This window comes from Streptomyces sp. NPDC086147 (assembly GCF_040702165.1).
Lineage (GTDB): Bacteria > Actinomycetota > Actinomycetes > Streptomycetales > Streptomycetaceae > Streptomyces.
The window spans coordinates 111,735-169,405 of record NZ_JBFBJO010000004.1 but is presented as its reverse complement, the minus strand read 5'-3'; the positions used below and the strand labels follow the sequence as shown (position 1 = coordinate 169,405).

General features: G+C 72.5%; 41 protein-coding genes and 2 pseudogenes (2 of these 43 cut by a window edge). 19 read left to right on the top strand and 24 right to left on the bottom strand.

All coding sequences use genetic code 11. The features are described from left to right. Together AB0398_RS11470 and AB0398_RS11465 are read right to left on the bottom strand one after the other, a co-directional pair. A protein-coding gene (locus AB0398_RS11470; RefSeq protein ID WP_366373957.1) for a phage holin family protein crosses the window boundary here: on the bottom strand, positions 1-1,205 show its 5' portion. 1,036 nt of this gene lie to the left of the window's left edge; only the first 1,205 of its 2,241 coding nucleotides appear in the window; its start codon is at positions 1,203-1,205; the stop codon falls past the left edge of the window. 251 nt (positions 1,206-1,456) lie between these two features. Beyond that, entirely contained in the window at positions 1,457-1,861 is a 405-nt protein-coding gene (locus AB0398_RS11465; protein WP_366373956.1) for a recombinase family protein, read from the bottom strand. A 121-nt stretch (positions 1,862-1,982) separates the two neighbouring features. Here AB0398_RS11465 and AB0398_RS11460 point away from each other — a divergent pair, with 121 nt between their 5' ends. Both AB0398_RS11460 and AB0398_RS11455 read left to right on the top strand, forming a co-directional pair. Continuing rightward, on the top strand, positions 1,983-2,756 hold the full coding sequence (locus tag AB0398_RS11460; protein WP_366373954.1) for an MBL fold metallo-hydrolase: 774 nt from the start codon (positions 1,983-1,985) through the stop codon (positions 2,754-2,756). Beyond that, entirely contained in the window at positions 2,753-3,484 is a 732-nt protein-coding gene (locus tag AB0398_RS11455; protein WP_366373952.1) for a VTT domain-containing protein, read from the top strand. The genes AB0398_RS11460 and AB0398_RS11455 overlap by 4 nt, the downstream gene beginning before the upstream one ends. On the opposite strand, the gene AB0398_RS11450 is transcribed toward AB0398_RS11455, so the two are convergent. The 3 genes from AB0398_RS11450 to AB0398_RS11440 all read right to left on the bottom strand — a co-directional run bounded on the left by AB0398_RS11450 (position 3,464) and on the right by AB0398_RS11440 (position 7,124). Further along, on the bottom strand, positions 3,464-4,486 hold the full coding sequence (locus AB0398_RS11450; protein ID WP_366373950.1) for an MBL fold metallo-hydrolase: 1,023 nt from the start codon (positions 4,484-4,486) through the stop codon (positions 3,464-3,466). The genes AB0398_RS11455 and AB0398_RS11450 overlap by 21 nt on opposite strands. A gap of 64 nt (positions 4,487-4,550) precedes the next feature. After that, positions 4,551-5,783 carry an aminotransferase class I/II-fold pyridoxal phosphate-dependent enzyme gene (locus AB0398_RS11445; protein ID WP_366373948.1) on the bottom strand — a complete coding sequence of 411 codons (1,233 nt, stop codon included), beginning with the start codon at positions 5,781-5,783 and terminating at the stop codon, positions 4,551-4,553. 129 nt (positions 5,784-5,912) lie between these two features. Beyond that, positions 5,913-7,124 (bottom strand): sulfite oxidase, encoded by a 1,212-nt coding sequence (locus AB0398_RS11440; protein ID WP_366373946.1) that lies wholly within the window; start codon positions 7,122-7,124, stop codon positions 5,913-5,915. Positions 7,125-7,477: 353 nt separating this feature from the next. Between AB0398_RS11440 and AB0398_RS11435 the strand changes: the two genes are divergently transcribed. Beyond that, a complete protein-coding gene (locus AB0398_RS11435; protein ID WP_366373944.1) occupies positions 7,478-8,314 on the top strand; it encodes a methyltransferase domain-containing protein in 837 nt (278 codons plus the stop codon). Positions 8,315-8,321: 7 nt separating this feature from the next. On the opposite strand, the gene AB0398_RS11430 is transcribed toward AB0398_RS11435, so the two are convergent. Next, positions 8,322-10,352 (bottom strand): DUF5107 domain-containing protein, encoded by a 2,031-nt coding sequence (locus tag AB0398_RS11430; protein WP_366373942.1) that lies wholly within the window; start codon positions 10,350-10,352, stop codon positions 8,322-8,324. 255 nt (positions 10,353-10,607) lie between these two features. Between AB0398_RS11430 and AB0398_RS11425 the strand changes: the two genes are divergently transcribed. After that, positions 10,608-10,940, top strand: a complete 333-nt coding sequence (locus AB0398_RS11425; RefSeq protein WP_366373941.1) for a DUF6204 family protein — start codon at positions 10,608-10,610, stop codon at positions 10,938-10,940. A 13-nt stretch (positions 10,941-10,953) separates the two neighbouring features. Here AB0398_RS11425 and AB0398_RS11420 read toward each other — a convergent pair whose 3' ends face one another. Then, on the bottom strand, positions 10,954-11,562 hold the full coding sequence (locus AB0398_RS11420; protein ID WP_366373939.1) for a GNAT family protein: 609 nt from the start codon (positions 11,560-11,562) through the stop codon (positions 10,954-10,956). Between the two features lie 170 nt (positions 11,563-11,732). After that, a complete protein-coding gene (locus AB0398_RS11415) occupies positions 11,733-12,083 on the bottom strand; it encodes a hypothetical protein (RefSeq protein WP_366373937.1) in 351 nt (116 codons plus the stop codon). Positions 12,084-12,332: 249 nt separating this feature from the next. On the opposite strand from AB0398_RS11415, the gene AB0398_RS11410 reads away from it, so the two are divergent. Then, on the top strand, positions 12,333-13,088 hold the full coding sequence (locus AB0398_RS11410) for a GntR family transcriptional regulator (protein WP_366373935.1): 756 nt from the start codon (positions 12,333-12,335) through the stop codon (positions 13,086-13,088). Positions 13,089-13,165: 77 nt separating this feature from the next. After that, entirely contained in the window at positions 13,166-14,254 is a 1,089-nt protein-coding gene (locus AB0398_RS11405) for an adenosine deaminase (protein ID WP_366373933.1), read from the top strand. 53 nt (positions 14,255-14,307) lie between these two features. Here the strand turns inward: AB0398_RS11405 and AB0398_RS11400 are convergent, their stop codons facing one another. The 6 genes and pseudogenes from AB0398_RS11400 to AB0398_RS11375 form a co-directional block, all read right to left on the bottom strand. Beyond that, positions 14,308-15,162: a D-alanyl-D-alanine carboxypeptidase gene (locus tag AB0398_RS11400; protein WP_366373931.1), complete on the bottom strand. Its 855-nt coding sequence runs from the start codon at positions 15,160-15,162 to the stop codon at positions 14,308-14,310. Positions 15,163-15,378: 216 nt separating this feature from the next. After that, the gene (locus AB0398_RS11395; RefSeq protein ID WP_366373930.1) at positions 15,379-16,119 is read right to left on the bottom strand and encodes a class I SAM-dependent methyltransferase; all 741 of its coding nucleotides are present in this window, start codon (positions 16,117-16,119) and stop codon (positions 15,379-15,381) included. Positions 16,120-16,289: 170 nt separating this feature from the next. Next, positions 16,290-17,249 carry an LD-carboxypeptidase gene (locus AB0398_RS11390; RefSeq protein ID WP_366373928.1) on the bottom strand — a complete coding sequence of 320 codons (960 nt, stop codon included), beginning with the start codon at positions 17,247-17,249 and terminating at the stop codon, positions 16,290-16,292. Beyond that, positions 17,246-19,243, bottom strand: a pseudogene (locus AB0398_RS11385) (prolyl oligopeptidase family serine peptidase). The gene AB0398_RS11390 and the pseudogene AB0398_RS11385 overlap by 4 nt, the downstream one beginning before the upstream one ends. Positions 19,244-19,316: 73 nt before the next feature. Continuing rightward, positions 19,317-20,651, bottom strand: a complete 1,335-nt coding sequence (locus AB0398_RS11380) for a M20/M25/M40 family metallo-hydrolase (protein ID WP_366373926.1) — start codon at positions 20,649-20,651, stop codon at positions 19,317-19,319. After that, positions 20,644-21,477 (bottom strand): M55 family metallopeptidase, encoded by an 834-nt coding sequence (locus AB0398_RS11375; RefSeq protein ID WP_366373924.1) that lies wholly within the window; start codon positions 21,475-21,477, stop codon positions 20,644-20,646. Before AB0398_RS11375 ends, AB0398_RS11380 begins: the two co-directional genes overlap by 8 nt. A gap of 215 nt (positions 21,478-21,692) precedes the next feature. Here AB0398_RS11375 and AB0398_RS11370 point away from each other — a divergent pair, with 215 nt between their 5' ends. Then, positions 21,693-22,964, top strand: coding sequence for a hypothetical protein (locus AB0398_RS11370; RefSeq protein WP_366373922.1), 1,272 nt, complete (start codon positions 21,693-21,695; stop codon positions 22,962-22,964). Positions 22,965-23,254: 290 nt separating this feature from the next. Here the strand turns inward: AB0398_RS11370 and AB0398_RS11365 are convergent, their stop codons facing one another. Both AB0398_RS11365 and AB0398_RS11360 read right to left on the bottom strand, forming a co-directional pair. Next, positions 23,255-23,881, bottom strand: a complete 627-nt coding sequence (locus tag AB0398_RS11365) for a hypothetical protein (protein ID WP_366373921.1) — start codon at positions 23,879-23,881, stop codon at positions 23,255-23,257. Positions 23,882-23,890: 9 nt separating this feature from the next. Beyond that, positions 23,891-31,891 carry an RHS repeat-associated core domain-containing protein gene (locus AB0398_RS11360; RefSeq protein WP_366373919.1) on the bottom strand — a complete coding sequence of 2,667 codons (8,001 nt, stop codon included), beginning with the start codon at positions 31,889-31,891 and terminating at the stop codon, positions 23,891-23,893. Between the two features lie 598 nt (positions 31,892-32,489). On the opposite strand from AB0398_RS11360, the gene AB0398_RS11355 reads away from it, so the two are divergent. Beyond that, positions 32,490-35,660: a hypothetical protein gene (locus AB0398_RS11355; protein ID WP_366373917.1), complete on the top strand. Its 3,171-nt coding sequence runs from the start codon at positions 32,490-32,492 to the stop codon at positions 35,658-35,660. A 71-nt stretch (positions 35,661-35,731) separates the two neighbouring features. Here the strand turns inward: AB0398_RS11355 and AB0398_RS11350 are convergent, their stop codons facing one another. Both AB0398_RS11350 and AB0398_RS11345 read right to left on the bottom strand, forming a co-directional pair. Next, the gene (locus AB0398_RS11350) at positions 35,732-38,182 is read right to left on the bottom strand and encodes an MFS transporter (RefSeq protein ID WP_366373915.1); all 2,451 of its coding nucleotides are present in this window, start codon (positions 38,180-38,182) and stop codon (positions 35,732-35,734) included. A gap of 281 nt (positions 38,183-38,463) precedes the next feature. Then, positions 38,464-38,907 (bottom strand): SRPBCC family protein, encoded by a 444-nt coding sequence (locus tag AB0398_RS11345; protein WP_366373913.1) that lies wholly within the window; start codon positions 38,905-38,907, stop codon positions 38,464-38,466. Between the two features lie 147 nt (positions 38,908-39,054). On the opposite strand from AB0398_RS11345, the gene AB0398_RS11340 reads away from it, so the two are divergent. Both AB0398_RS11340 and AB0398_RS11335 read left to right on the top strand, forming a co-directional pair. Next, positions 39,055-40,101, top strand: coding sequence for an Rv2578c family radical SAM protein (locus AB0398_RS11340; protein WP_366373911.1), 1,047 nt, complete (start codon positions 39,055-39,057; stop codon positions 40,099-40,101). Positions 40,102-40,292: 191 nt separating this feature from the next. Continuing rightward, positions 40,293-41,921 carry an alpha/beta hydrolase gene (locus AB0398_RS11335; RefSeq protein ID WP_366373909.1) on the top strand — a complete coding sequence of 543 codons (1,629 nt, stop codon included), beginning with the start codon at positions 40,293-40,295 and terminating at the stop codon, positions 41,919-41,921. Between the two features lie 29 nt (positions 41,922-41,950). Here the strand turns inward: AB0398_RS11335 and AB0398_RS11330 are convergent, their stop codons facing one another. Beyond that, positions 41,951-42,589, bottom strand: a complete 639-nt coding sequence (locus AB0398_RS11330) for a HEAT repeat domain-containing protein (protein WP_366373907.1) — start codon at positions 42,587-42,589, stop codon at positions 41,951-41,953. Positions 42,590-42,918: 329 nt separating this feature from the next. On the opposite strand from AB0398_RS11330, the gene AB0398_RS11325 reads away from it, so the two are divergent. From AB0398_RS11325 to pssA, 9 genes are all read left to right on the top strand, one after another. Further along, a complete protein-coding gene (locus AB0398_RS11325) occupies positions 42,919-44,700 on the top strand; it encodes a 3-hydroxybutyryl-CoA dehydrogenase (RefSeq protein WP_366373906.1) in 1,782 nt (593 codons plus the stop codon). Between the two features lie 115 nt (positions 44,701-44,815). After that, the gene (locus AB0398_RS11320) at positions 44,816-45,652 is read left to right on the top strand and encodes a TetR family transcriptional regulator (protein WP_366373905.1); all 837 of its coding nucleotides are present in this window, start codon (positions 44,816-44,818) and stop codon (positions 45,650-45,652) included. Positions 45,653-46,059: 407 nt separating this feature from the next. Then, entirely contained in the window at positions 46,060-47,397 is a 1,338-nt protein-coding gene (gene ccrA / locus AB0398_RS11315) for a crotonyl-CoA carboxylase/reductase (protein WP_366373903.1), read from the top strand. A gap of 14 nt (positions 47,398-47,411) precedes the next feature. Continuing rightward, the gene (locus AB0398_RS11310) at positions 47,412-49,433 is read left to right on the top strand and encodes a protein meaA (RefSeq protein WP_366373902.1); all 2,022 of its coding nucleotides are present in this window, start codon (positions 47,412-47,414) and stop codon (positions 49,431-49,433) included. After that, positions 49,430-50,404 (top strand): CoA ester lyase, encoded by a 975-nt coding sequence (locus AB0398_RS11305; RefSeq protein ID WP_062751441.1) that lies wholly within the window; start codon positions 49,430-49,432, stop codon positions 50,402-50,404. The genes AB0398_RS11310 and AB0398_RS11305 overlap by 4 nt, the downstream gene beginning before the upstream one ends. A gap of 5 nt (positions 50,405-50,409) precedes the next feature. Beyond that, positions 50,410-50,934, top strand: a complete 525-nt coding sequence (locus AB0398_RS11300; protein ID WP_366373900.1) for a MaoC family dehydratase — start codon at positions 50,410-50,412, stop codon at positions 50,932-50,934. 2 nt (positions 50,935-50,936) lie between these two features. After that, positions 50,937-52,142, top strand: coding sequence for an acyl-CoA dehydrogenase family protein (locus tag AB0398_RS11295; RefSeq protein WP_366373899.1), 1,206 nt, complete (start codon positions 50,937-50,939; stop codon positions 52,140-52,142). Between the two features lie 168 nt (positions 52,143-52,310). Beyond that, positions 52,311-52,967, top strand: a complete 657-nt coding sequence (locus AB0398_RS11290; RefSeq protein WP_366373898.1) for a phosphatidylserine decarboxylase — start codon at positions 52,311-52,313, stop codon at positions 52,965-52,967. Continuing rightward, on the top strand, positions 52,960-53,823 hold the full coding sequence (gene pssA / locus AB0398_RS11285) for a CDP-diacylglycerol--serine O-phosphatidyltransferase (RefSeq protein ID WP_366374512.1): 864 nt from the start codon (positions 52,960-52,962) through the stop codon (positions 53,821-53,823). The genes AB0398_RS11290 and pssA overlap by 8 nt, the downstream gene beginning before the upstream one ends. Before the next feature lie 143 nt (positions 53,824-53,966). Here pssA and AB0398_RS11280 read toward each other — a convergent pair whose 3' ends face one another. From AB0398_RS11280 to AB0398_RS11260, 5 genes and pseudogenes are all read right to left on the bottom strand, one after another. Beyond that, complete coding sequence (locus AB0398_RS11280; protein WP_366374511.1) at positions 53,967-54,518, bottom strand: GNAT family N-acetyltransferase; 552 nt, start codon at positions 54,516-54,518, stop codon at positions 53,967-53,969. Positions 54,519-54,617: 99 nt separating this feature from the next. Next, positions 54,618-54,995: pseudogene (locus AB0398_RS11275) on the bottom strand (GNAT family N-acetyltransferase); the annotation flags it as partial. Positions 54,996-55,188: 193 nt separating this feature from the next. Then, the gene (locus AB0398_RS11270; RefSeq protein WP_366373897.1) at positions 55,189-56,454 is read right to left on the bottom strand and encodes an ABC transporter substrate-binding protein; all 1,266 of its coding nucleotides are present in this window, start codon (positions 56,452-56,454) and stop codon (positions 55,189-55,191) included. Then, on the bottom strand, positions 56,451-57,536 hold the full coding sequence (locus AB0398_RS11265; protein ID WP_366374509.1) for a branched-chain amino acid ABC transporter permease: 1,086 nt from the start codon (positions 57,534-57,536) through the stop codon (positions 56,451-56,453). The genes AB0398_RS11270 and AB0398_RS11265 overlap by 4 nt, the downstream gene beginning before the upstream one ends. A gap of 37 nt (positions 57,537-57,573) precedes the next feature. Continuing rightward, positions 57,574-57,671 carry the 3' portion of a hypothetical protein gene (locus AB0398_RS11260; protein ID WP_366373895.1) on the bottom strand. The gene runs 31 nt beyond the window's last position, so the window shows 98 of its 129 coding nt (coding positions 32-129); the start codon falls outside the window, past its right edge; its stop codon occupies positions 57,574-57,576.

Here is a 57,671-nt window from a genome sequence, read left to right as displayed (position 1 = left end):
GCGATCAGCGCGATCGAGCGGTCGAGGCGGCGCAGCACCTGGTCGGTGTCCCGGCCGTGCGGGCCGGAGTGGTGGGCCACCTCGTCGTACGCCACGAGGTCGGCGTAGACCGCGGTCCGGCCCGCCAGCATGTCCCCCATCACGGCCGAGACCACCACGTCCCGCTCCAGGACCGTCGCGAAGGCGCGGACGAGGGGGTACGTGCCGCCGCGCGAGATCCTCGGGGTCTCGCGGCGCAGCCGCGCCCGCGCCGACTGGCCCACCTCGCGGACGCACTCGTTGACGAACGACCCGGCGGTGCGGACCGCGTTGGCCGGGTCGGAGAAGTAGGCGAAGTAGCCGGCCCGGGAGCGGTTGCGCCGGCCGCGCCGGGCGGCCACCGACAGGACGAGGGCGACCTGCTCGGCGCCGCCGCTGAAGAGGTTGCCCCGGGAGGCCCCGTCGTAGGTGAGGAGCCCGCCGTCGCCGGTGCGGCGCACCGCCCGCCGCTGGAGTTCGACGGCACTGGCCGGGCGGTTGGACACCATGACCCGGCCGGTGTCCTTCTCGTACCAGCGGAAGGCGGGCACGTCCTCGTTGGAGCCGTGCAGGATGCCGAGCTGGCTGGCGCCGGTCTGGCTGGACCAGTCGGTGCGCCAGGGGGTGAGCCGGTGGCCGGCCGCCAGCCAGGAGGCGACGGTCGGCATGAGCCCGTCGGCGACGGCGTCGCGCAGCACGCGGTGGCCGACGCCGTCGAGCTGGAGGAAGAGGGTGCCGGGGACGGCGTCCGCCGGGTCGCCGGGGGCGCGGGGCCGGGTGCGGCCGGTGAGCCGGTAGAGGCGGCGCCGGTAGGCGTCGTCGTCGCGGACGGCGAGGCCCGTGGAGGTGGCGGAGGCGACGGCGGACATGACGGCCGCGACCACGACGGCGGTCTCGGGGTCGGCGGCGGCGTCCCCCTCGGGGGTCACCCAGAGCGCGACGAGCAGCAGCGAGCCGTTGAGGAGGAAGCCGAACAGGCCGAGGACGAGGGCCGGGACGAGCAGCAGCGCCCGTACGAGGAGGGGCCACACGAGCGCGCCGAGCAGGCCGAAGGCGCCGGCCGCCCAGGCGGCGGTGATCGCGGTGCGGGTGAGGCTGTCCCCGTCGGGCGACTGGAGCTGGAAGTCGGGGAGCAGGCCCGCGAGGAGGAGCAGGGTGAGCGTGGAGACCGCCCACACCACGATCACGCGCCCGAGCGCGCCTCCCGCTGACCGCCAGCCCCGCGCGGACCGCCCACCCGTCCCGAACCACCGACGGCCGGTACCGCCCCCTCGCCCGTCACCCACGCCCGCCTCGCCTTTCGTCCGCCTCGCCTTTCAGCCGTTTCCCGCCCCAAGCGTGTCACAACGCCCACGGCGGGACCGGAGGAAGGCCGGTGCGGCCCGGCGGGAGTCGGACGAGGTCAGGGGCCGTCCTACCCGGCGGAGGCCCGGCGGAATCAGGAGCCGTCGTACCCGGCGGTGGGCATCGAGAGGCGCCGGTGCACCCCGGCCTTGGCCGCCGCGTCGTAGACCGGTTCGTCGGGACGGACCGTCTCCAGACGCACCCCGCGCCGCTCGCACTCGGCGCGGAAGCCGGTCACGGAGGTAAGCGCGCGGGCGAGGACCCGTTCGCTGGCCGCGACGAAGAGGTCGACCGCGCCGTCCTCCACGTCCGCCCACAGCGCCTCGTGGTCGGGCCGGATGCCGTAGAACAGCAGCTGGCGGGCGATCACGTACCCCTGGTCCTCGGCCCAGCGCGCGCACACCGCGTGCTGGCCGCGCGTGTCGACGAGGAAGGGTTCGCTGTCGAGCTCTTCGAGCGGGGTGAGGCTGGCGATCGCCGCCACCCGAACGTCGTCCATGGAGGGACCCTACTGCGGGAAGGCGCGACCGGACATCCTCCGGGGCGCGCTCCGGACATCTACCCTCGATACGGGGGTACGGAGGGCACGAAGGCACGGAACGGACGGAAGGCGGCACGTCGTGGAGGTCACCTGGTGGGGTCACGCGACCTGCACGGTCGAGGACTCCGGGGTCCGCTTCCTCACCGATCCGCTGTTCGCGCGGCGGCTCGCCCATCTGCGCCGCCGCCGCGGCGCCCCGCCGCCGCCCGAGGCCGCGTCCGCCGAGGCCGTCCTCGTCTCGCACCTGCACTCCGACCACCTGCACCTGCCGTCGCTCGCGCGGCTCGCGCCCGGGACGCGGCTCGTGGTGCCGCGCGGGGCGCCCGCCGCCGTGCCGGGGCTGCGCAGGCTGGAGCGGGCCGGGCTGCGCCTCACCGAGGTGGCGGCGGGCGACGCGGTGACGGTGGAGGGCGTGACGGTACGGGCCGTCCCGGCGCTCCACGACGGGCGGCGGCTGCCCGTGGGGCCGCACCGGGCTCCGGCGCTCGGCTACGTCGTCGAGGGCGAGGCGCGGACGTACTTCGCCGGGGACACCGGCCTCTTCGACGGCATGGCGGAGGCGGTGGGCCCGGTGGACGTGGCGCTGCTCCCGGTCGGCGGCTGGGGGCCGTACCTGGGGCCGGGCCACCTGGACGCGGGCCGGGCCGCCGAGGCGCTCGCGGAGCTGTCCCCGGCGGCGGCGGTGCCGGTGCACTACGGCACGTACTGGCCGATCGGGCTCGACGGGGTCCGGCCGCACGAGTTCCACTCCCCCGGCGACGAGTTCGTCCGGCACGCGGCGCGCCTGGCGCCGAAGGTGGCGGTGCACCTGCCGGGGCACGGCGAGCGGGTGCGGCCGGAGGTCGCCCGGTGATCGACGGGATCGCCCGGTTCGTCACGGTCGTGGGCGAACTGCCGCCGGAGTCCACGCAGCAGGCGGCCGGCTACCCCTCGCTGTTCCTGCTCGTGGCGCTCGGCGCGCTGGTGCCGGTGGTGCCGACGGGCGCGATCGTCAGCTCGGCGGCGGTGGTGGCCTTCCACCAGACCTCGCCGCTGTCGCTGCTCTTCGTCTTCCTGGTGTCGGCGTCCGCCGCGTGCCTCGGGGACGCGGCGCTGTACTGGCTGGGGCGGCGCGGGGTGCACTCCGACAAGGGTTCGCGCTGGCTGGCCGCGCTGGAGAGGCGGGTCACGCCGGAACACCTCGCGCACGCGCGGGAGCGGCTCGACACGCACCAGGTGTCGGTGCTCGTCCTGTCCCGGCTCGTGCCGGCGGGCCGGATCCCGGTGATGCTGGCGTGCCTGCTCGCGGAGATGCCGCTGCGCCGCTTCGTCCGGGGGGACGTGGCGGCCTGTCTGGCGTGGGCGGCCACGTACCAGCTGATCGGGATCCTGGGCGGTTCGCTCTTCCCGGAGCCGTGGCAGGGGGTCGTGGCGGCGGTGGGTCTGACGGTGCTCGTCAGCGCGGTCCCGGCGCTGTGGCGGCGGGTGCGGGGGACGCGCTCCGGGGCGTCGGGCGGCGCGGGGCCGGGCCCGGGTGCCGGACCGGGCTCCGGCACGGGGGTTCCCGAAGGCCCCGGCGGGTCACGGCACGAGCACCCCTGAGCCGCCGATCGGCAGGTCCCACAGGTCCTCGCGGGCGAGGCCGGCCTCCTCCCAGGCGGTCCTGACCCGGTTGAGGGGTTCGAGGACGGGCTCGGAGGAGAGGACGAAGGTGGCCCAGTGCATGGGCGCCATCCGCCGGGCCCCCAGGTCCCGGTGGGCCCGGACCGCCTCCTCGGGGTCGGTGTGGACGTCGCGGAGCCACCAGCGCGGCTCGTAGGCGCCGATGGGGAGGAGCGCCAGGTCGATGCCGGGGTGGCGGCGGCCGATCTCCTCGAACCAGTGGCCGTAGCCGGTGTCCCCGGCGAAGTACACCCGGTGTCCGGACCGGTCGGTGAGCACCCAGCCGCCCCACAGGGAGCGGCAGGTGTCGGTGAGGGTGCGCTTGGACCAGTGGTGGGCGGGGACGAAGTCGAAGCGGACGCCGTCGAGTTCGGCCGCCTCCCACCAGTCGAGCTCGGTCACCCGGCTGAACCGGCGGCGGGTGAACCAGCGGCCGAGGCCGGCCGGCACGAAGACCGGGGTGTCCCGGGGCAGCCGCCGCAGGGTGGGGGCGTCGAGGTGGTCGAAGTGGTTGTGGCTGATGACGACTGCGTCGACGGGCGGCAGATCCTCCCAGCGGACCCCGACGGGGGTGATCCGGGCGGGGGTGCCGAGGATGCGGCGGGACCAGACCGGGTCGGTGAGGACGGTGAGGCCGCCGATCCGCACCACCCAGCTGGCGTGCCCGGCCCAGGTGACGGCGAGGGTGGCGGGTCCGGCGGGCGGGAGCGGGCCGGGCTCGAAGGGGAGCAGCGGGATGTCGCGGAGGCCCTCGGGGCGCGGGCGCACGGCTCCCTCGCGGGCGAAGCGGGCCATGGACCGGACGCCGGGGAGGGGCGCGGTGAGCCGGTCGACGAAGGTGCGGGGCCAGTCGTGCCGCAGCCGGCCGAGGGGCTGGAGGGGGCCCGTGGGGGCTGCGGCACGGTCGGTCTCGTACGGGACGACTGCCGTCCGTTCGGTCATCTGCGGGCTCCGTTCCGCTCGGCGCTTCATGGCGGGCTCGTGGGGCGTCGGCGGGCGGCCGGGGTCACCGGAGTTCCTCCAGTGCCGCGCCGAAGTCCGTGAGGGCCCGGGCCACCCGGGGGAGTTCCGGGGGGTCCTCGGCCCCGAGGGCCTCGGTCCGCTCCTCCCCCGTGGTCCCGAGGAACATGCGCGTGCCGAAGCGGACCCGCAGGGCGCCGAGTTCGTCGCCGAAGCGGTGTCCGCCGGCCACCGGGGCACCGAGCCGTTCGGTGAGCAGGCCCTCCAGTTCCAGGGAGTCGGTGACGCCCCGGGCGGCGAGGCCGGCCCGCAGCGGTCCGAGGTCGGCGTAAAGGTGGCGGCCGGCCTGCGGGGGCAGGGAGAGGGCGCCGGCGGCGAGGACGGCGCGGTGGGCGGCCCGGGCGAGGCTCGCGTGGACGGCGGTCGCGCGCCGGGCCGGCGCGGTGACGTCCTCGGGTTCGTCGAGGGCGTGGGCGAGGGCGGGGGCGAGCGGGCCGGGGACGACGGAGCCCAGGGCGGTGAGGACGTCGAGGACACGGGCCCGGGGATCGGTCCAGCGGTCGGCGCGGGACGGGTCGGTGGGCGGGAAGCGGGCGACGGCGCAGGGCCAGGCGGCGGGGGTGAGCGCGCCGCCGAGGTCGCTGAGGACGGTGACGTCGTCGGGGCACATCTCGGCGGGGCTGACGAGCACGGTGTCGTGCGGGTCGTGGCGGGTGTCGCGCCAGGTCTCGTCGCTGACGACGTGGAGGCCCTCGGCGACGGCGGCCTCGCAGGCCTCGCGGACGAGTTCGGGCGGGGCGACGGTGCCGGTGGGGTCGTCGGCGACGGAGAGCAGCAGGACGCGGGGGTGGCCGCCCTCGGCGCGGATCCGCCGGACGGTCTCCAGGAGGGCGTACGGGTCGGGGACGCCGCCGCACTCGGCGGGGGTGGGCACGTGGTACGCGGGGCGGCCGAGGAGCCGGGCCTGCGGGGCCCACCAGGCGGGACAGGGCCGGGGCAGCAGGAGGTCGCCGCCGTGGGCGGCTATGAGGGCCAGGAGCAGGGCGGGGGCGCCGGGGGCGGCCACCACGTCCTCGGGGTGGGTGCGCAGGCCCCGGCGCCACCAGTGTCCTGCGGCGGCCTCGCGCAGGACGGGTCCGCCGCCGGGCGGCTCGGGGTCGGTGCGTCCGGCGGCGGCGGAGAGGAGGCCGGCGAGCACGGGCGGGACGGGCAGGCCGGTGTCGGGGGCGGGAGGACCGTAGCGCACCGGGCCGCGCCCTTCCGGAGCCTTCTGCGGCATGTCCCGTACCTCCTGAGCGCACGGGGGCGCCGGGCACGGCACCCTCGTGCCCTTTATACGGAGTTTCGGGCGTTTCCGCCGCTTGTGGAGTCGCTCCGGGGGACGGGGCGGGGGCCGTCCCGGGCGGGGTCAGGCGACGGTGACGGGGTGGCGCACGACCGCGTTGAACAGGTAGCCCTGGGTGTTGTGGACGGCCCGCTCGGGCTGGGTGTTCCCGGCGGCGTCGGTGGTGCGGGAGAGCAGGGTGACCTGCCCGGCGCGGTGCGGGCGCCACGGGGCGCTCCAGCGGACCCAGCCGTCGCGCCGGGGGGCGTCGTGGAGCTGGGCCGGGCGCCAGTGGGCGCCGCCGTCGACGGAGACCTCGACCTTCCGCACGGGGGCGAGGGCGGACCAGGCGCGGCCGGTGAGCCGGTGGACCCTGCCCGCCTCCAGGGTGGCGCCGGAGGGAAGCTGGTAGCCGGACTTGAGGGTCTGGCGGCCGAGCGGGGCGCTGCCGCCCTCGGGGTGGGCGTCGCCGAAGAGCCGGTACCAGTCGGTGGACCAGGGCGAGGTCAGCGGGCGGGTGGAGACCTCGATGTCGCCGAGCCACTTGATGGAGGCGATGCCGATCCAGGAGGGCACGACGAGCCGGATCGGGTGCCCGTGGTCGTACGGGAGGGGCTCGCCGTTCATCTCGTACGCGAGGATCACGTCGTCCAGGGCCTTGGCGATCGGCAGCGGGCGGCGCACCCGGCCGTGGTCGACGCCGCCGGAGACGTACGGGTCGTCGAGGCCGCGCGGCTGGACGGCGACGGCGTCGCGGGCGATCCCGGCACGCCGGAGCACGTCGGCGAGGCGGGCGCCGCGCCAGCGGGCGGCCCCGACGGCGCCCAGGGTCCAGGCGGTGCCGGTGACGGCCTCGCCCTGCTGGGTGGTGTAGAGGCTGCGGCCGTTCCCGGCGCACTCGATCAGGGCGGTCCGGGTGACGGACGGCAGGTCGCGGAGCTGCCCGTAGCTGAGGTGGACCGGGTTGCGGCCGTGGAGCCCGTCACCCCAGAGCGTCAGGCGCCAGTCGCGGGCGTCGAGGACGGGGGTGGAGGTGTGGTTGCGGACGAAGAAGCGGTCGGCGGGGGTGAGGTAACCGGTGTCCGCGAAGGCGTCGAAGCGGGCCTCGGCGTTGGTGCCCCGGACGGTGAAGTGCTCGGCGGGGAGCGGCTTGACGATCCCGGGCGCGGTGGGCCCGGCCGCGGCCGCCGCCCGCGCGGGGGCCGCGGCGGCGAGCCCGCCGAGGGCGGACACCGCCGGGCTCGCGGCGAGCAGCTTCAGCAGGGAGCGGCGGGCGGGCACGGGCGAGTACGGCACGGGACTCCTCGGCGGACGGAAGGGGGAGGGGCCGAACGGGCGGCGCGCCGATCCTAGGGGCGCGGGGCGCGTTCGAACGGTCCGTTCACAGGCCTGTCACAGAGGCGCCGAGGGGCCTGGCATACGTGAGGGAAGGCGGCGGAAAGGGCCGGAAGATGCGAGGTCGGGGCGGCTGCGCGGGAGGGCGGACGATCGGACTCCGGGAAGGCGAGCGGCCGGGCCCCGTCGGGGAACTCCGTTGCCGACGGGACCCGTTGAGGTGAGGAATGGTCCACATGGCAAGACGTGTGTCTCATTATGCGATCAGCCCGCCTACGGTGGAGGCACCCACCCACACCGAGGGAGCCGGTTCCATGACGCACGCCTCCACACCGTCCGCGGCCCACGAGACCGCCGTCTACACCCACGGCCACCACGAGTCGGTCCTGCGTTCGCACAGCTGGCGGACCGCCGCCAACTCCGCCGCCTACCTGCTGCCCGAGCTGCGGCCGGGGCTGGACGTCCTGGACGTGGGCTGCGGGCCCGGCACCATTACCGCCGACCTGGCCGCGCTGGTCGGGCCGGGCCGCGTGACCGGGGTCGACGCGGCCGAGGACGTCCTGGTGAAGGCCCGCGCCGTCGCGGACGGACGCGGCCTGGAGAACGTCCGGTTCGCCGTGGCCGACGTCCACGCCCTGGACTTCCCCGACGACTCCTTCGACGTCGTCCACGCCCACCAGGTGCTCCAGCACGTCGGGGACCCGGTGCGGGCGCTGCGCGAGATGCGGCGGGTGTGCCGGCCCGGCGGGATCGTCGCGGCCCGGGACAGCGACTACGGGGCCTTCGCCTGGTTCCCCGAACTGCCCGTCCTGGACGGGTGGCTGGACCTGTACCACCGGGTCGCGCGCGCCAACGGCGGCGAACCGGACGCGGGCCGGCGCCTGTTCTCCTGGGCCCGGCGGGCCGGCTTCACGGACATCACGACGACGGCCGGCGCCTGGTGCTTCGCCGCTCCCGAGGAGCGGGCCTGGTGGAGCGGCCTGTGGGCGGACCGCACGACCGCCTCCGGCTACGCCGGCCTGGCCGTCTCCGGCGGCCACGCGACCGCCGGGGAGCTGGCGGCGATCGCGGAGGCCTGGCGGGAGTGGGGCGGACGGGAGGACGCCTGGTTCATGGTCCCGCACGGGGAGGTCCTGTGCCGGGTGGCGTGATCACCCCTCAGGGATTCGGGCGCATCCGGAACTCGTAGGCGTCCGGCAGGGGTTCGTCGGTGATCCGCGCCCAGAGCTCGCCGAGCACCTCGGCGCCCTCGCTCAGGTCCGCCACCTCGAAGCCCTCGTCGAAGACGGCGCGGGCCGCGTCCGGCCGGCCCTCCGCGAGCAGGATCCGGACCTCCAGGAGCCGGAACGCGCCCCTCCCCCGCGCCTCTTCCGGAAGGCGCGCCCAGAGCTGCCGGGCCCGGTCGGTCCGGCCGGTGGCGAGCAGCGCCGCCACGGCCTCCCGGCCGAGGGCGGCGGCCACCACTCCCCCGTCTCCGGAGGCGTCGGAGGCGTCGGAGGCCGGGTGGTCGGTGGAGGCCGGGTGGTCGGTGGAGGCCGGGTGGTCGGTGGAGCCCGCGTGGTCGGCGAAGGCCTCCGCGAACCGTTCGGCGGCCCGCTCCGCGTGCCCGTCCTCCTGGTCGGCCACGGCCAGGCAGTACAGCAGCGGCCAGGACTCCTCGGCCCCGCGCAGTCCCCGCTCCCAGCTCCGTACCGCCTGGGCGCGGTCCCCGGCGTGCCACTGGGCGACGCCGAGGTGGTACTCGGTGGAGGGGTCGGCCGGGGCGGTCTCCAGCATGTCCCGCCAGGGGGCGGAGACGAGCGGCGCGCCGGGCCCCGCGCCCTTCGCCGGGGGCGGCAGGACGCCGGTGCGCAGGAGTTCGCGCCACGGCTCCTGCTCCGGGCCGAGCGTCGACTCCGGGAAGGGCGTGCCGGGCAGCTCGTACCCTCCGCGCAGCACTTCGAGGGCGCCCCAGCCCGAACCCGCCGCGAGGACCGTCTCCGGCTCGGCGTCGGCGGCGCGCTCCCGCCAGGCGGTGTACGCGGCGTCGACGGCGGTCCGGGGCAGGGCGCCGTCCAGGGCGCGTTCGGCGTCCGCGCGGGCCGCCGTCCAGTCGTCGCCGTGCACGGCGGCGGGGTCGGCGGCGAGCGGCCCGTACGCCTCCAGCCAGCTGGACTCCGACTCGCCCGCCAGCTCCAGGTGCTCCAGCCGGGTGCGGGCGAGCCCGGCCTGTATCTCGGCGTAGCCGGGGGCGCCGGGCCCGGTCAGCCACTCCTGCCAGCGGCGGCCGCCGCGCCCGGTGCCCCAGACGAAGAGCTTCCGGCCGCGCAGGGCGTCGGTGGAGGTCTGGACGAGGCCGGTGCCGTCCGCGTCGAGGGCGGCGATCCAGCGCCGCCGCCCGTCCGGGAGGTCGTGGAACCAGTCGGCGGCGTGGACGCTGTTCAGCGGGTACGTGCGGTCGGTGCCGTCACCGTCGACGGGCACGGGCACGCGGTCCGGGCCGCGTTCGTGGCCGTGGTGCCAGGCCGCGTCGGCGGGCACGAGGACCCGCCGGTCCTCGGGGACGGCCGTGTTGGACCACCAGGAGACGGGCGCGGGGCGCTCGTGGGGGTTGCGGATGCGGACGCCGGCGTACAGGAAGTCGGAGTCCTCGGGGAGCCACAGGTCGATCTGGAACGGCAGGTCGCGCAGCCGTTCCCACTCCCACAGGCGGAGCATCGGGCCGCCGTCGGGGGCGCGGACGGTCGCGGCGTGGAGGGGCGAGCAGGAGAGGGCGCCGTGCCCGGTGGCCCCGGTGTTCCACTCGACGCCGCCGGCGAACCAGGCACCGTTGAGCGCGAAGGCGGCGGGCTGGAGGACGGGGTTGCGGTGGACGAGCTCGCGGCCGGTGGGCTTGTGGTGGAGGGAGTGGATCCGGCCGCCGAGGCCGGGCAGGACGGTCACCCGGAGGCGGTCGTTCTCGATCACGATCGCGTCGAGGTCCGCGGGGGCGCGGTCGCGGCCGTAGCCGTCGCGCACGGGGACGGGCAGGAGGCTGCGCAGCGGGGCGCGGCCGATGCCCCGGGCCAGGTCGCGCGGGAGCCCGGCGAGGGTGCGTTCGTCGACGGCGTGCGCCCCGGCGCGGGCGGGGGCGCGCAGGGCGGGAAGCGGGTTGTCCGGCCCCAGCGGGGCCGCGGGCAGCGTCAGTACGGCACGTCGCACGGTCGTCATCGCCCCATCGAACACGCCGGGATCCGTCCTGACCAGGGGTTCTCGGCGTCGGGCTTCGACGGCGTGCTTCGGCTTCGGGCTTCGGCTTCAGGCTTCGGGCTTCGGGCTTCGACGGAGGGGCCGGGCGGAGGGCCGCCGGTGGGGCAGCCGGATATTCCGGGCGGCGCGGGCGCCCGCCGTCGTACGGTGACGGGTCGGCGCGCCGCCGTGGCGGGCCGGGGAGCAGGGGCACCCGTGGCACAGGGAGTACGAGGAATGGGCACGCGGCACACCTACCGGGTCATCGTCCGGGGCACGTTCGACGGCCTGTCGGAGGAGAGCCGGTCCCGGCTGCTCGCCGAGGCGGACGACCACGGGATGGCGGCGATGCGGTTCACGGAGGAGGGCTCGCTGACCTACGACCGGACGCTGAGGCACTTCTCGTACCGCGTGGTCGTCGTCTCCGACGCCGAGGACGGCGAGGAGATGGCGGGCGCGCTCGCGGAGGACCGGGTGGAGACGGTGCTCGGGGAGCTGGGCCACGGGTACAAGGGGCTGCGCTCGACCGTGACGGACCTCGACACGATGAAGATCAACTACAAGCGCTGAGTCCGTCGTGCGTTCACGCCCCGGGTTCCGGGGCCGTGATCGCCCAGCGTTCGTGGTCGCGCCAGGCGCCGTCGATGAACAGCATCGCGGGCGAGAACCCCTCCAGGCGGAAGCCCGCACGGCGGACGAGGGCGCGGGAGGCCGCGTTGCCGGGCTGGATGTTCGCCTCCAGGCGGTGCAGTCCGAGGGACCCGAAGGCGTGGTCCAGGACCAGGCCGAGGGCCTCGGTGAGCAGACCGCGTCCGGCGGCGTGCGCGAAGGCGCCGTAGCCGAGGGCGCCGCTGCGGAAGGCGCCGCGGACGATGTTGTTGATGTTGACGAACCCGGCGATCCGGCCGCCCTCCTCGTGCTCGCACACCAGGAGACCGACGCGCGCCGGCTCGCCGAGGAGCACCCCGGTATAGGCGGCGTACGCCTCGGGCGTGCACGGCGGGAACAGCCAGGGCCGGTGCAGCTCCCGGCTCTCGCGGGCACGCGCGGTGAACTCCTCGGCGTCGGCCGCCGAGAAGGGCCGCAGGCCCACGCGGGGGCCGAGGGCGAGGTAGGGGGCGTCGGGGGACGGACCGGGGTCGCCGGAGGGCGGGCCCGGGACGGAGGGGTACGGGCCTGGGGCATCGGGCATGCGGCCAGGTTATGCGGACGGCCCGTACGACACCGGTCGGCGGCGGGCCGTGCGGGACCACGGGGGCGTACGAGTCACGGTGCCGTACGGGCCGCAGGGTCGTACGAGCCACGGTGTCGTACGGGCCGCGAGGCCGGTCGGTGACGAAGCCCGGTCGCCGGTGGCGCCGGTCAGCGGCGGGCCGTGCGGACGCGGGGCGGGCAGGTCTCGCCCCTGCGGACGACTCCGATCATGACCGTGGTCCGCCGGTCGAGGTCCGCGCCCGCCTCCGGGTACTGGGTGCAGACCTGCCAGCGCGACGGCCAGAGCACCCGCCGGTCCCGGCCGCTCACGTCGTGGACGTCGAGCCGGGTCCTGCGGTCGAGACGGGTGAAGACCCGCCACAGGCCCAGGCCCAGGAAGTCCGGCACCGTCCGTTCTCCCGGCTCGCCCCCGGCCCCGGAGGTCTCCTCCGCCGAGGTCGCGGCGACGGCCGCGAGCGCGAGGAGGGCGACCGCCCCGACGGCGGCGGCCCGCCTCACTTCCGCCTCCCGCCGGGCCGGGACGCGCCCGCGTCCGCCGTCCGTTCCCTGTCCTGGGGACTCATCGTTCCGGGCCTCTCCTCGTCGTACCGCCCCTGCCGTCCGTACCGGCCGCCGCCGTGGGACCAGAATGAGGGGGACGGGGCCCCACCGTGGCGGTGGGGAGAGCCGTACGGGTGACTTGTCAGACAACGAGACCCGGCTACCGTGGTGCCGGGGACGGGACCGACAGCGAGAAGAGGAGAGGCCGTGGCGGTCAGCGGACAGCGGCGGCGACCGGTCGTGGCGCTCTACGAGCGGATCGCGGACGCCGTCCACGACGGCACCTACCCGCCGGGCTCCACGCTCCCCTCCGAGCCGAAGCTCGCCGCCGAGCTGGGCGTGAGCCGGCCCGCCCTGCGCGAGGCGCTGCTGCTGCTCCAGGAGGACGGGGTCCTCACCGTGCGGCGCGGGGTCGGCCGGACCGTGAACGACCGGCCGCCCCGGCGCGGGTTCGAGCAGGTCCAGCCGCTGGAGGAGCTGATCGGCGGGGGCGCGCCGCTCCGCGTGCGGGCGCTCCTGCGGACGGTCGAGGAGCCGACCGACTTCACCGCCCAGCATCTGCTCGCCCCGGCCCGCGCCGAGCTGCGGTTCTGGGAGTCCGTGCTGGTCGGAGAGGGTACGGCGGCGGCCCTGAGCCACGAGTGGGCGGCGTCCGACGACCTGCTCGACCGGGTGCACCCCGAGTTCGCGCGGGCCCTGCGGGAGACGGACGCCGACGGCCACCCGGCGGTCTCCATGCTCTCGGTCCTGGTCGCCGCCTCGCGCGAGACGGCCCTCGGCGCGCACAGCGGCATCACGGCGACGCTGCTCGGACGGCGGCGCGGGGACCAGCTGGGCCGCCCGGCGGACACCCCCGCCGTCCTGGTCACCCAGGTCGTCCGGGTCGGCGAGGTCCCGGTCCTGGCCGCCAAGCACATGCTGCCGACGGGCGCCCCCGCGCTGCCGGTGCTGCATTCCCACTGAGCGGTCCGAACTCCCGTCCCGCCCCCTGTCGGGGGCGTCACAGCGCGCCCCCTCCCCGTGGCGTACACTTCCCCGCCATGCACTTGTCTGACAACCTCACCGCGCCCGCCGCCGCCCCCGTCTCCGACTGGATCCGACGGGCCCCCAAGGCCGTCCTCCACGACCACCTCGACGGCGGGCTGCGCCCCGCGACCATCGTCGAGCTGGCGCGCGAGTGCGGCTACACCGCGCTGCCGACCGAGGATCCGGCCGAGCTCGCGGTCTGGTTCCGGGACGCCGCCGACTCCGGTTCGCTGGAGCGCTACCTGGAGACCTTCGCCCACACCTGCGCGGTGATGCAGACCCGCGAGGCGCTCACGCGCATCGCGGCCGAGTGCGCCGAGGACCTGGCGGCGGACGGCGTCGTCTACGCCGAGGTCCGCTACGCCCCCGAGCAGCACCTGGAGGGCGGCCTGACCCTCGACGAGGTCGTCGAGGCGGTCAACGACGGCTTCCGCGAGGGCGAGCGCCGCTCCGGCGGCCGCATCACCGTCCGCACCCTGCTCACCGGGATGCGCCACACGGACCGCTCCCTGGAGATCGCGCGGCTCACGGTCGCGCACCGGGACAACGGAGTGGCGGGCTTCGACATCGCGGGCGGCGAGATCGGCAACCCGCCGGCCCGCCACCTGGCCGCCTTCCAGCACCTGAAGCGGGAGAACTGCCACTTCACCATCCACGCGGGCGAGGCCGTCGGCGCGGAGTCGATCCACGAGGCCGTGCAGGTCTGCGGCACCGAGCGGATCGGACACGGCGTGCGGATCACGGACGACATAGCCGAGGACGGCACGCTGGGCCGGCTCGCCTCGTACGTCCGGGACAACCGGATCGCCCTGGAGGTCTGTCCGACCTCCAACCTGCAGACGGGCGCGGCGAAGGACTACGCCACGCACCCGATCGACGAGCTGCGCCGCCTGGGCTTCCGGATCACGCTCAACACGGACAACCGGCTGGTCTCCGGCACCACCATGAGCGAGGAGTTCCAGCACATGGCGGACGCCTTCGGCTACGGCCCGGAGGTCTTCGAGGAGTTCACGGTCGCCGCCCTGGAGGCCGCTTTCCTGCCGCTGCCCGAGCGCCGGCGCCTGATCGACGAGGTCGTGCGCCCGGGGTACGCGGCGCTCTGAGGCCCGTGCGGAGCGGCGGGCCGGCGCACCACGGCGCCGGCCCGCCCCCGGGATCACTTCTTGAAGTTGTGGTCCAGCAGCTTCTTGACGTCGGCCGTCCGGTTCGCCTCGGACGACGAGGCCAGCACCGTGCCGATGAGCGTCCTGCCGTTGCGGGTGGCCGCGAAGACGAGACAGTACTTGGCCTGCGGGCCCGATCCGGTCTTCACGCCGATCGTGCCGCTGTACTCGCTCAGGAGCCTGTTCGTGTTGGTCCACGACATGTACCGGTAGCCACCGGTCTTGGTGGTCACCTTCTGCGACGTGGACTTCGTCGCGACGACGGTGCGGAACGTGGCGTCCTTCATCGCGCTGCTCGCGAGCTTCGTCAGATCGCGCGGAGTCGAGTAGTTCTGCCCGTTGCTTATGCCGTCGAACGAGTCGAAGTGGGTGTTCTTCATGCCGAGGTTCTTGGCCTCGGTGTTCATCTTGCCGATGAACGACTTGACCCGGGCCGCCCGCGTGGTGCCGGTGCCGAACTTGTCGGCGAGCGCGTAGGCGGCGTCGCAGCCCGACGGCAGCATGAGGCCGTAGAGGAGCTGGCGGACGGTCACCTTGTCGCCGACGATGAGCCGGGCCGACGAGGCGTTCTTCGCGACGATGTAGTCGCTGTAGGCCTTGTCGATCGTGACCTTGGCGTCGAGGTTGAGGCCCTTCTGCGCGAGCACCACCTTCGCGGTCATGATCTTCGTGGTGGAGCCGGTGGACCGGCGGGTGTCGGCGGTCTTCCCGTACATCGTCGTGCCCGTGGCGTTGTTCATGATGAAGCCGCCCAGGGCGGTGACCGTCGGGTCGACGGGCGCGGCGTACGCCTGGCCGGTGAAGAGGCCACCGGCCAGGACGGCCGAGGCCGTGAGTGTGACGGTCACGGCACTGCGTACCCCGAGTGTGGGAGTCTTCAAAGTCTTCCGCCCTTGAATCGATGCCTTCCGGGCCCGCACGGACCCGGCGCACGGAAGACGAACGAAGGGGCTCCGGGGATGTACGGCGGGGGCCGTGAAGTTCCTCGCATTCCGGGCCGCCCTGCTCAGGGGCGGGGGCGGCCCGGAACCCGCTCGGGGGCGGGCGCGGGGACCGTCTCGGTGTCAGGCGCGGCAGCGGAGCATCGTCAGCGGCGGGTTGGCGTCGTGGTCGGCCCAGAACTCCTCGCCGTACTCGCGTACGCCGGCCTCCGAGATCTCCAGGGGCACCCAGGCGATCCCGTCGAACCCGGCCGCCCGCAGGCTCTTCTCCAAGACCTCGCGGCCGGGCGGGTTCGCCTCGAACGAGATCGGCGGGTCGAGGAGCGCGGTGAGCCGCTCGCGCGGCCCGATCTCGGTCTCCTCGCCGAGCGATTCGCACAGGAAGCCGTACTTGGCCAGGGACGGCCCGCCGAAACGGAAGTCCGGGTTCTGCGTGAAGACGAAGAACTCGGCCCCTGCCGCGAGGCTGCGGTGGATGTTCCGGCACATCCGCTCGATGGTGGCGACGCTGTCGGCGTAGTTGAACAGCTGGACCGCGATCGCGAGGTCGAAGGGCTCGTCGAAGGCGCGCAGCTCCGCGACGTCACCGACCTCGTACCGCGCGCCCAGCGGTTCGGCGTCCTCCAGGGCCCGGGCCGCGTCGACCATCGCGCCGGAGATGTCGACGCCGAGGACGTCGGACGCGCCGCGCCGCTTGAGCTCCCTGCTGTAGAAGCCGGTTCCGGAGGCCAGATCGAGGACCGACCTGCCCTTCACGTCGCCGACGAGGGCGAGGAAACCGGGCACCTCCCCGTAGCGTGCGAGGGGGAGGCCCTTGAACCCCTCGAACGCCTCGCCGATCCCGTCGTAGAGCTGACCGCTCATCGTGCTGTTCCCCTCTTCGTGGCGTCGGCCTTCGGACAGGCCGCGGCCCCTGGCGGGAAGTCTCTCCCCGGCCGTCCGGAGGGCCGTACTGGCGGAACCCACGAAGATGGCGGGGTCGTTTCGTCGTCGCGCCGAACACCCGCGCCTGGAAGGCGACTTGGTGGAAGCCCTCAGCGCAGGGCCGGTACGTCGAGGGTGAGCGTCCCCGCGTCCGCGTCGAGCACCGCCGGTATGCCGAGCGGTACGGTGAGCGCGGTCGGGCCGTGTCCGAAGCCCAGCTCCTCCACGACCGGCACCCCCAGGCCGCCGAGCCGGTCGGCGAGCACCGCCCGCACCTCCTCGTACGGCCCGCACTCCGCCCAGGAGCCGAGCACCACGCCCGCGACCCCGTCGAGCCAGCCGGAGCGCAGGAGTTGGGTGAGGATCCGGTCGAGGCGGTACAGCTCCTCCCCCACGTCCTCCAGGACCAGCAGCCCACCGCGCGCCGAGGGCCGGGCGTGCGGGGTGCCGAGGTCGGCGGCGAGGAGGCTGACGCAGCCGCCGAGGGTCACGCCCCGGGCGCGGCCCGGCACGAGGGCCCGCGCGGTCTCCGATCCCAGGGTCCGTACCGACTCGGGCTCGAACAGGGTGGCCCGCAGGGACTCCTGCGTACGAGGGTCCGAGAGGAAGGTGCCCGCGGCGGTCATCGGCCCGTGCAGGGTGGCGAAGCCCGCGCGGACGGCGAAGGCCTCGTGCAGGGCGGTGACGTCGCTGTAGCCGACGAAGGCCTTGGGTCCGGCCGCCCGGACCGCCGCCCAGTCGACGAGGTCCACCATGCGCTGGGCGCCGTACCCGCCGCGCGCGCAGATCACGGCGGAGACCGAGGGGTCGCACCAGGCCTCGGTCAGGTCCCGGGCCCGGGCCCGGTCCGCCCCCGCGAGGTACCCGAGGGCCGGATGGACGTCCAGGACGTGCGGGGCGACCACCGGCTCCAGGTCCCAGCCGCGCAGCACGTCGAGCCCCGCCCGCAGCCGCTCCTCGGAGACGGGCCCGCTGGGGGCGACGACGGCGACCCGCGCCCCGGGCCGGAGCCGGGCGGGCCGCTCCAGTGCGCGGACAGCGAGCGGCTCCCGCGCCCCGGGGCCGGTCACGTGCGGTACTCCAGGTCCGGGACGTCCGTGCGGTCGATTCTGAACACCTCGACGTACAGGGAGAGTTCGGCCTACAGGGAGCGGACCAGGGCCTCGGTGCCGCGGAAGCCGTGCCCCTCCCCCTCGAAGGCGAGGTAGGCGTGCGGGACGCCCCGGCCGGCCGCGCGGGCGAGCAGGCGCTCGGCCTGCTCGGGCGGACAGATGACGTCGTCGAGCCCCTGGAGCAGCAGGAACGGGGCCGTGATCCGGTCGACGTGCTCGACGGGCGAGCGCTCCTTGTACCGGCCGGGCACCCGGTCGAAGGGGCCGATGAGCCCGTCGAGGTACCGGGACTCGAAGTCGTGGGTCCCGCCGGTGGCCCAGCCCCGGGGGTCGAGGACGGGGTAGACGATCGTGCCGCAGGCGTACACGTCCGTGGCGGCGAGGGAGGCGGCGGCCGTCCAGCCGCCCGCGCTGCCGCCGCGCACGGCGAGCCGCGCCGGGTCGGCCGTGCCCTCGGCGGCGAGCGCCGTCGCGACGGCCGCGCAGTCCTCGACGTCGACGACGCCCCACTGCTCGCGCAGCCGCTCCCGGTACTCCCGGCCGTAGCCGGTCGAGCCGCCGTAGTTCACCTCGGCGACGCCGATGCCCCGCGAGGTGAAGTAGGCGATCTCCAGGTCGAGGACGAGCGGGGCGTGCCCGGTGGGCCCGCCGTGCGCCCGGATCACATAGGGCGGCAGCTCTCCGTCGGGGCCGGTGAAGCCGGGGTGGCGGGGCGGGTACACCTGGGCGTGGACCTCCCGGCCGCCGGGCCCGGTGAAGGTGCGGAGGCGGGGCTCGGGGTAGTACGCGGGGTCGACGGCGTCGGTGTGCGCGGCGCCGACCGCGCGGGCGCGGCCGGTGCGGGTGTCGAGCTCGACCAGTTCGTAGGAGCCGTATGGTCCGGCGGCGACGCCGACCACCCGGGTGCCGTGGACGGCGAGGGCCGGGGTCCACTCGGTCCAGGGGCCGACGGCGTCGACGAGGTCGCCGCGCTCGGGGTCGAGGATCCCGAGGGATGTGGTGCCCGTGCCGTGGACGACGGCGACGAGCCCGTTCTCCAGGGGCGCGAACCAGCCGTGTCCGATCTTCCAGAGCGGGCCGCCGAACTCCTCGGGGCGGGGACGGAGGGCGACCGGTTCGGACAGGGTGCCGTCGTCGCCGACCGAGGCCCGGTAGAGGTTCCACCAGCCGGTGCGGTCGCTGACGAGGAGCAGTCGGCCCGCCGCGTCCCAGTCGGCCTGGGGGATGGACTCGGCCAGCCCGCCGGCGACGGTTCTGGCGTCCCGGAAGGTGCCGTCGGGGGCGACCTCGGCGAGCAGGACCTCGGTGCCGTCCCACGGCATCCGGGGGTGGTCCCAGCCGATCCAGACCGCCCGGCTCCCGTCCGGGGAGAGCCGGGGGCCGGTCACGAACCGGTGGCGCTCGCCGGTGAGTTCGCGCACGGCGGTGCGGTCCCCGGCGGCCGAGCCGTCGAGCGGCACGGCGGCGGGCACCCGGCGCACGTCAGTCGGCGCGGGCCCGGTGAACTCCTCCAGGACGCACCACACCTCGCCCCGGTCCGGGTGGACCACCGGGTCGACCCAGCGCAGTCCGCCGCCGACGGCGGAGACGGGGGTGAGCGGCCGGGGCTCCGCGCCGGGCCCGGCGTCGGGCTCGTACGCGTACAGCCGCTGGTCGGGGAAGTGGCAGAACACCACGAGCGGTCCGCCCTCGGGGCGGTCGGCCGCCGCCCAGGGCCGTCCGCCGTACTCGACGACCCGGCTGCGGACGTTCCACGGGGCGGGCAGCGCGGTCTCCTCCGTGCCGTCGGCCCGCCGCCGCACCAGGGCCCGGCGGCCGCCCTCGGCGGGCCGTGGCGCGGTCCACCACAGCTCGTCGCCGACGGCGCCGGGGTACTCGGGCCGTCCGTCGTGCGCGGCGGCGAGCGCCGCGTCGACGGGCGAGGGCCAGCTTCCGTAGGCGGCCGTCTCCATGGTCTCCGCTCCCCCTGCTGTCACAGGTCCGTTCCCCCTCGTGTCCCGGGTTTCCTCGTGCGTCCCGCGTGCCCTACGCGGACTTCAGATAGTGGTCGAGCACCCGGACGCCGAAGTGGAGGGCGTCCACGGGGACGCGCTCGTCGACCCCGTGGAAGAGCGCCGCGTAGTCGAGGTCCGGGGGCAGCTTCAGCGGCGAGAAGCCGTAGCCGGTGATGCCGAGCCGGGAGAACTGCTTGGCGTCGGTGCCGCCGGACATGGTGAACGGCAGGACGTGCCCGTCCGGGTCGAAGCGCTCGACGGCGGCCCGCAGCTTGGCGAAGGTCGGGGAGTCCACGGGGGCCTCCAGGGGCACCTCGCGGTGGTGGAACTCCCACCGCACGTCCGGCCCGGTCAGCCGGTCCATCGTCTCGGTGAACTCCTCCTCGCCGCCCGGCAGCATCCGCCCGTCCACGTACGCGACGGCGGTGCCCGGGATGACGTTGACCTTGTAACCGGCTTCCAGCATGGTCGGGTTGGCGCTGTTGCGGACGGTCGGTGCGACGAGGGCGGCGGCGGGGCCGAGCTTGTCGAGCAGGAGGTCCGTGTCGAAGTCGGGGGCGTGGGTATCGACCTCGATCCCGTACAGCGCGGCCAGTTCGGTGAGGGCGGCGCGGACGGTGGCGGTGAGCCGGACGGGCCAGGTGTGGGCGCCGATCCGGGCGACGGCGGCGGCGAGGCGGGTGACGGCGTTGGCCGTGTTCACCTTGGAGCCGTGGCCGGCGCGGCCGTGGGCGGTGAGCTTGAGCCAGGCGGTGCCGCGCTCCCCCGCCGCGATCGGGTAGAGGGTGGTGCCGGGCTCCGGGTGGAAGCTGAACGCCCCGGACTCGCTGATGCCCTCCGTACAGCCCTCGAAGAGCGCCGGGTGCCGTTCGGCGAGGAAGCCGGAACCGTCGGTGGCACTGTCCTCCTCGTCGGCGGTATAGGCGAGGACGACGTCCCGGCGCGGCCGGACGCCCTGGCGGGCCCAGGAGCGGACGACGGCCAGGACCATCGCGTCCATGTTCTTCATGTCGACGGCGCCGCGCCCCCACACGAGTCCGTCGCGGACCTCGCCGGAGAAGGGGTGGACGGCCCACTCGGCGGGGTCGGCGGGCACCACGTCCAGATGTCCGTGGACGAGGAGCGCGGGGGCCGCGGGGTCGGTGCCGGGGATGCGCGCCACGACGTTGGTGCGGCCGGTGGTCCGCTCCAGGAGGGTGGGCTCGATCCCGGCGGCGGCGAGCCGCTCGGCGACGTACTCGGCGGCGGGGCGCTCGCGGCAGTCGCCGCCGCCCCGGTTGGTGGTGTCGATGCGGATGAGCTCGGAGGTGAAGGTGACCACCTCGTCGAGCGCCGTCGCGTCCGGTTCCCGGACCTCCTCAGCCATACTGCTCCTCCACCGCGGCGGAGACGATGGTCGTGACCGCCTTGAACGTACGGATTGCCTCGTACATGGTCCCGCTCGTGTACGCGACGCGCCGCTCCCCGCTGCGCGCCACGCCGGGAACCACCGTGGCGGCGGCGCCCAGGTGCTCGGCGTCGAACTCGACCTCCACGGTGAAGGGGCCGCCCCGGACCGGTTCGTACCGCACGGCGAGCGCGGCGCCGGCCTTCGCGGCGGCCCGGATGTCGGCGGCGGTCCTGGCGGGGGTCCGGCAGACCGCCGCGTACCGCGAGACGTGGTCCTTGACGGCGACCTTGGGGGCCTCGGGGGCGTAGCCGAGGGCGTCCTCGCAGGTCAGGTCGTCGCCGGTGACGAGGACGACGGGGACGCCGTACTCCGCGACCACGTGGGCGTTGAGCAGGCCCTCGCTCGCCCGCTCGCCGTTGAGCCAGACGCCGGTGATGGAGTTGGCGAGGTAGGTGTGGGCGAGGACGCCCTCGGCGCCCGCGCCCGTGTGGTAGCCGACGAAGGCGATGCCGTCGACGTCGCCGTGCTGCACGCCCTCGACCATGGAGAGGGACTTGTGCCGGCCGGTGAGCATCTCGGCCCGCTCGTCCAGTCTCTCCAGGAGCAGGTTCCGCATGGTCCAGTGCGCCTCGTTGATCAGCACCTCGTCGGCGCCGCCGTCGAAGAAGCCCAGCACCGCCGCGTTCACGTCGGACGTGAACACGGAGCGGCACCGCTCCCACTGGGGCGTGCCGGGCAGCACGTCTGCGGGCCAGGTCACACCGGTCGCGCCCTCCATGTCGGCGCTGATGAGGATCTTCATATCCGGCACCGTACGCGCCGCCCGGCAGCCGTACCACCCCTGTGGAAAACCACCGTTGGCGTGGACCAATGGCACGGACCGGGCGGTGGCGGGGACGGCCCGGCGGGTTCCGGTCGCCCCCTGCGCACCGGACCGCTGAAACGGGTGAAACTTCGCCAAGGGGTGTGTATAGGCTGTCGGCCGCAGTTCCCGTACCCGACCCTCGGAGAGCCCCGGTGACCATCGCCTTCACCCCGTCCGACACCACGCCCGCCGAGGCCGGGCCCGCCGTTCCCGGGCCCGTCGTTCCCGAGTCCGCCGTCACCGAGTCCATTGTCCCCGGGCCCGCCGAGGAGGCCACCGGCCCCGTCATGGCGGAGGAGCCCGAGTTCTGGGAGCCCTCGGCGCCGGAGCCCCACGGACCGCAGGAGGTTGAGGACCGGGAGGATCAGCAGGACGCGGATCAGACCTCGGCCCAGGAGGTGGACGGGGACGCGGATCAGGACGCCGGGGAGCCCGACCCCGTCGTCGTCCGCGACGCCCGCGACTTCGGCGTCTACGCCCGCACAGGCGGCTGGGCCTTCGCACTCAAGGTGGCGCGGAGCGTCCGGCCCGGCGGCCAGCCGGCCGAGGGCACGGCCGCGGCGAAGGTCTCCGCGAAGGCGTTCGCGGAACTCGCGGGGTGCTCGCCGGAGCGGGTCATGCGCTACTACAAGGCCTGGGACATGGCCGCCGACGACGGCCTGGTCCCCCAGTTCGAGGTCCTGGTCCCCGGCGAGGACGTCGAGCTGCCCGACGCGGACGTCTGGATCTCGTACTACTCCTCCCGCAACGGCGCGACCTCCGTGCGCGGGCAGGCGATCAGCGCGGCGGCCGAGGCGGAGGGCATCCGGCCGACGAAGGCGCTGGAGGTCGCGGAGAACCCGACGGCGCTGCGGGCGGCGATCCTCGCCGACCCCGGGACGGCGGAGGCGGCGCGCGGCGCGCTGCTCGACCGGATGAAGGAGGACCCGGCCCTCCAGACGGAGATGGCCCGCGCGATCGCCCGCACCGGCGACCTGAAGAAGGCGGTGGCGAGCGAGGCGAAGGCGGCGGACCGCATCGGGTACGTGCGCCAGATCGTGGAGAACGGCCAGATCAAGACCCCGGCGGGGCAGACCGTGGAGGCACCGCCCGAGCTGCGGGCGGAGGCCGAGCGGCACCTGTCGCTCCTCGACGAGCTGGACGACTCGGAGGAGGCCGGCGAGTGGGCCGGCGAGGCGTACGACGCGGTCAAGGGCCTGGTCGCCAAGGCCGTCGAGGAGGACCCGGCGCTGCGGGTCCAGGAGCGGCGGACGAAGTTCTACAGCAGCCTGCAGAAGGCGACGAAGGTCTTCGAGGAGCTGACCCTGGACGAGGTCCTGGAGGAGGAGGTCTTCGAGGACGACATGCTCCAGCGCCTCGAAGCCCTCCAGGAGGCGATCGGCTCCTGCATCAGCGCGCTGCGCAGGGCGTCGACGGCCGCCTGACCCGAATCGAGAACCTGATCGGCGGCTGGCGGGGCCTTCGGTACAAAGGTCCGGGCTTCGACCCGGAGCCCTCGAGGCTGTTCCTGCGGGAAGCACGGAACGGGGAGGCAGAACCAGTTGCGTCGAGGCAGCTCGCAGTGGACCAAGGGGTCCCAGCGGATCCGGCTCCCGTGAAGGGCTGACATACGACACCACGAAACAGAGGGCCGCCCCCGGCACGAAACCGGGGACGGCCTTCTGTCATGTCTTCTGGATGCCGTCAGTCCGACGCTCCCTGAGCCATCGGCTGATCAGCTCCAGTTGTTGGCCTCGGAGAATTCCTCCAGAGACGGAGTCACATCGACGGAAAACGCTTCTGAAAGGTTGCGCAACTCGGCCAGAGTCGATTGCTCCCCCAGACGTTCTCCTGTCGCACCTCGCTCTCTCAGCAGGATTGCGAGCGCGTGACTCTCGGCGTCCCTCTCAAGCTGACCGAGCGGCCCAGGAAGCGGCTTGGGCTCACCGCTTCGAACAATCACGGGCTTTTCTCCAGAGAGCTTGAAATCAACCATGGAGAAAAGTGTTCGCATCGTCTTGAATCCCGTTTCGATGCGATCGACGGACGGCCTCAAGGAGACCGCCAGAGCTTCTCCGACGAGACCGACGGCTTGCTCTGCGTAGAAGCCGGGAGATGCAGTGGGGTCCGCCTCTTCGAATTCGCCCTCGCCATACTCGACGAGGGAATCAAGGAGGGCCGAGCAATCATCTGCATCTCCGTAGCCGGCTGCCATACGCCAAGCGAGTTCCAGACCGGAATCAATCCATTCCTGCTGCTCTTCGGATCCCAATACTCGGCAGAAAGAAGCCGCCCGCTCCGCTGTTGCCGCAGCAAGGAGCTTCAACTCGACATCCGACGGGCTGGAAAGATTCTCAATCACGACGTCCCGCTAATCTTCGCTCGAAATCCAGAAATACCTGTAGGGGGAATACTTGATGGTTCCGTGACCTCCCATGAGGATCACACCTCTCGTGTCCACTAGAGGGAGACAGTGTTCGTTGCAGAAGTTGGTCGACGCCGCACCGAATATCGCGTGCTCATTTGCAGCCAGGTTGTTGAGGATGCTCTCCTCGGCGTGTCCCGCACTTTGAATGAACTCCTCTCCGTCACGGAGCGTCCATGCTGGCGGCTGCTCGGCCCCACCACTGATTCCAATGCGAATCGTAACCTTCTTGGTGTCGGAGTTGTAGACACCGATCACTGCGGTGACCCCCCTGTAGTTCGCACCAGGGAAGTCGTCTCGGGTGGCCTGCAGTTCGAGCGCTCGGTCATGCGCGAGACGGGCGTCGTCTTCGGTCGCGACTCCACAGTTGTGGACCAGGAGCGGTGTCGCTCCGGCCAGCACGTAGTACGTGTGGGTGTCCGAGACGGTCAGGTTGTGAACCGTCTCACTCGGGGCCGTCCACCGCTGGACCGCAGTGACCTGAATGAAAACACCGGTACTGGTCCTGAGCCACTCGCTCGGCTTCAGGTCCGTGGCGCTGATCCACTCACCCAGCTCGGGGACCCAGAAGGGGTGGCCGTCGGTCGCGGTGACCTCAGCCGTCTTCGTGCCCTTCGGACCGTCGGTGTCGATGGTGACCTTGACCAGGCGCTTGAGGCCCTTGCCCTTGATCTCCGCCGTGACCGTCTCGATCCGGGTCTCCCCGGTCTTCGGGTCGGTGGCGACGATCTTGTCACCCGTCCTGACGTCTTCGATGGACTTGGTGGAGCCGTTGGCCATCAACACCTTCGTGCCGGGCACGAAGCTGTTGTCGGCCGTCTTGCACGAACCGCCGCTGGCGCCACCGTTGCTGCGGGACGAGGCGCCCGACGAGCCACCGGGCTTCGACGTGCTGACCTTGGTGCCACCGCTCTTGGCGCCACCTCCGCCCTTGCCTCCGCCGGCGACGGACGAGGACTTCGGGGCCGCCTTGGCCTGGGCCTGCTTCTGGACCGGGTTACCGGTCTTCTTCTTGGCGGCCGCCGCGGCGTCGGCCTTGCGTTTCGCCGCCTCCGCCGCCTTCTTCTTGGCCCGTTGCGCGGCCTCCTTCTTCGCCTTCTCGATGGCGGCCTTCTTGGCTCTCAGAGCCGCCGCCTCGGCAGCCTTGGCGGCCTTGATCACGGCTTCGGCCGCCGCCTTGGCCTTCTTGAACGCCTGGATGGCGCCGATGGTGCGGTCGACCGCCCTCAGGACGGACGGGATCTTGCCCAGCTTGGTCCACGGGATCGCCCCGATGATCATGCTGCCGCAGGACCACATGTCACCGCCGAAGCAGGCCATGGCATCGGTGAGACCGATGAAGTCGCTCAGGACGCTCCACGCCGCGGCGAGGATCACCGAGGTCAGGGACTTGCCCATGGTGGCCTGCGCCTGCGCGACCTGCGCCGCGGACAGGCCCGCGCCCGCGAGAGCCGCCGCCTTCTCCGAGGCGGTCAGGGAGATCGCCAGACCCGTCGGGTCCGCATGGGTGACCGGGTTGTTGTGCGCGTAGACGTACCCGTTGGCCTGCAGCGGGTCGTTCAGGTCCATCTGCGGGTCGGCGGAGAGGAAACGTCCGACCACGGGGTCGTAGAGACGGGCACCAAGAAGGGTGTAGCCGGACGAGTCGTCCCTCGTCTTGCCCAGGAACCCCGTGTGCGTCTGCATGTTGACGCCGGAGGTGTCCGGTCCACGCTGATTGCCGAACGCGTCCTGCTTGCGGATCCGCACGTCCATCGTGCCGCCCAGCACGACCTCGGCGTAGGTGGAGCCCTGATGGTCCGTGGTCAGCGCGACCAGTTGGTCCCCGCCCGTGCCGTTGGCGTAGCGCATGACCGCGCCGGCAGGGGTGGTGTAGGTACGCTGCGAGTTGACCAGGACGCCGCCCTGCCGGACGGTGACCTCCGTGTCACCCAGGTTCAGGGTGGCCGTCTTGCCCTTGATGGTGAGCAGGCGTTCGCCGGTGGGGCCGTAGATGTGACGGGTGTCGTTCTGCGGCGCCCAGAGCTGCGCGGCGGCGGCTCCGTCGCACGTGGCCAGGACGATCGCCGTGGCGTCCGCCGAGTTGGCGCCCTGCACCGCGAGGCACAGGTTGGACGCGACGTGCGTCAGCTGGCCGGCCGCGTTGCGCTTCAGCTCCTGCGCCGTCGCCGCCGCGGCGGTGGAGGCGCACTTCTGGATCTGCAGCGCGGATCCGGCCGTGTTGGCGGCCGGCTGGAGGCACCAGTCGTCGTACACCGACAGCGCACCCCGGTTGGGGTCGGTCTGCGGGGTCGTCGCCGTGCCCGGGGTGGGCGTGAACTTCCAGCTCTGCGCCACGGTGGTGTTGCAGCTGTAGAGCTGGACCGGCTGCGCCGCGACCGCGAGACCGCTCTTGAGGTCGAGGCACTTGTCGGCCAGGCCCACGTAGGGGGTCTTGCCGCCACTGCCCGCGCCGGTGATCCGGTCGATCTTGCCGTCGGGGGTCCAGCTCAGCGTCTGCTTGTCACCGTTGTCGAGCGAGGTGACGGACTTCGTCTCGCCCGTCAGCTCGTATAGCCGCTCGGCCTCGGCCTTGACCTGCGCACCCGCGGGGGTGGTGTAGGTCTTCGAGACCTTGGTGAGCGTGTGCGGCTGGCTCTTGGCCGCGCCCACGCCGTACTGGTACGTAGTGGTCGCGTCCTTGGCGGTGACGCCGTTCAGGTCCTTCTCGACCAGCTTGGTGCGGTTGCCGAGGAGGTCGTACTCGTACTCCTGCCAGTAGCCGGAGGCGTCCTTGCCCGCGGCGACGTCGAGCGTGCCGTCCGTCTTCTTCGGAGCGGCGCACTTCTCCTGGTCCTTCGAGGTCCAGGCGGTCTTCAGCTGACCCAGCGGGTCGTACGTGAAGCACTGCCGCTCCTCGATCCCGGTGGCGCGCTCACGGATGCCCGTGACGTTGCCGGCCGGGTCGTAGGAGTACTCACGCTTCGAGACCAGGTTGCCCTCGACCGGACCGGTCCCGGCCTGCTCCCGGTAGACCATCTGGTTCTGCAGCTCGCCGGTGGACTCGTCGTACGAGTTCTGCGCCCAGACCCGGTACGGCACCGCGCCCATGGTCGAGCGCATGACCTGGCCGTAGGGCGAGTAGACCGTCTCCGAGCCGTACCAGTCCTTGCCGGAGACCGAAAGCGGCTTGCCCTCCTTGTTGTAGCGGACGACCAGCTTCTCCGCGTCGAACTTGCCGGCCTTGGGAAGGTTCGCCTCCTCCAGCACGCCGTTGTCGGAGAACTTGTAGTCGTACCGGTAGTCCGCGGGGACGCCCCACGTGGTGGCCAGCGACGGGGGCAGCGACAGCGTCGTCGAAGTCGGCTGGTAGTCCGTCGTGTAGCCGTTGACCTTCTGGGTGTACGCAAGGCCGTCGGTGTACCGGGTGGCAGAGGCGGGCATGCCCTTGCCGCCGGCGACGGTGTCGTACGTGAGCGTGCTGAGGAGCGTGCCCGTGGGGCCGCCCAGGCGCTGCTCCTTGGGCCGGGACAGCTCGTCGTACGCGTTCCAGGTCGTGATACCACGCGCGTTGGTCGTCGTCAGCGGCCGGTCGCGGTGGTCGTACGTCACCCGCGTGGTGCCCGCGTCCGGGTCGGTCGCGGTCTCCAGCCGGCCCCGCCGGTCGAATGTCCACGACCACGGGTGGGTCGGGTCGGCCGAGGATGTCGCCTTCGTCAGCTGGCTCCGGTTGTCGTACGAGTAGCGCGTGGACGTGTAGCCGCCGGGTGCCGCCGGGTTGATGGTGTCCGTACGGACGGTGCGGCCGAGGGCGTCGGTGTAGACCCGGTAGGACGAGGCGCCCTGCGGGTGGATCACCTTCGACCAGTCGGCCCCGTACTCGTAGCGGGTCGCCTTCTCCGGCACCTCCTGGGAGACGGCCTCGGTGGTCCCGGGGGCCTTCACCTTGAGGACCGGCATCTCCTCGAGCACGCGGCCGAGGCCGTCGTACTTGTACCGGGTGATGTTCGGGACCGTGGTGTCGGCGCGCGGGGTGAACAGCTCGCCGTTCGGGACGTCCTCGTTGAGGTAGGCGTTGTTGGTCTGGTAGATCTCACCGGCGCTGTTGTACAGCGTGTCGGTGATCAGACGGCCGCCGCCGTCCGCCTCCTCCTGCGACTGGCGCTCGCGGCCGAGACCGTCGTAGATCGTGACGGACTTCTCGATCCGGTTCTCGTAGCCCCGGCTGTAGGTCGTGATGTAGGGGGGCTTGCGGAACGTGCCGCCGTCCGGGTCGTTCGGGTCGGGCTCCTCCTTCGGGATCACGTACTCGGCCCTGAAGTCCGGCACGGCGCCGTCGGCCGGTGCGCGGCCGGGAGCCCAGGCCTCGGCGAGACGGCCCAGCGGGTCGAACTTCGCCTGGCTGACGTGGCCGTTGGTGTCGGTCGTCTTCAGTGCGACCCCGCGGCCCGGCTCCACCTCCTGTACCTGGGTGTGTCCCAGCGGGTTCGTCTGGGTGACCTTGAAGACCTGACCCGTCGGCGGGTCGAAGGTGGTCGTGTACTCCTTCTTGTCCACGTCGGTCTGCTTGGTGACCCGGCCGAGGGAGTCGAAGGCGACGGTGCCGCCGGTCTGCCAGCCGGTTCCGTCCTCATTGATGGACCACGTCTCGGTGGCCAGACCACGAGTGGTGTTGGCGAGCGCCGTGCCGTACGCCGTGTTGTCGTAGGAGGTCCGTCCCCCGGCGCTCAGCTTCTTGAGGTCGGACCAGTCCGCAGCGGCACACGACGTGGACGAGACAAGGACCTGCTTGGTCAGACCGATGATGTTCCGGTCCGTGTTGTGCAGGTACTCCAGCTTGGTGCAGGACTCGTCGCCGGTCTTCGTCGGGTCCGCGTCTCCGAACGACTCCACCTGCGTGGGCAGGCCGTGGACGCCGTCGAAGGTCGTCCTGGTGCGGACGCTCCGCAGGGTGCGGGTGTCGTCACCCGTGCCCGACGACTTCGTGTACGCGATCTCCTCGGGCTCGGTGACGCGCCACGCCTTCAGCGGGTCGAGGCCGTCGCCGCGGGGGCGGCTGGCGAGCTCGGTGGCCTCGGGGATCGTGAGGCTGCGGGTGAGCCAGTCGTTGTCGGCGTCGGTCGCGTCGGAGTAGCTGAACTCCTCGGCGATCCGGCCGGCGAACGCCTCGCGGTCGTAGACCGTCGCGCCGTCGTGGGCGAGGGTGGTGCCCGTGAGGGTCTTCATCGGGACGGTGTCGCCCATGCCCCGGTAGAAGCGGGTGACCGCCTTGGTCTTCGGACCCTCGGTTCCCGGCGTGTCCTCGCCCGGGGTGGAACCTTCGCCGTTGTCGGCCGCGACCTTCCGCTCGCCGGTGACGACGGTGGTCTGCTCGAAGCCCGCGAACTGCGAGTACGTGCGCGTGGACTTCTTGCTGAACTCCGCCTCGGCGAGCTTCCAGCCGGCGTTCTTGTAGTCGTACGACGTGCGCGTGGAGTACGAGCCGTCGACGTTCGGCAGCTCCTCGATCGACTGGACCACGTACTTGTGGAACCAGTCGATGTCCTCGACCTCGGCGTCCGGGTGCCAGTACGTCGGGTAGCACAGGCGCGTGTTGGCCTTGAGGGCCGCCTTGTCCGTCTTGGGAGGCAGGCCCTGCCCGCTGGCGCAGCCGTCGGCCGCGTCGCCCCAGGTCGGCATCTTGTAGGTGACGACGGTCTCGCCGCCGTACTCGTTGATGACGCGGCCGATGCGCAGCCGGGCGAAGCCGGGGCGCGGGTCGGTCGGGTGCCCCTTCTCCTCCCCGGCCGTCTTCCGCTGGAGGACGCGGTTGGGCATCTCCTCCTCGTTGGACTCGAACCGGATCGGGTTGAGCTTGACCGAGGCGTCCGTCGAGCCGTTCCGGGCGTAGCCGGTGCGCTGGATGGACTCCAGCCACAGCGCCGTGTTCGGGCCGGTCTTGAGGACGGGGAAGTTCTGCTTGAGCTGGTACTCGTCGACGACCTGGGGCGCGGTGGTGTCGGCGCGGCGCTGGGCCCAGGTGGTGATCTTGTCGAGGCGCTTGGTGGACCAGAAGGTCGGGCCGGCGTTCCAGCACTTCTTCTTGTCCGTCGAGGTGACCGCCTGGCACCGCAGGTCGGCGGGGGTGTCGTACCAGATGCGGTACTTGCCCGGGTCGCTCGACTTGAAGTTGTCGTCGCTGCAGGTCAGGCCGCCCTCGGCGAAGCAGCGCTCGGCGACGGCGAAGTCGACGCGGGCCGGGGCCGGGGCGCTGAAGAGGCTGTCCTTGCGCTGGCCGTAGCGGATCTGCGTGAGGTGGCCGCCGCGGTGGTACTCGACCGGGCCCTTGAAGTAGAAGTTCTTCGCGTAGTAGTTCTTCTCGCGCGCCCACCACAGCGACATGGCGTTGCCGTGGACGTCCTCGACGTAGTCGAGGTTCCACTGCCAGGCCTGGTTGCAGGCGGAGGACTTCCAGTCGGCGGTCGTCGAGCCCTTGTAGCAGGGCTCGTCCGGGTGGTTGCCGTAGACCGGGACCGCGAGCACGGAGTCGGTGTACGGGTCGTCGGCGGCGGCGCCGTTGTCCGACCAGCCCGGGAGCTTGTTCAGGCCGAAGTGGTACTTCGTGCCGTCCTTGGTGGTGACGACCCAGTACTCGCCGTCGGCGTCCTTCATGCCCGAGCGGGGGTCCTTGGAGGTGTCCTTGAACCGCTCGATCTTCGAGCCGTCACCGTTGGCGGTGAACCACTTCCGCTGGCCCTCGTCCCACACCAGCTCGGTGGTCGAGCCGCCCAGCGACAGGGTGGCGTTCTCCGAGCCCCAGCACAGGTCCGCGGTCTTGTGGGTCGAGTTGTTCGACCCGGCCTTCTTGGAGTCCTGGCGGCAGTTGACGTACGTCCGGCTGATGGAGCCCGGGTTGTAGTCCCAGCCGTCGCCGATCCAGGAGGCCTGGTTGTTCGACGCGGAGGTGCGGCCGTCGACCGTCTGCGACGAGTAGCCCAGGCTGACCTTCGGCGTCAGACCGCCGGCGGCCTCGGGGACCTGCACCTGGTAGCCGTAGGTGAAGGCGCCGTTCGAGGAGCCCGCGGCCCAGGAGCCGGCGGACAGCAGCGGGGAGGCGGTGAAGTCGCCGCTCGCCGAGGCGCCGGTGTCCATCGCGCCGATGACCTGGCGGCCGGAGGCGTCGGCGACCTGGAGGGCGGCCTGCCGGGCCGAGGCGCCGGAGACCTGCGGGCGGGCGGTGTCGTCCGCGAGCAGGTTCGCGACCGGCACCGATCCGGAGAGGATCGTGCGGGTGGGCGCGTTCTTCTTGAGCTTGGCCTTGGTGGGGGCCTCGGCGGCCGGCACCTCCTCGACCGTGGAGCGCAGCCGCTGGACGTCGTCGGCGACGTCGCGCGTGCCGGACATGGTCTCCGTGCCGCTGTCCGGGGCGCAGTCACCGGCGTCCGGGGAGTCGATGACGCACTCCGGCAGGAGGACCAGGCCGAAGCGCTCGGCGGCCTGGGGGCCGTACCGGTCGGCGAAGCCGCTGGTGTCGACCTCGAGGGTGACCTGCGCGGCCGGATCGGCATCCGCTGGCGGGACGACCTCCAGGATCATGCCGGGGACGCCGGAATCCTCCGACGTGGTGGTCGACTTGACCGCGACGCGCCAGTCGCCGTCGATCTTCGTCGGGTCCTGGCCGGCCGGCACGCCGATCGCGACCGGCAGGCCGGCCTGCGTGGTCTCGTTCACGACCGGGACCGTGGTGCCGGGCTGGGTCTGCGCCGTCAGCGGCGCCTTGCCGGCGTCCTCCGCCCACGGGTCGACGGCCGTCGGCACGTAGGGCACGATCTTCTGCTCGTCCGCGAGGCTCAGCGCCTTGTCGGCGCCGGCGTCGTCGGCAAGCGGGGTGCTCTCCGGGATGTCCGGCAGCTCGACCTCGGAGGTCGTCTGTTCGCGGCTCATACCGTCGCCGGGGACGGCCAGGGCCTGCGAGCCCAGACTCGTCACCGTCAACACCGATGACAAAAGGAGGACGGTCGCCGTGCGGCTTCGCCGACGGCGCCGTCGTTGTGACTCTGTCATGGCGAGGCGATTCCGCCCCACCCATGACAGTGGTTCTGAAGCACGCATCACGCGTCGACTCCCACCCAACGAACAAGACAACGGAGGAGGTGCGGAAACACCAAAGAGCACGCGCCCCGATCAGGCGCGTGCGTGCGCACTCTGTGTCATGTGTGATCCGTTTTCAAGGTCGGCCGAGCGGCCACACAGCCCTTCCGCGTGAGATTCGCCACGGTGCAGTCGCAAACAGAAGCCCATAGTTCCGGTCTTCGCGATAGATCGGACACCGAACACATTTGCGACGGGAAGCGCTCTCAAAACGACTTGAACCGGAGTCAGGTGACCCGCCGTCAAGTCGACACCAAAGATCAGTAACATCTTCATAAATTCTTTAGAAATGGACGTCGTGTGGCGAACGTGTGATCGTGTGCGCGTCTTGTGCCCCGGGGACGTTCCGCGGGGCCGTCTGCGCTGTCCGAACATCCCTCTGGTCCCACGGGAGTAGACCACCGTGCCCGCGCCGCCTCGTCTTCTCAGTCCGTTCGTGCGCACGCGCACACGGCTGGCACTCACCCTCGGCCTCGTACTGGCCGCCCTCACCGCCGCGCTCCTGCCCTGGTGGCAGCCGAGCGCCCCTACCTCCACCCCCTCCGCCGGTGCCCCCCGTACGGATGCCGAGCAGGCGTCGACCGGGCCGAAGGGCGAGGCCGCCGCCGCGGCCGAGGCCAGGCGCACCGGCAAGAACGTGCTCGTCGACACGGCCACCACCGCCACCGAGATGGTCTGGGCCCTGCCGAACGGCCAGATGCGCGCCCAGATCCACGCGCTGCCCCAGCGCGCGAAGACCGCCAAGGGCACGTGGGAGCCGATCGACAACACCCTGCACCGGACCGAGGACGCCGGCGCCCTGACCGTCCGTCCGGTCAACCCGGCCCTGCCGGTCCGCTTCTCCGGGGGCACCTCCGGCGAAACCCGCGCCGACCGCTCGTACGCCCGGGCGCCGCTCGCCGGGAACGCGGACGGCGCGTCCGTCCTCGCCGAGGTCGACCTCGGCGGCCACACCATCGCCTACACCTGGCCCGGCGCCCTGCCGAAGCCGGTGCTCGACGGCCCGCGCGCCCTCTACCCCGAGGTGCTCCCCGGCGTCGACCTGCTGCTCGTGGCGCGCGAGGAGGGCGGCTTCGGCCAGCTCCTGATCGTCAAGAACCGCGAGGCCGCCGAGAACAAGGACCTCGCGACCGTCGCGTACGGCCTGCGGTCGAAGACCGCGGTCTTCCGGCAGGACGCGAAGGCCAACCGGATCCAGGTCCTGGACGGGACGGGCGCGGAGGTCGGCACCATCCCGACCCCCTTCGCCTGGGACTCCAGCGGCCGGGACCCCGAGCTTCCGCCCGGCACCCCCCGGCGCACCTCGGTCGCCGGCACCGCCGACGTCCTGAAGCTGTCGGGCCTGACGGGCATCGAGCCGGGCGCGCGCTCCGCGCAGCTCCCGACCACGCTCGACGGCGACGGCACCGGCACGGCCACCCTGAACCTGGGCCTGGGCCGGACCGGACTCCTCGACCACCCGGACACCGCGTACCCGGTCTTCGTCGACCCGCCGCTCAACAGCGGCTGGTCGGGCTGGACCACCGCGTACAAGAAGTACCCGACCTCCAGCTTCTGGAACGGCACGAACTTCTCCTCCGGCACCTCCGACGCCCGCGTCGGCTACGAGAGCGACACCGGCGGCCTCGGCCGCTCCTTCTGGCGCATGAAGTTCTCGAAGGACTACAAGGGCGCGAAGTTCACCCGGGCCACCTTCAAGGTCAAGAACAACCACTCCTGGTCCTGCACCGCCCGCGAGTTCCAGTTCTGGCAGACCGGCTCCATCTCGTCCGGCACGACCTGGAACGCGCAGCCGAGCTGGTCGACGAAGCTCGACTGGCAGTCCTTCGCCCACGGCTGGTCCTCGGGCTGCCCGGACGACTACGAGGCGTTCAACGTCCTCGCGGGGGTCCAGAAGAGCGCGGACGCCGGCCACGAGTCCCTCACCTTCGGCATGCGCGCCACCAGCGAGAGCGACACCCAGACCTGGCGCAAGTTCCTCGCGACCTCCGCCGTCCTGGAGGGCGACTACAACCGCGCGCCGTCCCAGCCGACCAGCGGCTCGTCCTCACCGGGCGGCGCGTGCGTGGCCGGGCCGACCAACAGCGTCACCATCGGCCGGACCACCATCACCCTCAAGGCCAAGGGCTCCGATCCGGACAAGACCATCCCCAAGCTGCGGTTCCGCTTCTGGAAGACCGGTGCGACCACCCGGAGCGAGTACGTCGCCACCGCGGACTCCACCGGCTACGGCCAGATGGTCATCAGGGCGGACGACCCGCTCCTGAAGGACATCACGGCCAACACCCTCTTCTCGTGGGACGTGCGGGCCGAGGACTCGGCCGGCGCGGTCTCCACGTTCTTCCCGAACGGCGAGGAGCCGTGCCGGATCACCGTCGACCCGACCGCGCCGCCGCAGCCGGACATCACCAGCACCGTCTTCACCGAGGCCACGGACGACGGCAAGACCTGGGCCAAGGTCAAGTACGGCACCCCCGGCGACCTCACCTTCACCGCCTCCGGCGCCACCAAGTTCAAGTACGCCTTCGAGGGCGAGACGCTCGTCGACACGCCCGCTCCCGTGAACGGCAAGGTCACGCTCACCAACGTCCTGCCCCGGCACGCGGGTCCGACCAGCGTGCGCGTCTACGCCTACGACGTCAACGGCAACCAGAGCCTGCCCGGCAGCTACGCCTTCTACCTGCCGCCGCGCGACCGCGCCGACGGCCCGATGGACACCGGCGGCGACGGCATCGCCGACCTGCTGGTGCTCTACCCGGACGGCAAGCTGAAGAACTGCGTGGGCGCCCCCGCCGACCCGGCGGTGCCCGGCACCGGCGGCGAGCTGTACAACTGCCTGGCCGCCGCGTACGTGACCAAGGACAAGAAGGTCGATCCGCCGAACCACTGGATCGACGCCGCCGGCACCGCGTCGCTGATCGCCCACTACAACGACACGTACCCGGGGGACGGTTCGACCGACCTGTTCGCGGTCACCCCGGACAAGAGGTTCTGGCTGTACCCGGGCGACGGCTACGGCAGCTTCAACGTCGACGAGCGGGTCGAGGTCCGCCTGCCGGCCAACGCCCCCGCGCCGTCCACCTGGACGCAGCTGAAGGCGGTCGGCGACGTCACCGGCGACGGACTGCCCGACCTGGCCCTGCGGGCCGGGACGGCGTTCTGGATGCTGTCCGGCTACACCGGCGCCACCGTCCAGACCGCGACGCTGATGGAGGGCAGCGCGTGGGCCCGCCGCGACATCGTCAACGTCGCGGACATGAACAAGGACGGCACGCCCGACCTGCTGTGGCGCAACCTGGACAACGGCAACATGTATGCCCGCCACGGCAAGCCCGGCACCGGCGTCCGCGGCGTCGACCTGGAGTCGATCAAGCTGGCGGCCAACTCGCTCAACGGTGACGTCGCCTTCGGCACGGCGTGGACCGAGGCCAACATCACGGCCGCGATCGGCATCCCCGACGTCAACAAGGACGGCATCCCCGACATCTGGGCCCGCGTCGGCGAGACCGGCAACATGCGGCTGTACTACCCGTCCACCACCAACACCAACCCGCCGGTCAGGACGGTCCTGTCCGTCGACTGGCGGGGCGTCCGCGCCCTGGGCTGACCCCTTCGACGCGTCGCCCCCGAGCCCCGGTCGCCTGCCTCGCAGTAGGCGGCCGGGGCTCGTCGCATCGCTCAGTCCTGGTGGCCGAGCTGGAGGTCGCGCTCGGTGCGGCCCCCGCCGGCCACCTGGAGGACGGTCGCGACGGGCGGGTACCCGGCGGCGATGACCGTGTACTCGCCGGAGGACAGGTCGATGAAGCGGAAGGTCCCGTCGGCCCCGGTGGTGAGGGTGTCGACGACGTTCCCGGCCGCGTCGAGCAGGGTGACCCGGGCGTCCTCCACCGGGCGCCCGCCGCCGGCCCGCACCGTCCCGCGCAGCACGGCCCCGCCGGCCAGTTCGATGTCCTGGCAGGTCTCGCGGGAGGCCTGGACGCTCACGGGGAGCGCGGCGGGCCGGAAGGCGGGGGCACTGGCGGCGAGCGTGTACTCGCCCGCGACCAGTTCGGTGATGACGTACCCGCCCTCGCGTCCGCTGCGGGTGGAGGCGACGACCTCGCCGCGCACGTCGGTGAGGGTGACGGCAGCGTCCCGCACGGGCGTTCCGTCGGCGGTGACGACGCTGCCCGCGAGCCGTCCGGCGCCGCCGAGGACGACGTCGAGCTCCACCGGCCGGTCCCCGACGGTGACGGAGACGGCCTGCGGCTGGTGGCCGCCGGCCGCCGCGATCAGGACGTACGCGCCGCCGCCGGGCACGCTCAGCGCGTACCGGCCGTCCTCGCCGCTCGCGCCCCGGCCGACCTGCCGTCCCTGGACGTCGATGAGGGTGAGGGCGGCCCGGGGGACGCGGCTGCCGTCGTGGTGCTGGACGGTGCCGCAGACCGGGAGTCCGGAGTGCGGCGGGGCGGCGGCCGGAGCGGGCTCGGGGGCGGCGTGCCGGGCGTGCGGGACCGCCCGGGTGGCGTGGTCGGTGGCCTCGGTGGTGGGGGTGGGGTGGGACACCAGCGGTTTCTCCTTGAGGAAGAAGGCGAGGACGAGGCCGAGCACGAGGACCGGCACGAGGTAGAGGAAGATGCGCGGCATCGCGTCCGCGTACGCCTGGACGTAGGCGTCGCGCAGGGCGGGCGGCAGGGTGTGCACCGTCTGCGGGGTGATCGACTCGGCCGGGAACGGGGTGGTGGAGCCGTTCCCGGGCAGGACGCCGGCGAGCCGGTCGCCGAGCGCGTCGTCGAGCCGGGAGGCGAAGAGGGTGCCGAAGACCGCGGCGCCGACGCTGCCGCCGATCTGGCGGAAGTAGGTGTGGGCGCTGGTGGCGGTGCCGAGGTCGGCGGGGCGCGCGGAGTTCTGCACGGCGAGCACGAGCACCGGCATGACCAGGCCGATGCCGGTGCCGAGGACGGCCTGCCAGAGGCTGTGCTGGAGGCGGGGGGTGTCGGCGTCCATGTGGGAGAGCAGCCACATGCCGAGGACGGACAGGGCGCCGCCGGCCACCGGGTAGGCCTTGTAGCGGCCGGTGCGGCTGATGAGCTGGCCCGAGACGACGGAGGCGACGACGATGCCGCCCATCAGGGGCAGCATCAGGAGGCCGGACTCGGTGGCGGTGGCGCCCTCGACCATCTGGAGGAAGCTGGGCAGGTAGCTGGCGGCGCCGAAGAGGGCGACGCCGACGACGGCGCCGACGAGGGCGGTGACGGTGAAGACGGAGTCGCGGAAGAGCCTCAGCGGGATGAGGGGTTCGGGCGCGAAGTGCTCGACGACCAGGAAGAGCAGGGTGGTTCCGGCGGCGCCGCAGGCGAGGGCGAGGACGACCCGGGAGTCCCAGGCGTACTCGGTGCCGCCCCAGCTGGTGAGCAGGACCAGGCAGGTGGAGGCGGCGGCGAGGAGCAGGGCGCCGAGGACGTCGAAGCGCGCGCGTGCCGCGGGCTTGGGGAGCTTGAGGACGGTGGCGACGACGGCGAGGGTGACGAGCCCGAAGGGCACGTTGAAGTAGAAGCACCAGCGCCAGGAGACGTGGTCGGTGAAGAAGCCGCCGAGCAGCGGTCCGGCGACGGAGGCGAGGCCGAAGGCGGCGCCGATCATGCCCATGTACCGGCCGCGTTCCCGGGGCGGGACGATGTCGGCGATGATCGCCTGGACGCCGATCATGAGGCCGCCGGCGCCGATGCCCTGGATCGCGCGGAAGGCGATGAGCTGGTCCATCGTCCGCGACCAGCCGGCGAGGCCGGAGCCGATGACGAAGACGACGATGGCGAAGAGGAAGACGCCCTTGCGGCCGAGGAGGTCGCCGAGCTTCCCGTAGACCGGCAGGCCGATGGTGGAGGTCAGCAGGTAGGCGGTGATCGCCCAGGACATCCGGTCCAGGCCCTGGAGTTCGCCGACGATCTTCGGCAGGGCGGTGGCGACGATCATCTGCTCCAGCGCGGCGAGGAGCAGGGCGAGCACGAGACCGAGGAAGACGAGGCGGACGCGGCGGGGGTCGAGGGCGTCGGGCGCGGGGCCGGCGGGCGGGACGGACGGCTCCGCGCCCTCGACGCCCGCGGCGTCCGCCTCGTCCTCGGCGTTCTTCACCACGGTGACCGCACCCACGTGTCTGCTCCCCTCGTCACGGCGTCTGCGCCGCGCCATTCTTCGCATTGGGCGCGAAGGGGGAGCAAGTCGGACGGTACGCGGGGTCAGTGGGGTCCCGGGTGGCGAACGGCCCCGGGAGGCGGCGCACTTGGGTCGCTCATCAGCGCGTTTACGAGAGGGCCCGCGCCCCCGGCGCGCGCGGGCGCGGTCACGGGAGGCGCGGGCGATCCACTCGAACCGGTGAACGCCCCGGGCGTTGCTTCATCACGCTCCGGGCGTCACCTCTTCCGGTCCGGGCGCTACTTCTCGACCTCGGCGGCGAGCTTGGCGAGGACGAGGTCGTAGATGCGGCCGAGCCCCTTGGGCGCGAAGGTCTTCTCGAAGAAGCCGCCGATGCCGCCCGCACCGTTCCAGACGGTGCTGACGACCGCGCGGGACTTGCCCTCGCCCGCGGGGGTGACGGTCCAGGTGGTGACCATGGAGGAGTTGCGGTCCTTCTCGACGAGCTGTCCGTCGGTGGGCTCGCTCACCTCCAGGAGGCAGTCGCGGACGCGCTTGCTGGTGGCCTGGAGCTTCCAGTGGACGAGGGTGCCCTCGCCGTCGCCGCCCTCGCGCACCTCGTACTCGCTGAAGTGCTCGGGGAGCAGCTTCGCGCGCGTGCCGCTGTAGTCGGCGAGGGCGTCGAACACCGTCTCGGCGTCCGCGGCGATGATCCGTTCCGTCGTGGCCTCGACCTGCGCCATTGACTTCCTCCAGCTCGTGGTTGCTCGGGGTTGCGGGCCAAGCGAACCACGTGCGCTCCGGCGCGCGAAATCCGGGTTGCGGCGATCAAGGGAACAAGTGTTCTATTCTGAGCGAACGGCCGGATCCGAGCGATCGAGGAGGCGTTCATGCGCTGGGACAACCTGGGCGAAACCCCTGCGAACCCCTCGGCCTCCCCGCCTCCCGCCGACCTCGCCCTGTTCGGTACGGACGCGGTCACCCGGACCTTCGACACTCCCGAGTTCCGGGGCGTCACCTTCCACGAGGTGCGGGCCCGGTCGATCCTGAACCGGGTCCCCGGCGCCTCCCGGATGCCGTTCGAATGGACGGTCAACCCCTACCGGGGCTGCACGCACGCGTGCGTGTACTGCTTCGCCCGCCGGTCCCACGCCTACCTCGACCTCGACACCGGCCTCGGCTTCGACTCCCAGATCGTCGTCAAGGTCAACGCCCCCGAGCTGCTCGCCCGCCAGCTCGCCTCGCCCCGCTGGCAGGGCGCGCACATCGCCATGGGCACCAACGTCGACTGCTACCAGCGGGCGGAGGGGCGGTACGGCCTGATGCCGGGCATCCTCACCGCCCTGCGCGACCGCGCCAACCCCTTCTCGATCCTCACCAAGGGCACCCTGATCCTGCGCGACCTGGAGCTGATCGCCCAGGCGGCCCGGGTCACCGAGGTCGGCGTCTCCGTCTCCGTCGGCTTCACCGACCGGGAGCTGTGGCGCACGGTCGAGCCCGGCGCCCCCTCTCCGCAGAGCCGCCTCGACGTCGTCCGCGCGCTCGTCGGGAACGGCATCGACTGCGGGGTCCTGATGGCCCCCGTGGTGCCCTTCCTGAGCGACCGGCCGGAACAGCTGCGCGCGACGGTCCGCGCGGTGGCCGAGGCCGGGGCGAGCTCGGTCACCCCGCTCGTCCTGCACCTGCGGCCGGGCGCCCGCGAGTGGTTCGCGGAGTGGCTGGGGCGCCACCACCCGGGCCTGGTGCGGCGGTACGAGCGGATGTACGCGGACGGGGCCTACGCGCCGACCTGGTACCAGCGCCGGATCACCCGTCAGGTGCACGAGTTCGCCGCCGAGTTCGGCATGGGACCGGCGGGACGGGAAGGGACGCGCCGGACCGCCCTGCCGGAGGAGCCGGAGACGGCGGCCGTCCCGGAGCAGCTCACCTTCCTCTGAGCCCGCCGGAACTTCGAACCCACGGGAACTTTGAACCCGCCGGAACTCTGAGCCCGCCGGAGCCCCGCGGCCCCCGAGCGCCGGGCCGATCATCGGACCGAACCGTCTGACACGCCGTCCGCTCCCCTCCTTTCGGGTCAACTCCGGGCGGAACGGGTCCCGCCGGGCCCCGTTCGAGGCACAAAGGCCCTATGACCCCACGCGCAGGAATGCTGATCGCCGCTGGAGCGCTGGTGGCCGGGACGGTCACCGCGCTGCCCGCCGCACCCGCGGACGCCGTCGAACCGGTCCCCCGCCCGCTCCCCCGGCTCGCCTGGACGGACTGCGCCACCAAGGCGTACCCGAAGCTCCAGTGCGCCACCCTGGAGGTGCCGCTCGACCACGACGACCCGGCCGGGCGGAAGGTGACGCTCGCCCTGACCCGGGTCCCGCACACCGCGGAGACCTTCCAGGGGCCGCTGCTCGTGAACCCGGGCGGGCCCGGCGGCAGCGGGCGCGGCATGGCGGGGTACGTGGCGGCGTCGCTGCCGCCCGAGGTGGCCGCCCAGTACGACGTGATCGGCTTCGACCCGCGCGGGGTCGGGAAGAGCGAGCCCGCGCTCGACTGCCGGCCCGGCCACTTCGCCTCGGTGCGCCCCGACTCGGTGCCGCGCGGCTCCCGGGCCGAGCGGGCGGGGACCGACCGGGCGCGGGCGTTCGCGGAGGCCTGCGGCGAGAAGTACGCCGACGTGCTGCCGCACATCGACACCGTGAGCGCGGCCAAGGACCTGGACGTGATCCGGGACGCGCTCGGCGCGCCGAGGCTCAACTACCTCGGCTACTCGTACGGCACCTATCTGGGCGCCGTGTACGCGCGGCTCTTCCCGGACCGGGTGCGGCGCATGGCGCTCGACTCCGTCGTCAACCCGCACGGGGTCTGGTACGAGGGCAACCTCGGGCAGAACCTCGCCTTCGACGCGCGGCACAAGGACTTCATGGCGTGGGTGGCCCGGTACGACGCCACGTACCGGCTCGGCACCGACCCGGCGGCGGTCGAGGCCGCCTGGTACCGGATGCGCGACGCGGTGCGCGCGGAGCCGGCCGGCGGGAAGGTCGGGCCGGGCGAGCTGGAGGACACCTTCCTGCCCGGCGGATACTACGACGGCTACTGGCCCAAGCTGGCGAGCGCCTTCTCCGCGTACGTCAACGAGGGGGACTCCGGGCCGCTGGTCGAGGCGTACGAGCGGTACGGGGAGGCCGACACGGCCACCGACAACGGCTACTCGGTCTACGCGAGCGTGCAGTGCCGGGACGCGGGCTGGCCGCGCGACTGGAACGTCTGGCGCAAGGACGCGTGGGAGACGCACGCCAAGGCGCCGTTCTCGTCCTGGAACAACACCTGGTACAACGCGCCGTGCGCGTTCTGGCCGGTGGAGTCCCTGACCGCGCCGGACGTCTCCAACGACCGGGTGCCGCCGGCCCTGATCCTCCAGGCGACGGACGACGCGGCGACGCCGTACGAGGGCGGGGTCGCGCTGCACCGGCTGCTGCGCGGCTCCCGCCTGGTGGTGGAGGAGGGCGGCGGCAACCACGGGGTGACGCTGGCCGGGAACGACTGCCTCGACGGCCACCTGGCCGCCTACCTGGCCACGGGCAGGCTCCCGCGCGGCACGGACGGCGCCGAGGCGGACGCGGTCTGCGCCGCGCTCCCGGAGCCGGAGCCGGAGCCCGTCGTCACGTCCGGGTCGAAGCCCCCGGAGAAGCGCGGCGCGCGCGTGGGCTCCGCGCGCACGGAACCGGCCGGCGCCACGCTGCACGGCCTCCTGGGCCACGTGCGCTGAAAGGCTCCGCGAGCCGAACTCCCCTTTCCTCAGGCGCGGTCGGCCGCGCGCTCCGGACCGAGCAGGTCCAGGGAGCGCGCGGCCGCCGCGCCGAGGCGCGGATGGGGCAGGGCGGCCTCCAGGGCGGGGCGGGCCCGGGGGTCGCCGAGGGTGCCGAGGCCCTCGACGCAGGCGAGGCCGACCCGCCAGTGGGGGTCGTCGGCCGGGAGGCGCCGTTCGAGGACGGCGATCAGGGCCGGTACGGACTCGGGGGCGCGCAGCTCGGCGAGCAGCCGGACCGGCAGCAGGGCGTAGGCGGCCCTGAGTTCGTTGGTGGCGAGGGCGGCGGCGGCGCGGGCGGTGCGCGGGTCGCCGAGCCGGGCCAGGGCGTGGGCGGCGGTGACGCAGCGCTCGGGGTCGCGGTGGTTGAGGAACAGGACGAGGGCCTCGAAGGCGCGCGGGTCGCCGGCGACGCCGAGGGCGTAGGCGGCGACCTCGCGGGCCCAGAGCGGCCGACCGGGCTCGGTGAGGACGCGGTGCAGCTCCTCGGGGTCGCCGGGCAACTCCCCAGGATCGCCGGTTTCCGCGAGCCGGCCGAATGGAGCCGGGACTTCTCCGGTGCCATTCCCGATCTCGTCGCGCAATCGATCGATCATCGAGCAGAATTCCGGATCCTCGGCGTATTCCATGAATCCGAGCCTATCCGCGATCCAGATCACATTTTCTCGACTTCCCGGGACTGGCGCGCTCGTTACCCGCCGGTTAGTCTCAGGTGAGCGGGTCAACCCCCGCTTCTCACAACGGCCTGGTGACGCAGCCGTGGTGAGCGTACGTCGGTTCGGCAGTTTCGACGCGGCTCCGGGACAGAGCCCGTCGCCCCCTTTTCCATCGGGCGCCGCCCCTTTCCACGGGCTCCTTCCCGTGCGTTTCCCGCGATTCTCCTCGCGCCCGCGCAATTCCGCGGCACCACCCGCACGCACTGCCCTCAGTCGTCACTCTTCCTCTCTGGAGTCCCCTGATGGACACCCCTCTCTCCACCATCGCCGTCGTCGGTCTCGGCACCATGGGCGCGGGTATCGCCGACGTCCTCGCCCGGGCCGGCCGCGAGGTCATCGGCATCGACGTCAGCGACGCCGCCGCCGCCCGTGCCGTCGCCGCCCTGGAGGCCTCCACCGCCCGCGCCGTGGCCCGCGAGCGGATCACCGAGGACGAGCGGCAGGACGTCCTGGCCCGCTTCCGCACCTACTCCGACCTCCAGGCGGCGGCCGGGGCCGACCTCGTGATCGAGGTCGTACCGGAGTCGTACGAGGCGAAGCAGGAGGTCTTCCGGGCCCTGGACGGCATCGTCCGGCCCGACGCGATCCTGGCCACCGGCACCAACGCGCTCTCCGTCACCCGGCTCGCGGCCGACTCGGCGCACCCGGAGCGGGTCCTCGGCCTGCACTTCTTCACCCCGGTCCAGGCCATGAAGCTGGTCGAGGTGGTCTCCTCGGTGCTGACCGACCCGCGGGCCGTCGACGCCGTCACCCGGCTCGCCCAGGACCTCGGCAAGGAGCCGGTGGCGGTCGGGGACCGGGCCGGTTTCATCGCGGACGGGCTGCTCTTCGGCTACCTGAACCAGGCCGCCGCCATGTACGAGGCCAAGTACGCCTCCCGCGAGGACATCGACGCGGCGATGAAGCTGGGCTGCGGCCTGCCGATGGGCCCGCTGGCGCTGCTCGACCTGATCGGCGTGGACACGGCCCGCACGGTCCTGGAGGCCATGTACGCCTCCTCGCACGACCGGCTGCACGCCCCGGCCCCGATCCTCAAGCAGCTCAGCGAGGCGGGCCTGACCGGCCGCAAGGCGGGCCGCGGCTTCTACACGTACGCGGCGCCGGGCTCCGACGAGGTGGTGCGCGACGCGCTGACCCCGCTGACCTCGGCGGAGAGCGCCGGCGGGCGCGAGGTCCGCTCGGTCGGCGTCGCCGGCTCGGGCACCATGGCCTCCGGCATCGCGGAGGTCTTCGCCAAGGCCGGGTACGAGGTCGTGCTCGCCGCCCGCTCCCAGGAGAAGGCGGACACCGCCAAGGCCCGGATCGCCAAGTCCCTGGAGCGCTCGGTGTCCCGGGGCCGGATGACGGCCGAGGCCCGCGACGCCGTGCTCGCCCTGATCACCCCGGCCGGCACGCTCGACGCCTTCGCCGAGGTCGACCTGGCGGTCGAGGCGGTCGCGGAGGACCTGGAGATCAAGCAGGACCTGTTCGCGCGGCTCGACAAGATCTGCAAGCCGGGCGCGGTGCTCGCCACCACGACCTCCTCGCTGCCGGTCGTGGCCTGTGCCCGGGCCACCTCCCGCCCGCAGGACGTCATCGGGATGCACTTCTTCAACCCGGCGCCCGCGATGAAGCTGGTGGAGATCGTCCGCACGGTCCTGACCGGCGACGACGTCCACGCCACCGTCCGCGAGGTCACCGCGAAGATCCGCAAGCACCCGGTGGACTGCGGCGACCGGGCCGGCTTCATCGTGAACGCGCTGCTCTTCCCGTACCTGAACAACGCGATCAAGATGGTCCAGGAGCACTACGCGACCCTGGACGACATCGACGCGGCCATGAAGCTGGGCGGCGGCTACCCGATGGGCCCGTTCGAGCTGCTCGACGTGGTCGGCCTGGACGTCTCGCTCGCGATCGAGCAGGTCCTGCACCGCGAGTTCCGCGACCCCGGCCTCGCCCCGGCCCCGCTCCTGGAGCACCTGGTGGCGGCCGGCTGCCTGGGCCGCAAGACGGGTCGCGGCTTCCGCGAATATGCCCGACGCTGAGCCCCGCACCCCCGGTTGGGGCGGGCTCCTGAGCCCCTCGGGCACCCCCGGTGCCCCGGCGGGCTCCCCGCCCCCACCTGGGCACACTCCTCCCCCGATGCAGTACGTTCGGACCATGCCCAAGGCCGCGAAGTCACCCCGTGCCACCTCCCCGTCCGACGCTCCGGAGAGCGCGGCGGGCACCCGTGCCGCCGCGCAGCGGCTCAAGATGCGCCGGGAGCTCGCCACCGCCGCGATGGAGCTGTTCGCGACCAAGGGGTACGAGGCCACCACGGTGGACGAGATCGCGGCCACGGCCGGGGTCGCGCGGCGGACCTTCTTCCGGCACTTCCGGTCCAAGGAAGAGGCGATCTTCCCCGACCACGACGACACCCTGGTGCGGGCGGAGGCGGTGCTGAACGCGGCGCCGCCGCACGAGCACCCGCTCGACACGGTGTGCCGGGGCATCAAGGAGGTCATGAAGATGTACGCGGGGTCCCCCGCGGTCTCCGTGGCCCGCTACCGGCTCACCCGCGAGGTGCCGACCCTGCGGGAGCGGGAGATCGCCTCGGTGGCCCGCTACGAGCGCCTCTTCACCCGCTACCTCCTCGGCCACTTCGACGAGCGGGACCACCACGACGGCAACGACGACCCGCTGCTCGCCGAGGTGGCCGCCTCCGCGGTCGTCACCGCCCACAACCACGTGCTGCGCCGCTGGCTGCGGGCGGGCGGCCAGGGCGACGTGGAGGCCCAGCTCGACCACGCCTTCGCGATCGTCCGGGAGACCTTCGGATCGGGCATAGGCGCCGGCCGGCCGGCCCCGTCCGCCGCCTCCCCGGAGGTGCGGGAGGAGACCGCCGCCCCCGCCGTCCGGGCCTCCACCGCCGGCGACGTGGTGGTCGCCGTGGCACGTACGGACGCGCCCCTCGACGAGGTCATGCGGACCATCCAGAAGGCGCTCGGCACCGCCTGAGCCCCTTCCACCGCGAGGGCCGTTCCCGGATTCCGGGAACGGCCCTCGTCGTGTTTGCCCAGCTCGGAGCCGTTTCAGGGCATGATTCGATCGATCATCGCTCATGTGTGACCGCCAGATTGCATCTGAGTGAAATTGTTGGCACCCAGTGCCTTGTCAGGTGACACGGCGTGCCATACGTTGATGTTGTCCGGGCGGTCGGCGCGCAGAGACCAACCTCGTGCGCCGGCTGTCCCCACAAGCCGACGGCTCGTGTGCCCGGACGCCTGCGTCACAGGCAACCCCGCGCCCGACCGGCGCCGCGCCACCGCACGACCCAGCCGAACCGACGGCACACCTCCACAGCAGCACTCACCGCCGTAACCCTCAGGCGTCCTCCCCCGGACGCTCACCGCCGGAGGCAACCCGTGAAGGAAATCCTGGACGCGATCCAGTCCCCGGACTCCACGTCCGCCGACTTCGCGAACATCAAGCTCCCCGAGTCGTACCGCGCCGTCACCGTCCACAAGGACGAGGCGGAGATGTTCACCGGACTCGCCAGCCGCGACAAGGACCCGCGCAAGTCGCTCCACCTCGACCAGGTCCCGCTGCCCGAGCTCGGCCCGGGCGAGGCGCTCGTCGCCGTCATGGCCTCCTCGGTCAACTACAACTCGGTCTGGACCTCGATCTTCGAGCCGGTCTCGACCTTCGGGTTCCTGGAGCGCTACGGCCGCCTCTCCGAGCTGACCAAGCGCCACGACCTGCCGTACCACGTCATCGGCTCCGACCTCGCGGGCGTCGTCCTGCGCACCGGCCCGGGCGTCAACTCCTGGAAGCCCGGCGACGAGGTCGTCGCGCACTGCCTCTCGGTCGAGCTGGAGTCCTCGGACGGCCACAACGACACGATGCTCGACCCCGAGCAGCGCATCTGGGGCTTCGAGACCAACTTCGGCGGCCTGGCGGAGGTCGCCCTCGTCAAGTCCAACCAGCTCATGCCGAAGCCGGACCACCTGAGCTGGGAGGAGGCCGCGGCCCCGGGCCTCGTCAACTCCACCGCGTACCGCCAGCTCGTCTCCCGCAACGGCGCCGGGATGAAGCAGGGCGACAACGTCCTGATCTGGGGCGCCAGCGGCGGCCTCGGCTCGTACGCCACGCAGTTCGCCCTGGCCGGCGGCGCCAACCCGATCTGTGTCGTCTCCTCCCCCGAGAAGGCCGACATCTGCCGGGCCATGGGCGCCGAGGCGGTCATCGACCGCAACGCCGAGGGCTACAAGTTCTGGAAGGACGAGAACACCCAGGACCCGAAGGAGTGGAAGCGCTTCGGCAAGCGCATCCGCGAGCTGACCGGCGGCGAGGACATCGACATCGTCTTCGAGCACCCGGGCCGCGAGACCTTCGGCGCCTCCGTGTACGTCACGCGCAAGGGCGGCACCATCACCACCTGCGCCTCGACCTCCGGCTACATGCACCAGTACGACAACCGCTACCTGTGGATGTCGCTCAAGCGGATCATCGGCTCGCACTTCGCGAACTACCGCGAGGCCTGGGAGGCCAACCGCCTCATCGCCAAGGGCAAGATCCACCCGACCCTGTCCAAGGTCTACTCCCTGGAGGAGACCGGCCAGGCCGCCTACGACGTCCACCGCAACCTCCACCAGGGCAAGGTCGGCGTCCTCGCCCTCTCGCCCGAGGAGGGCCTGGGCGTGCGCGACCCGGAGCTGCGGGCCAAGCACCTCGACGCCATCAACCGCTTCCGCAACATCTGAGCCCGGGACCATAGATGACTGAGCGCCAGAAGGACCGTCCGTGGCTCATGCGGACGTACGCCGGTCACTCGACCGCCGAGGCGTCCAACGAGCTGTACCGGCGCAATCTCGCCAAGGGTCAGACCGGCCTCTCGGTCGCCTTCGACCTGCCGACGCAGACCGGATACGACCCCGACCACATCCTCGCCCGCGGCGAGGTCGGCCGGGTCGGGGTCCCCGTCTCGCACCTCGGTGACATGCGCCGGCTGTTCCAGGACATCCCCCTGGAGCAGATGAACACCTCGATGACGATCAACGCCACGGCGATGTGGCTCCTGGCGCTCTACCAGGTGGTGGCGGAGGAGCAGGGCGCGGACGTCACCAGGCTCCAGGGCACCACCCAGAACGACATCGTGAAGGAGTACCTGTCGCGCGGGACGCACGTCTTCCCGCCCGGCCCCTCCCTCCGCCTCACAACGGACATGATCACCTACACGGTGAACAGCATCCCGAAGTGGAACCCGATCAACATCTGCAGCTACCACCTGCAGGAGGCCGGGGCCACCCCGGTCCAGGAGATCTCGTACGCGATGTCCACCGCCATCGCGGTGCTGGACGCCGTCCGGGACTCCGGCCAGGTCCCGGAGGAGCGCTTCGGCGAGGTGGTCGCCCGCATCTCGTTCTTCGTGAACGCGGGCGTCCGCTTCGTCGAGGAGATGTGCAAGATGCGCGCCTTCGGGCGCATCTGGGACAAGGTCACCCTGGAGCGGTACGGCATCGAGAACGCCAAGCAGCGCCGGTTCCGCTACGGCGTGCAGGTCAACTCGCTCGGTCTGACCGAGGCCCAGCCGGAGAACAACGTCCAGCGGATCGTCCTGGAGATGCTGGCCGTCACCCTCTCCAAGGACGCCCGCGCGCGGGCCGTCCAGCTCCCCGCCTGGAACGAGGCCCTGGGCCTGCCCCGCCCCTGGGACCAGCAGTGGTCGCTCCGCATCCAGCAGGTGCTCGCCCACGAGTCCGACCTGCTTGAGTACGAGGACATCTTCGCCGGCTCGCACGTCATCGAGGCCAAGGTGGACGCCCTCGTCGAGGAGTGCCTGGCCGAGATCGACCGGATCCAGGCGATGGGCGGCGCGATGGCCGCCGTCGAGTCCGGCTACCTCAAGTCGCAGCTCGTCTCCTCGCACGCCGAGCGGCGCGCCCGGATCGAGGCCGGCGACGAGAAGATCGTCGGCGTCAACATCTTCCAGTCGACTGAGGAGAACCCCCTCACCGCCGACCTGGACACCGCCATCATGACGGTGGACCCGGCGAACGAGGCGCGGGTGGTCACCGCCCTCCACGAGTGGCGCGACAACCGCGACGAGACCCGCGCCCAGGAGTCCCTGGCGCGGCTGAAGGCGGTGGCGGCCGGCGACGGCAACCTCTTCGCCGCCACCCTGGAGTGCGCGCGTGCGGGCGTCACCACCGGGGAGTGGTCCTGGGCGCTGCGGGACGTCTTCGGCGAGTTCCGCGCCCCGACGGGCGTCTCCTCCGCCCCGGTCGCGGTGACGGCCGAGGCGGGCACGCCGCTGGCCCTCGTGCGGGAGAAGGTCACGCGGACCGCCGAGGAGCTGAACGCCGGACGGCTGCGGCTGCTCGTCGGCAAGCCCGGCCTCGACGGGCACTCCAACGGCGCCGAGCAGATCGCCGTGCGCGCCCGTGACGCCGGTTTCGAGGTGGTCTACCAGGGGATCCGGCTGACCCCCGAGCAGATCGTCGACGCGGCCCTGGCCGAGGACGTGCACTGCGTGGGCCTGTCGATCCTCTCCGGCTCGCACGCCGAGCTGGTCCCGGACGTCCTCGAACGCCTCCGCGAGGCGGGCGCGGCCGACATCCCGGTCATCGTCGGCGGGATCATCCCGAACGCCGACGCCGCAGAACTGAAGCGCGCGGGCGTGGCCGCCGTCTTCACACCGAAGGACTTCGGCATCACGGAGATCATCGGCCGTATCGTCGACGAGATCCGGAAAGCGAACAAGCTCAACCCCCTCGAAAGCTCGGAGGTCCCCGCATGACCAGCCCCGCGTCCCCCGTGAACCGGCTGCGCCCCCGCCGTTCCTGCCTGGCGGTCCCCGGCTCCAACCCGCGCTTCCTGGAGAAGGCCCAGGGCCTCGCCGCCGACCAGGTCTTCCTGGACCTGGAGGACGCCTGTGCCCCGCTGGCCAAGCCCGAGGCCCGGCACACCATCGTGAAGTTCCTGAACGAGGGCGACTGGACCGGCAAGACGCGCGTGGTCCGCGTCAACGACTGGACGACCCACTGGACGTACCGGGACGTCGTCACGGTCGTCGAGGGCGCCGGCCAGAACCTCGACTGCATCATGCTGCCGAAGGTCCAGGACGCGCAGCAGATCGTCGCGCTCGACCTGCTGCTCACCCAGATCGAGAAGACGATGGGCTTCGAGGTCGGCAAGATCGGCATCGAGGCCCAGATCGAGAACGCCCAGGGCCTGACCAACGTCAACGCGATCGCGCAGGCCTCCCAGCGCGTCGAGACGATCATCTTCGGGCCGGCCGACTTCATGGCCTCCATCAACATGAAGTCGCTGGTCGTGGGCGAGCAGCCGCCCGGCTACCCGGCGGACGCGTACCACCACATCCTGATGAGCATCCTGATGGCCGCCCGCGCCAACAACCTCCAGGCGATCGACGGCCCCTACCTCCAGATCCGCAACCAGGAGGGCTACAAGGCCGTGGCCCAGCGGGCCGCCGCCCTGGGCTTCGACGGCAAGTGGGTGCTGCACCCGGACCAGGTCGCCGCCGCGAACGAGATCTTCTCGCCCTCGCAGGAGGACTACGACCACGCCGAGCTGATCCTCGACGCGTACGACTACTACACGTCCGAGGCCGGCGGGAAGAAGGGCTCCGCGATGCTCGGCGACGAGATGATCGACGAGGCCTCCCGCAAGATGGCCCTGGTCATCTCCGGCAAGGGCCGCGCCGCCGGCATGCAGCGCACCAGCAAGTTCGAGATCCCGGAGGCCTGAGTCCCATGCAGTTCGGCCGCACGTACGAGGAGTTCGAGGTCGGTGCCGTCTACAAGCACTGGCCCGGGAAGACGGTCACGGAGTACGACGACCACCTCTTCTGTCTGCTCACGATGAACCACCATCCGCTGCACATGGACGTGAACTACGCCGAGAACACGACGGACTTCGGCAAGAACGTCGTCGTCGGCAACTACGTCTACTCGCTGCTGCTCGGCATGTCCGTGCCGGACGTCTCCGGCAAGGCCATCGCCAACCTGGAGATCGAGTCGCTGCGGCACGTGGCGCCGACCTTCCACGGCGACACGATCTACGGCGAGACGACGGTCCTCGACAAGACCCCGTCGAAGTCGAAGAACGACCGCGGCATCGTCCACGTCGAGACCAAGGGCTACAAGCAGGACGGCACCCTGGTGTGCGTCTTCCGCCGCAAGGTGATGGTCCCCACCGAGACGTACATCAAGGAGCGCGGCGGGGAGCAGCCCGGCCGCCCCACGCTCGTCGAGCCCTCCAAGAAGACGGAGAAGTAGTCATGGCGCGACTCGCCCAGACCCACGGTCTGACCGACGTCCAGCAGGAGATCCTCGCCACCGTCCGGGACTTCGTCGACAAGGAGATCATCCCGGTCGCGACGGACCTGGAGCACCGCGACGAGTACCCCCAGCAGATCGTGGACGGGCTCAAGGAGCTCGGCGTCTTCGGCCTGATGATCCCCGAGGAGTACGGGGGCCTGGGCGAGTCGCTGCTCACCTACGCGCTGTGCGTGGAGGAGATCGCCCGCGGCTGGATGTCGGTCTCCGGCATCATCAACACCCACTTCATCGTGGCGTACATGCTCAAGCAGCACGGCACCCAGGAGCAGAAGGAGTACTTCCTTCCGCGGATGGCGGCCGGCGAGACGCGCGGCGCGTTCTCGATGTCGGAGCCGGCGCTCGGCTCGGACGTGTCGGCCATCACGTCGAAGGCGGTGAAGGACGGCGACGAGTACGTCCTCAACGGCCAGAAGATGTGGCTGACGAACGGCGGAACGTCGTCTCTGGTGGCCGTTCTGGTCCGGAGTGACGAAGGACACCCCGAGGGCACCGCGCCCCACAAGTCGATGACGACCTTCCTCGTCGAGAAGGAGCCCGGTTTCGGAGAGGTCCGTCCGGGCCTCACCATCCCCGGGAAGATCGACAAGATGGGCTACAAGGGCGTCGACACGACCGAGCTCATCATGGACGGACTGCGCATTCCGGCCAATCGTGTGCTCGGCGGGGAAACCGGCCGAGGGTTTTACCAAATGATGGACGGTGTCGAGGTCGGGCGCGTGAACGTGGCGGCCCGTGGCTGCGGCGTCGCTCAGCGTGCGTTCGAGCTGGGCGTCTCGTACGCCCAGCAGCGCCACACCTTCGGCAAGGCGATCGCCCAGCACCAGGCGATCCAGTTCAAGCTGGCCGAAATGGCTACCAAGGTCGAGGCCGCTCATGCGATGATGGTCAACGCAGCACGCAAAAAGGACTCCGGGGAACGAAACGACCTCGAAGCAGGGATGGCGAAGTACCTCGCCTCCGAGTACTGCAAGGAGGTCGTCGAGGACGCCTTCCGTATCCACGGTGGATACGGGTTCTCGAAGGAGTACGAGATCGAGCGTCTCTACCGCGAGGCGCCGATGCTGCTCATCGGTGAAGGTACCGCCGAGATCCAGAAAATGATCATTGGTCGTCGGCTGCTCGAGGAGTACCGATTCCAGGGTTGATTGTCGCTTTTGGGTCGTTTCGGCCGCGAAGAAGATCACACCCTGTGTTCGTCTTCCGGCCGTCGACTCGGTTCCTGGCTTGCCCAGTTGCGCCCCGCAACCGATAGCATCGCCGGAAAGCCGCCGTCCCCGTTGCCTGCGCGGCATCATCCGCTACGAAGGTCATCCATGCCCCACAGCCAAACCTCTGCACACCGCGACAGCCTCAAGGGCGTACGCCTCGCGCGCGGAGCATCGCCGTGGCTCCTGCCGACCGTCGCCACCGCGGCGCTCAGCCTCGTGCGCGCCCGCGGCTCGCGGCGCGCCGCGGCCATCGCCGTGCCGACCACCGCTCTCGCGGCCGGCATGCTGTGGTTCTTCCGCGACCCCGAGCGAGAGATCGCTCAGGGCCGGGTCATCTCCCCCGCCGACGGCGTGGTGCAGAGCATCATGCCGTGGAAGGACGGGCGCACCCGGGTCGCCATCTTCATGAGCCCCCTGAACGTCCACGTCAACCGCGCGCCGCTGTCCGGCACGGTGACGTCCGTGGAGCACGTCCCGGGTGGGTTCGTCCCGGCGTTCAACAAGGAGAGCGAGAACAACGAGCGCGTCGTCTGGCACTTCGACACCGAGCTCGGCGACATCGAGATGGTCCAGATCGCGGGCGCCGTCGCCCGGCGCATCGTGCCGTACATCCCGCAGGGGACGAAGGTGGAGCAGGGCGACCGCATCGGCCTGATCCGCTTCGGCTCGCGCGTCGACATCTACCTCCCCGAGGGCGTCGAGGTCGCGGTCGAGGTCGGGCAGGTCACCACAGCGGGGGTGACTCGCATTGACCGTGATTGATCCCGACACACGCGCGGCCGACTGGGCCGCCGACGCGGAGACCGCGGCCGAGGAGGCCGAGGAGATGCCGCTGTCGCTGAGGCTGTCCATAGCGGACGCCCTCACGCTCGGTAACGCCACGTGCGGATTCATGGCGGTGTACTTCACCACCACCGGAATCCTCATCCCGCACCTGACGGGCAGCGCCGAGACCGGCATGGCGCGCAACAGCGCCGCCACCGCCGTGATCCTCATGCTGTGCGCGGCGATCTTCGACCTCTTCGACGGGATCGTGGCGCGCAAGCTCCGCTCCTCCCCGATGGGCGCCGAGCTCGACAACCTGTCGGACCTGATCAGCTTCGGCCTGGCCCCGGCCTACTTCGTCCTCGTGTACGGGATGGTCGCGGACGACGCGCAGCAGAAGGTCTCGGCGGTCGCCGCGATCGTGGTGCTGCTCGCGGTGGTGCTGCGGCTGGCGAGATTCTCCTGCGTGACCATGAAGGACGGCATGTTCCAGGGCATGCCGAGCCCCTTCGGCGCGCTGACGGTGGTCTCGATCGTGCTCCTGGAGCTCCCCTTCATCCCCACGCTGCTCGCGATCATCGGGGTGGCCTGGCTGATGGTGAGCCGGGTCGAGTACCCGAAGCCGCGCGGCGTGCTCGCGGTGGCGATGCTCAGCTGGATCGTCGGCGCGATGGGCATGCTGGCGGCCTGGGCGTTCGACGCCCCGGGCGGGCAGTTCCTGCTCCAGACCGGCTGCGCGCTCCAGGTCGTGATGGGCGCGGTCATCCCGCTCTTCGCGACGGCCCGCCGGGTGAACACCTTCCGCGGCAACCGGCGCGAGAGCCGGGAGGCGCGGGCGGCCCAGCTGCCGTAGGCGGCCGGACGGCGTACGAGAGGGCCCCGGGAGGCGAACAGCCTCCCGGGGCCCTTTCGCGTGCCCTGAGGCCCTCTCGCGTGCCCCGGGGTCCGTGAGGTGGATCAGGGCCGGTGCCGCGTCCCTGATCCGCCTCACGGGCCCTAGCCGAGCCGCTTGTAGTACAGCGTGGTGGGGCGCAGCACCCCCGCCGGGTCGGCGGCGTAGTCCGGGATCGTCCCGGCGGCGGTCCAGCCCGCGCCCCGGTAGAGGCGCTCGGCCGGGCTGCCGGTCTGGGTGTCCAGGACGAGCAGGGTCAGGCCGGTGGCGGCGGCGTGCGCCTCGGCCGCGGCGAGCAGCCGCCGCCCGAGGCCCCGGCCCCGGGCCGAGCGGTGGACCAGGAGCCGGGCGATCTCGCCCCGGTGCCGGCCGTTGGCGGCGCCGGCGCGGACGAGGGTGACGGCCCCCACCGGGCGCCCCGCGCCGTCCAGGGCCGCCCAGACCTCGCGTACGCCCTCCTCGGCCTCCTCGGCCTCCTCGGCGGCCCGGAGCCACCAGGAGGCCGCCTCGGGGGCGTCCAGGGGCGCCGGGAAGCCGACGGAGGCTCCGCCGTCCACGGCGTCCACGAGGAGCGCGGCGAGGCCGTCGGGGGCGTGGGCGCGGACGGCGTCGGGGGTGAGGAGCTCGACGCGGTCGGTCGCGAGCGGTTTCTCCAGGCAGAGGAGGTCCGGGCGGGCGTCCCAGGAGGGGACGGTCTCGAAACCGAGGCTCCGGTAGAGGGCCAGCGGCTCCTGCCGCCAGTTCCAGACCGTGAGGCGCACGGCGGGCGCTCCGAGGGCGGCGGCCCGGCGCAGGGCCTCGGCCACGAGGGCCCGCGCGAGGCCCTTCCGGCGGTCCCCGGGCGCGACCCAGAGCCGCTTGACCTCGGGCGCGCGCCCGGCGCGGGGGGCCTTCAGGACGACGCAGCCGGCCGGGTGCTCCCCGCCGGGCGGGGTGGCGAGCAGGACCGTGTCGGCGGCGAACGCGGCGGCCGGGTCCTCGGCCTCCCCGCGGTATACGGCCGGGAGCTCGGCGACCGCCGCCACGGGCGTGCCCTTCTCCGCCTGGTTGGCCAGGTGGTAGGCGCCCAGCAGGCCGGCGAGGTGCGGGTGGGAACGGTTCTCCTCGATGAACGGAGCGATGTACGGCTTCATGGGCCCGAGCTTCACACCGGCGTGTTTCCGGGAGGTGACGATCTTCCCGGGGCTTTCGGGGTGGCGGTCGTGCGGGTGCTGGTCGCGGGCGCCGTGGGCCCGGGGCGCGGTGAACGCCCGGGCCCGTGCACTCGGCCGGGCCCCGGCCCGCCCGTCCTGGCGGACGGGCTTCGCGGACCGGGGCTGACGTCCGCTACGGCGTGTAGGTCTTCGCCGCGTCCGAGACGAAGGGCTGCCGGACCGTGCGCATGCCGCCGGGGACGGACTTGTCCGGCTGGACGATGACGGACTCGCGCGACGAGGGAGCCTTCGGGTCGCCGAGGTCGTGGGTCATGCCGAAGCCGGCGTCGTGGGCGGTCAGGGTGAGCAGCGCCTTCCCGACGCCCGCGCGGGTGAGGTCCTTGGCGGCGCAGGCCTTCTTCAGGGCCTCGCCGAAGACGCTCGCGGCGGTCCAGCCGGCGACGACGCCGTTGTCGAGGGCCTCGCCCGGGTAGGCGGCCCGGTAATCGGCCACCAGCTTCCTGGCGACCGGGGTGTCCGCGCCGACGGGGAGGCTCGGGGAGGCGAACCAGTACATCTTCTCCAGGGCGGGCCCGGCCTGGGTGCCGAGGAGCTGCGGGGCGAAGGCCGAGTTGTTGCCGACGACCGGGACCCTGAGGCCGGTGGCGGCGGCGACGCCGACGAGGGAGGCGGCCTGGCGCGGTCCGGCGCTGATGACGACGGCCTTGACCCCGGCCTGCTTGAGCGCGGCGACCTGCGCGGACATGTCGTTGTCGGTGGGCTTGATCTTCTGCTCGACGACGGTCAGGCCGGCCTTCTCGGCCGCGTACTTCGAGCCCTTGAGGGCGTTCTCGCCGTAGTCGCCCTCGAAGTAGACGTGGCCGAGCCTGTCGCCCGTCTTGAGCCCCTTCTCGGTGAGGAGGAAGTCGACGGCGTTGATCGTCTCGACGTCGTACGTGGCGCCCAGGACGCGGATGTACGGCGAGCCGAGCAGCGAGGCCGACCAGGCCTGCGGCAGGACGAGGCCCTTGTCCTGGGCGTCGACGCGCTGCTTGACGGCGGCGACGAACGGGGAGCCGATGAACTGGGCGTAGCCGACGACCTTGGGCTCCAGCTCGGTGTAGGCGGCGAGGGCCTTCTGCGGGTCGTAGCCGTGGTCGCGGACCGTGAGCTCCAGCTGCCGGCCGCAGATCCCGCCGGCGGCGTTGACCTGCTTCACGTAGAGCTGCTGGGCCTGGGTGACGCTCTTGCCGAGGGTGGCGTACACGCCGGTCATGTCGGTGAGCGCGCCGAGCGCGATCGTCTTGTCGGTGACGCCCTCGCCGGTCCTCACCCCTCCCGCGCCGGTCTGCTCGCCGTCGCCGGTCTTCGCCTTGGAGCTGCATCCGGCGGCGGTGAGGGCGACCAGGGCGGCGAGCGCGGCGGCCAGGCCCCGCACGGCCTGTCGTCTGTGGTTCATCGTGTCTCCCCTGAGGGTTCGGTGGACGTGGGGGTCGTGGGTGCCCCGGGCGACTCGGGCGTCTCGGCCGGCTTGCGCGTCCGGGCGGCGAGGCGGGCCAGGCCGCCGGGCAGGAACAGCACCACCGCGACGACGGCGGCGCCGTACAGGTAGCGGGCGGCCTCTCCCGGTGCGATCCCGCCCGTCCCCGGGGCGGAGACCAGGGGCAGGGCGTCGCTGTAGCGGGTGAGGAGCTGGGGCAGGAGGGAGACGAAGACGCCTCCGGCGACCGCTCCGGCGACCGAGCCGAGGCCGCCGATGACGATCATGGCCAGGTACTCCAGGGAGAGCGCCATCCCGAAGTACTCCGGGACGGTCCGCTGGAAGACCAGGGCGAGCAGGACACCGGCCAGACCGGCGTACATGGAGGACAGGACGAAGACGGCGGCGCGGTGGCGGGCCACCGGGATGCCCATGACGCCGGCGGCGATCCGGTGGTCCCGGATGGCGTTCATGGCGCGCCCGGGGCGGCCCCGGAGGACTCCCCGGGCGAAGAGGACCCCGCCGAGGAGCAGCGCGAGGCCGAGGTACCAGAGCTTCTCGACGGCGCCGAAGGGGACCTGGGCGACGAGCAGTTCGGTGTCGTCGAAGGTGAGGCCGAGGAGGGAGAGCGGCGGGACGGCACGGCCGTTGTAGCCGCCGGTGAGGTCGTGGGCGTTGAAGAGGACGTGCTGGCCGATGAAGATCAGCGCGAGGGTGGCGATGCCGAGGTACGCGCCGTGCAGCCGTCCCGCGATGGGGCTGAACACCCCGCCGGCCAGGCCCGCGAGGGCGACCGCGAGGACGGCGGCGAGCCAGCCGGGCAGGCCGAGCCCGGCGAGGCCGTCGGTGCCGTCCCCGGCGAAGGCGCAGTAGCCGTAGGCGCCGACGGCGAGGAAGAAGGCGTGTCCCATGGAGAGCTGGCCGGTGGCGCCGGTCAGCAGGTTGATCCCGATGGCGCCGAGGGCGGCGGCCATGGCGAACAGACCGGCCTGGAGCCAGAAGCGGTCCAGGTAGAAGGGCAGGGCGAGCAGGACGAGCCCGGCGGCGGCCCCTCCGTACACGGCGGGCCGGACCCGGAGGCCGGGGCGGGCGAGGGTCTCAGACACGGGCGGGCTCCTTCGTGCCGCCGGGGCGGGCGGGGGCCGTGGACGCGGACCGGATGCCTCGGGCCGCCGGACGGGCGGCGACGTGCGACG

Excerpts from the sequence above, each read along its gene's own strand:
- AB0398_RS11465 (WP_366373956.1), bottom strand. The coding sequence starts at position 1,861 with ATGGACGACGTTCGGGTGGCGGCGATCGCCAGCCTCACCCCGCTCGAA.
- AB0398_RS11450 (WP_366373950.1), bottom strand. The coding sequence starts at position 4,486 with ATGACCGAACGGACGGCAGTCGTCCCGTACGAGACCGACCGTGCCGCA.
- AB0398_RS11445 (WP_366373948.1), bottom strand. The coding sequence starts at position 5,783 with ATGCCGCAGAAGGCTCCGGAAGGGCGCGGCCCGGTGCGCTACGGTCCT.
- AB0398_RS11435 (WP_366373944.1), top strand. The coding sequence starts at position 7,478 with ATGACGCACGCCTCCACACCGTCCGCGGCCCACGAGACCGCCGTCTAC.
- AB0398_RS11430 (WP_366373942.1), bottom strand. The coding sequence starts at position 10,352 with ATGACGACCGTGCGACGTGCCGTACTGACGCTGCCCGCGGCCCCGCTG.
- AB0398_RS11425 (WP_366373941.1), top strand. The coding sequence starts at position 10,608 with ATGGGCACGCGGCACACCTACCGGGTCATCGTCCGGGGCACGTTCGAC.
- AB0398_RS11420 (WP_366373939.1), bottom strand. The coding sequence starts at position 11,562 with ATGCCCGATGCCCCAGGCCCGTACCCCTCCGTCCCGGGCCCGCCCTCC.
- AB0398_RS11405 (WP_366373933.1), top strand. The coding sequence starts at position 13,166 with ATGCACTTGTCTGACAACCTCACCGCGCCCGCCGCCGCCCCCGTCTCC.
- AB0398_RS11395 (WP_366373930.1), bottom strand. The coding sequence starts at position 16,119 with ATGAGCGGTCAGCTCTACGACGGGATCGGCGAGGCGTTCGAGGGGTTC.
- AB0398_RS11380 (WP_366373926.1), bottom strand. The coding sequence starts at position 20,651 with ATGGCTGAGGAGGTCCGGGAACCGGACGCGACGGCGCTCGACGAGGTG.
- AB0398_RS11375 (WP_366373924.1), bottom strand. The coding sequence starts at position 21,477 with ATGAAGATCCTCATCAGCGCCGACATGGAGGGCGCGACCGGTGTGACC.
- AB0398_RS11345 (WP_366373913.1), bottom strand. The coding sequence starts at position 38,907 with ATGGCGCAGGTCGAGGCCACGACGGAACGGATCATCGCCGCGGACGCC.
- AB0398_RS11340 (WP_366373911.1), top strand. The coding sequence starts at position 39,055 with ATGCGCTGGGACAACCTGGGCGAAACCCCTGCGAACCCCTCGGCCTCC.
- AB0398_RS11335 (WP_366373909.1), top strand. The coding sequence starts at position 40,293 with ATGACCCCACGCGCAGGAATGCTGATCGCCGCTGGAGCGCTGGTGGCC.
- AB0398_RS11330 (WP_366373907.1), bottom strand. The coding sequence starts at position 42,589 with ATGGAATACGCCGAGGATCCGGAATTCTGCTCGATGATCGATCGATTG.
- AB0398_RS11325 (WP_366373906.1), top strand. The coding sequence starts at position 42,919 with ATGGACACCCCTCTCTCCACCATCGCCGTCGTCGGTCTCGGCACCATG.
- AB0398_RS11320 (WP_366373905.1), top strand. The coding sequence starts at position 44,816 with ATGCCCAAGGCCGCGAAGTCACCCCGTGCCACCTCCCCGTCCGACGCT.
- AB0398_RS11310 (WP_366373902.1), top strand. The coding sequence starts at position 47,412 with ATGACTGAGCGCCAGAAGGACCGTCCGTGGCTCATGCGGACGTACGCC.
- AB0398_RS11305 (WP_062751441.1), top strand. The coding sequence starts at position 49,430 with ATGACCAGCCCCGCGTCCCCCGTGAACCGGCTGCGCCCCCGCCGTTCC.
- AB0398_RS11300 (WP_366373900.1), top strand. The coding sequence starts at position 50,410 with ATGCAGTTCGGCCGCACGTACGAGGAGTTCGAGGTCGGTGCCGTCTAC.
- AB0398_RS11295 (WP_366373899.1), top strand. The coding sequence starts at position 50,937 with ATGGCGCGACTCGCCCAGACCCACGGTCTGACCGACGTCCAGCAGGAG.
- AB0398_RS11290 (WP_366373898.1), top strand. The coding sequence starts at position 52,311 with ATGCCCCACAGCCAAACCTCTGCACACCGCGACAGCCTCAAGGGCGTA.
- AB0398_RS11270 (WP_366373897.1), bottom strand. The coding sequence starts at position 56,454 with ATGAACCACAGACGACAGGCCGTGCGGGGCCTGGCCGCCGCGCTCGCC.